Consider the following 55,154-nt stretch of genomic DNA (forward strand, 5'->3'; position numbering starts at 1 on the left):
GGCCACCGCGACCCGGCGGCGCAGGCCGAACGACACTCGACGCGGCGATCGGCGACGGTGACCACGGCATCAACCTGCGCCGCGGCTTCCAGGCGGCGGACGAGATGCTCGACAAGGCCGAGGCCGAGACGCCGGGCGCGGTGCTGCAGACGGTCGGCCGGGCGCTGATCAGCAAGACCGGCGGTGCGTCGGGCCCGCTCTACGGCACGGCGTTCCGCCAGGCCGGCAAGTCGCTGGCCGACGTCACCGAGGCCGACGCGGCCAAGCTGGGCTCCGCGCTGGAGGCCGCCTTCAACGGGATCCAGCAGCTCGGCGCCGCCCACGAGGGCGACAAGACCATGCTGGACGCGCTGGGGCCGGCGGTCACCGCCTACCAGGTCGCCGTCGAGGGTGGTGCCGACATCGCCGGCGCCACCCGGGCCGCGGCGGAGGCGGCCGAGCGCGGGCTGCAGGAGACCGTGCCGATGCTGGCCCGCAAGGGCCGGGCCAGCTACCTCGGCGAGCGGACCATCGGTCACCAGGACCCGGGCGCGGCGTCCACGGTGCTGATCCTGCGGGCGCTGGCCACGGTGGCCGCCGGCGAGGCGACGTGACGTCGGTCGCGCACCGGTGGACCGGTCAGGGGGTCGCGCCGGGCGCTGCCGTCGCCGGTTCGTGGCGCGCGGACCGTCCGGTCCCCGCACGCACCGTCCACATCGGCCCGGCCGAGGTGGAGGCCGCGTTCGCCGCGGTCGCCGCGGACCTCGAGCGGGTCGCGGAACGGGTGCGGGCGCAGGGTCGCACGGCGGCGGCCGACATCGTCGCGGTCGGCGCGTTGATCGCGGCCGACCCGGACCTCGTCGAGTCGGCCAAACAGGCGGCCGGCGCCGAGCAGCCGCTGGTGGCGGTACGCGACGCCGTCGAGGGCTACGCCACCGTGCTCGACTCGCTGGCCGACGAAGCGCTGCGCCAGCGGGCCGCCGACGTGCGCCAGATCGGCCGCCGGGTGGTGGAACGCCTGGCCTACGGCGACAACGGCCGCAACGCACCCACGGACCGCTTCGTCCTGGTCGCCGCCGAGCTCGGCCCGGCCGACCTGATCGAGCACCTCGGCTCGGGCCTGGTCGGCGCGGTCGCGGTGCGCGGCGGTGCCAACTCGCACGCGGCGATCGTCGCCCGCGAGCTGCTGGGTCACTCACACGTGTGACCTGAGCCACGAACCTGACCGCTCGGTCAGAATCTGACCGAGCGGTCAGGAACAATGAATGCGTGGTTCGCATCCGCACGCGTGACGAGATCCTGCGCGTCGCCGCGGAGCTCTTTACCCGCTACGGCTTCAAAGGCACATCGCTGCACGACATCGCCGCCGAGGTGGGTTGCTCCAAGGCGACGCTCCTCTACCACTTCGCACACAAGGACGCGATCCTGCTCGCCCTCGTCGAGCCCGCCCGGCAGTCCCTCATCGACCTCGTCGCCCGGCTCGCCGGCGTCGACGACCGGGGCGTCCGTGAGGCGGCCATCGACGGCTTCATCGACCTCGTGCTGCGTTACCGGTTCGAGGTCGCCCTCATCTACGACGTGACTCCGCAGTTCCTGCAGGAGCCCGCGTTCAACCGCGTCCGCGAGCTGACCGACGCCCTCGTGGCCGGGTTCGCCGGGCGTTCGGCCGACCCCGCCGACCAGACCGCCGCCAAGGTGCTGCTCGCCGGCATCGCCGCCGTGGTCATCGACGACAAGCGCGACGAGGTGGAGCTGCGTCCGGCCCTGGTCGCCGTCGCCCGCCGCGCCCTCCTCCCCGGGAAGGACTGACATGGCTACGCTGCTCTACCGGCTCGGCCGCGCCTCGTTCCGCCGCCGCCGGCTGGTGGTCGTGCTCTGGCTCGTGCTGCTGGCCGGGCTCGGTGGTGCCGCGCTGGCCTTCAAGGGGCCGACGTCGAGCAACTTCACCATGCCGGGCACCGAGTCCCAGCGGGCCATCGACTCGCTCAAGCAGGAGTTCCCGGAGGGCAGCGGCGCCGTCGGGCTGATCGTGGTCGCGGCGCCCGAGGGGAGCACGCTCACCGACCCACCGCTGACCGCCGCGGTCAAGGACCTGGTCGGTGAGGCGGGCCGGCTGCCCGGCGTGGTCGGCGCGGTCGACCCCTTCCAGGCCAAGGCCATTTCCGAGGACACGCGGTACGCGCTGGTCCAGGTGCAGTTCGCCGGCCGCGCCGACGAGCTGACCGAGCAACAGCGCACCGCGTACGAGGAGACCGGCGCCCGTGCCGAGGCTGCCGGGCTGCGGGTCGGGCACGGCGGTGAGGTGATGAACTCGCCGCCAGAGGTCGGCGGCACCGAGGGCATCGGCGTCGTGATCGCGCTGGTCGTGCTGCTCGTGACGTTCGGGTCGCTGGTCGCGGCCGGCATGACCATGCTCAACGCGCTGATCGGCGTGGGCGCCGGCATGGCCGGCCTCTACGCGCTGAGCAGCGTCGTCTCGCTGACCGACGTGACCCCGGTGCTGGCGCTGATGCTCGGCCTCGCGGTCGGCATCGACTACTCGCTGTTCATCACGTCCCGCCACCGCCAGCACCTCGGCGAGGGTCTCGAGCCCGAGGAGGCGGCGGCGCGCGCGGTCGGCACGGCCGGCTCCGCGGTGGTGTTCGCCGGCGTCACGGTGGTCATCGCGCTGGCCGGGCTGGCGGTCGTCGGCATCCCGTTCCTTAGCGCGATGGGCCTGGCCGCCGCCGGCACCGTGGCGGTCGCGGTGCTGGTCGCCATCACGCTGCTGCCGGCGCTGCTCGGGTTCGCCGGGCGCAAGGTGCTGCCCCGCAAGCAGCGTGGCGCCGGCCCGCGGCAGCACCGCGAGGGCTTCGGCTTCCGGTGGGCCCGGCTGATGACCCGCGCCCGCGTCCCCGTGCTCCTGGTCGGGATCGTCGGCCTCGGCGCGTTGGCGCTGCCCGCCGCCGACATGCGGCTCGCGCTTCCGGACGCCGGATCGGGTCCCGAGGGTACGCCCGCCCGGGTGGCCGCCGACCTCGTCGCCGAAGGCTTCGGCCCGGGCTTCAACGGCCGCATCACCTTGGTCGTATCCAGCGACTCGGCCGAGCGGACGGCCGCGGTGGTGCAGCAGGTCGGGCCGGCGCTGGAGGGCACGCCCAACCTGGTCGCCGTCACGCCGCCGACGCTCAGCGGCGACCAGCGCACCGCCCTGCTCGGCATCATCCCGAAGGAGGGCCCGACCGCCGCGAGCACCGAGACGCTGGTGCACGACGTCCGCGCGAAGACGCACGGCCTCGGCGACGTCGCGGTGACCGGGCAGACCGCCGTCGGTGTCGACGTGTCGGAGAAGCTCGCCGACGCACTGCCGATCTATCTGCTGATCGTCGTCGGGCTCTCCGTACTCCTGCTGATGCTGGTCTTCCGCTCCGTCCTCGTGCCGATCAAGGCCGCGCTGGGCTTCCTGCTGACGGTCGGCGCCACGTTCGGCATCACCGTCTGGATCTTCCAGGAGGGCCACCTGGCCGGCCTGCTGGGCATCGGCACGCCCGGCCCGCTGATCAGCTTCCTGCCGATCCTGCTGGTGGGCATCCTGTTCGGGCTCGCCATGGACTACGAGGTGTTCCTGGTGTCCCGCATGCGCGAGGACCACGTGCACGGCGCCGACGCACAGCAGGCGACGATCTCCGGCATGGGCCACGGCGCCCGGGTGGTCACCGCCGCCGCACTGATCATGACGAGCGTGTTCGCCGGCTTCGTGCTGATCGACGACCCGATCATCAAGTCGATCGGTTTCGCCCTGGCGCTGGGCGTCGCGATCGACGCGTTCGTGGTGCGGATGACCATCGTGCCCGCGGTGATGTCGCTGCTCGGCCGGGCGGCCTGGTGGCTGCCGCGCTGGCTGGACCGGGCGTTGCCCAATGTGGACATCGAGGGCGAGCAGCTCCGCGAGAAGCTGGCCGAGCCGGCCGAACGCGTCCCGGTGGGAGCGGGGTTCAGCGGCGGGCGGTGAGCCGGACGGTGACCTGCTCGCCGGCCTCCTTGCCGACGGTCTTCCTGAGGGCGGCCCGCACCGGCAGCCAGTGCGGGCCCTGGCCGGAGGGCATCAGCGTCGCGTCGAACGGGTGGCCGTCGATCGTGCCGCTGACCTTGACCGGCTTGCGGGTGCCAAGCAGCTCGTGTGAGCCCGGCAGCTCGATGTAGGTGGGAAACGCGCCGTCGACGCTGATCGGCGCGGTGAAGGTGGCGTCCAGCATGGTCGGTGCCTCCGGGGTGAGAAGTTCGGTGGGTACGCCCAGGCCGCGGATGACGGTGTCGACCACGCGGGCGGCCTGGGCGTCCACCGCGCGTGGGTCCTGGTGTTGCAGCGGGCCTCGGGTGGCCAGGTCGGCGAAGCCGTGCACGGTCGACCAGCACGGCCACTCGGCGCCCTCGCGTTGCCGCGCGGTCAGCACGCCGGTCGCGACGAGGCCGTCCAGCGCGTCGACCAACAGCTGGTACGGCGGCGGGACCGTGGTCGCCACCGGCCCCGCCTCCTGGGTCAGGAACGCCAGCTCGAACCAGCCGCGTTCCGTGCGGGCGAAGTGGATGTAGCCGAGGCCGACCGCGCGCAGCCGGTCGACGGCGGCCTGTGCGGGGGAGGCGTCCGGGCTGATCGCGGCTATCCGGTCGTGCATGGCGTGCGCCACCAGGTCCTGCGCCTCGACCGCGACCGCCAGCACCAGCGCGTTGCGGTCGGCGAAGTGCCGGTAGGCGGCGTTCGGCGTCACGCCGACCGCCCGGGTCAGCTCCCGCATGCCGAGCGCGGCCGCCCCGCCGGACCGGGCCGCGCGCAGGCCCGCCTCGATCAGCGCCGTCCGCAGGTCGCCGTGGTGGTACGACACCCCTGGAACCCTCCCGAGCACTGGTGTACGGTGTCAACATTGCGGATGTGGACAGCGTACACACCCGAAGCGGCCGGCGCGGTCGTGCGGACCGGGGCGACCGGGGAAACGGCGAGGACGCCGGCGGGAACGTCCACGAGGGGGCGGCCCGCGCGACCGTGCCGCAGCCCGTCAGGCGCCGCGGAAGGTCCGACGGTAGGTGTCCGGCGCCACCCCGAGCGTGCGGTGGAAGTGGCGGCGCAGCGTCGTCGCGGTGCCCATCCCGGCCGCCTCGGCGATCACGTCGACGCTCTGGTCGGTGTTCTCCAGCAGCTCCTGCGCCCGGCGGATCCGTTGCGTCGACAGCCAGTGCAGCGGTGTCGTCCCCGTCGCCGAACGGAACTGGCGCGCGAGATTGCGCGAGCTCATGTTGGCCTGCCGGGCCAGGTCCTCGACCGTCAGCGGCTGGTCGAGCCGGGCCATCGCCCACGGCAGCAGGGCGGCCAGCGGATGGTCGGCGCGGTCCGGCACCGGCGTGCTGACGAACTGGGCCTGGCCGCCGGCGCGGTGGGGCGGCACGACCAGCCGCCGGGCGACGGCGTTGGCGACCGTCGAGCCGTGGTCGCGGCGGATCAGGTGCAGGCACAGGTCGATCGCCGCGGCCTTGCCGGCGGAGGCGAGCACGTTGCCGTTGTCGACGTAGAGCACGTCGGGGTCGACCCGCACGTTCGGGTAACGGGCCGCCAGCACGTCGGTGTGCGCCCAGTGCGTGGTCGCGCTCAGCCCGTCCAGCACGCCGGCGGCGGCCAGGACGAACGCCCCCGTGCAGAGCGAGACCAGCCGGGCGCCGGCCGCGTGGGCCGTCCGGACCGCGTCGAGCAGGGCCGGCGGCACGGGCGCGTCGACGTCCGCGACCGACGGGACGATCACCGTCTCGGCGCGGGCGAGGCGGTCCAGGCCCGCGTCGGGCTCGATCCGGAACCGGCCCGCCCGAACCGGGCCGTCGCCGCAGACCACGAGGTCGTACCACGGGTCGGCCAGGCCCGACGGGTCCGCGGACGAAGATCTCGCAGGCCATCGCGAGCTCGAAGTGCAACATCCCGTCGGTGGCGGCCAGGGCGATCGTGGTCATGTCCGAAACTGTACGGGGGACGGCGTTCCAGCCACTGTCCCGGCCCGCCGGCCGCCGTGAAGATCTCCTCATGACGACAATCGCGGTGTTCGGTGCCTACGGGCACACCGGCCGGTTCGTGCTGGCGGAGCTGAAGGAGCGCGGGCTGGTCCCGCTCGCGCTGGGTCGCGACGAGGAGCGGCTGCGCGGGACCGGAGCCGACCATGTGGTCGCGTCCGTCGACGATCCGATCTCGCTCGACCGGGCGCTGGCCGGTGCGGCCGCGGTCATCAACTGCGCCGGCCCGTTCGCGACGACCGCGGCACCGCTCATCGAGGCCGCGCTGCGCGCCGGCATCCCGTACGTCGACGTCGCCGCCGAGATCGAGGCCAACGCCGACACGTTCCGGCAGTTCGCGGACCGCTCCCGGACCCCGGTCGTCCCGGCGATGGCCTTCTTCGGCGGGCTCGGCGACCTGCTCGTGACCGCCGCGCTGGGCGACTGGCCGACCGCCGACGAGGCACACGTCGCTTACGGCCTGAGCAGCTGGCATCCCACGGCCGGGACCCTCGCCGCCGGCGCTGTCTCCCACGAGCGGCGGGCCGGCAAGCGGGTGCGGTTCACCCACGGACGGCTGGAGTACTACACCCGTACCGACCTGCCGGTGGTGGAATGGGACTTTCCCGAACCGCTCGGCAACCGGACCGTCCTCGGCGACTTCGCGATGGCCGACATCGTCACCGTGCCGAGTCACCTGGCCATCCCCGAGGTCCGCACCTACATGACGACCGAGGCGGCCGAGGACCTAGCCGGTGGGCACGAGGCCGGCCCGGGCCGCCCGGCCGAAACGTTCACGGTGGACGTCCGCGTCCGCCGGGGCGGCGAGGAACGCCGGGTCACCGCACAGGGCCGGGACATCTACGCCGTCAGCGCGCCGCTCGCGGTCGAGGCGGTCCAGCGGCTCCTCGACGGCCGGGCCAGGGCCACCGGCGTCGCCTCCGCCGGCCGGATGTTCGACGCGGGCGACTTCCTCCGCGCGCTGGCCCCGCACATCTCGCATCGATTGACGTCCACCCGTTGACGGGTTCCGTAGCACGTCGGTAACCTGGCGCACAACTTGCCGCAAGATTGCGACAAGCCCCTGAAATTTTCGCGCAGCGCACCCGCTCCACGCCGTTCCACCGGCTCCGTGCCGACTTCCGCCCCTCCTCGGCCGCCGGGCGCCCGGGGAGAAGTCCCCACTGCGAAAAGGACAGCGATGAGACGCACCAGGATCGCGGCCGCCGCCCTCACGGCCGCCCTCGTCACCATGGGTTGGCAGGTGCCGGCGCAGGCCGCCGGCGGGCCCAACCTCGCCCTCGGCAAGACCGCCTCGGCCAGCTCGACCAACGGCGGCTTCGGCGCCGGCAACCTCAACGACGGCAACGCCGGCAGCTACTGGGAGAGCTCCGGCGCCCTGCCGCAGTGGGCGCAGATCGACCTCGGCGCCAGCACGGCCGTCGACCAGGTCGTGCTCAAGCTGCCCGGCGGCTGGGGTGCCCGCAACCAGACGGTCACCCTGCAGGGCAGCACCAACGGCAGCAGCTTCAGCACGCTCGTCGCCGCCACCTCCTACGCGTTCAACCCGGGCAGCGGCAATGCCGTGACGATCACCTTCACCGCGACCAGCATCCGGTACGTGCGGGCCAGCATCTCCGCCAACACCGGCTGGGGCGCGGCGCAGCTCTCCGAACTGGAGATCTACGGTGCCGGCTCGGGCGGCAGCGGCAACCTGGCACAGGGCCGGCCCACCGCGGAGAGCGGCCACGCCGACGTCTACGGCTCCGGCAACGTCGTCGACGGCAACCAGGGCACCTACTGGGAGAGCGCCAACAACGCGTTCCCGCAGTGGGTCCAGGTCGACCTCGGCAGCGCCCAGCCGGTCAACCGGGTCGTGCTCAAGCTGCCCGCCTCGGGCTGGGGCACCCGCACCCAGACGCTGAGCGTCAGCGGCAGCACCAACGGCACGAGCTTCACCACGCTGGCCGGCTCGCAGACCTACACGTTCAACCCCGCGGTGGCCGGCAACTCGGTCACGATCACCTTCACCCAGGCCACCACGCGGTACGTGCGGGTCACCGTCACCGCCAACAGCGGGTGGCCGGCCGGCCAGCTCTCCGAGGTCGAGGTGTACGGGCCGGGGACGCAGCCCGGCGACACGACGCCGCCGAGCGTGCCGGGCACGCTGTCGTACACGGTGAGCGGCACGACGATCACCCTCAACTGGGGCGCCTCGACCGACAACTCCGGCGGCAGCGGCCTGGCGGGCTACAACGTCTACCGCGACGGCAACCTGATCGCCACGGCCGGCACGGGCACGTCCTACCAGGACACCCAGCCCGCCACTGCCACGGTCGGCTACTTCGTGCGGGCCCGGGACAACGCCGGCAACCTGTCGGGCAACAGCAACACGGTCACGCGGACCGGCACCCAGCCCGGCGACACCACGCCGCCGAGCGTGCCCGGCACGCTGTCGTACACGGTCAGCGGCACGACCATCACGCTCAACTGGGGCGCCTCGACGGACAACTCCGGTGGCAGCGGGCTGGCCGGCTACAACGTCTACCGCAACGGCGCACAGATCGCGACTGCGGGCACCGCCACGTCCTACCAGGACAGCCAACCGGCGACGGCCACCGTCTCCTACCACGTCCGCGCCCGCGACAACGCCGGCAACCTGTCCGGCAACAGCAACACCGTCACCCGGACCGGCACCCAGCCACCGGGCTGCACCAACGTGGCGACCGGCAAGACGATGAGCGCGACCGGGTCCACGTTCACCTTCACCCCGGACAAGGCCAACGACGGCCAGCTCGGCACCTACTGGGAGGGCGCGGCCGCCTACCCGCAGGACCTGACCGTCGCGCTCGGCGCCAACCACGTCGTCACCGGCGTCAACGTCAAGCTCAACCCGGACGCGGCCTGGGGTACCCGTACCCAGAACATCCAGGTCCTGGGTCGTGACCAGGCCGGCTCGACGTTCACCAGCCTGGTGCCGGCGGCCAACTACCAGTTCGTCCAGGGCAACAACGTCGTGGCGATCCCGGTCTCGGCGACCGTGGCCGACGTGCGGCTGCGGTTCACCTCCAACACCGGCGCCCCGTCGGGCCAGGTCGCCGAGTTCGAGGTCTGCGGCACCCCGGCGCCGAACCCGGACCTCGTGGTCAGCGGCGTGACCTGGAGCCCGGCGCAGCCCAACGAGAGCAGCGCGATCACGTTCTCGGGCACCGTGGCGAACATCGGCTCGGCGGCCGCCGGCGCGACCACCGTCAACTTCACCGTCGGCGGGCTGGTCGTCGGCAGCGCCGACGTGCCAGGGCTGGCCGCGGGCGCCAACACGACCGTGACGTTCAACGCCGGCACCCGCTCGATGGGCTCTTACACCGTCGGCGCGGTCGTCGACCCGACCAACACGGTCGTCGAGCAGAACAACGCCAACAACACGTTCACGGCCGCGAGCCCACTCGTGGTCGCCCAGGCGCCCGGGCCCGACCTGCAGGTCACCGGCATCACCACGAACCCGTCGAACCCGGCGGTCGGCGCGGCGGTCTCCTTCACCGTGAGCGTGAACAACCGCGGCACGAGCACCGCGGCCGCGTCCGTGACCCGGCTGACCGTGGGCTCGACGACGCTGAACACCAACACGGCGAGCATCGCGGCGGGCGCCACCGCGACGGTGGCGGTCAGCGGCACCTGGACCGCGACCAGCGGCGGCGCGACCATCACGGCGACCGCGGACGCGACCAACGTCGTCGCGGAGACCAACGAAGGCAACAACACCCGGACCCAGTCCATCGTGGTGGGTCGCGGCGCCGCGGTGCCGTTCACGTCGTACGAGGCGGAGAACGGCCAGTACACCGGCACCCTGGTCGAGGCCGACGCGCTGCGCACGTTCGGGCACACCAACTTCGGCACCGAGTCGTCGGGCCGAAAGTCGGTGCGGCTGTCCAGCCAGGGCCAGTACGTGCAGTTCACCTCGACCGTGCCGACCAACTCGATCGTGGTGCGCAACTCGATCCCGGACGCGCCGGGCGGGGGTGGCATCACGGCGACGATCAGCCTCTACGCCAACGACCAGTTCGTGCAGAAGCTGACGCTCTCGTCGCGCAACAGCTGGCTCTACGGGTTGACCGACGACACCGAGGGCCTGTCGAACACGCCGCAGTCCAACGCCCGCCGGCTCTTCGACGAGTCCCAGGCGCTGCTGGCCCAGTCGTACCCGGCCGGCACCCGGTTCAAGCTGCAGCGCGACGCCGGTGACGACGCGTCGTTCTACTACCTCGACCTGATCGACCTGGAGCAGGTCGCGCCGGCGCTGAGCCAGCCGGCCGGCTGCACCTCGATCACGACGTACGGCGCCGTGCCGAACGACAACGTCGACGACTCGGCCGCGATCCAGCGGGCCGTCACCGACGACGAGAACGGCGTCATCTCCTGCGTCTGGATCCCGGCCGGGCAATGGCGGCAGGAGCAGAAGATCCTCTCGCCGGACCCGACCCGGACCGGCTTCAACCAGAAGGGCATCCGCAACGCCGTCATCCGCGGCGCCGGCATGTGGCACACGAAGCTCTACACGAACACCGAGCCGCAGAACGTCCAGGGCAACATCAACCATCCGCACGAGGGCAACGTCGGCTTCGACATCGACGACAACGTCCAGCTCTCCGACCTGGCCATCTTCGGCATGACGACCAACCGCAACACCCGCGGCCACGGCATCAACGGCCGGCTGGGCAAGAACACGAAGGTCAGCAACGTGTGGATCGAGCACGTCAACGTCGGCGCCTGGGTCGGCCGCGACTACTCGGACACGCCGGCGTACTGGAACCCGGGCGACGGGATCGACTTCTCCGGCATGCGGATCCGCGACACGTACGCCGACGGCGTCAACTTCGCCAACAGCACGCGCAACTCGCGGGTGTTCAACTCGTCGTTCCGTACCACCGGCGACGATTCCCTGGCGGTCTGGTCGAGCACCTACGTCAAGGACCAGTCCGTCGACATCGGGCACGACAACCACTTCACGAACAACACGATCGCACTGCCGTGGCGCGCCAACGGCATCGCGATCTACGGCGGCTACGGCAACACCGTCGAGAACAACCTGGTGTACGACACGATGAACTACCCCGGCATCATGCTGGCGACCGACCACTCGCCGGTGCCGTTCAGCGGCACGACGACGATCGCCAACAACGGGCTCTACCGCACCGGCGGGGCGTTCTGGGGTGAGGCGCAGAAGTTCGGGGCGATCACGCTGTTCGCGCCGAGCACCGGGATCCCGGGCGTCGTCATCCGCGACTCGGAGATCGTCGACTCGACCTACGACGGCATCCAGTTCAAGACCGGCGGCGGACGGATCACCGCGACGATCACCAACGTCCGCATCGACAGGTCCAACAACGGCGCCGGGATCCTCGCGATGAGCGGGGCTCAGGGCAGCGCGACGCTGTCGAACGTGACCATCACCAACTCGGCGACCGGGGACATCGTCCGGGAGCCGGGCACGCAGTTCGTCATCAACCAGTAGGGAGAGCGGAAGCTCCCCGGTGGGTCCGCCCGCCGGGGAGCTTCACCGTCGGCGGTCCCGCCGCCGCTGGTGGAACGCGTGGTCCCGGCGGACCAGGTCGGCGACCTCCACGGCGGCCAGCGGTGTCGCGAAGCGGGCCAGCGCGTCGAGCAGGTGGGTCGGGTGCGTGCCGACCAGGCTGACCGTCGGGTCCTGGCAGCGGCCGAGCTGCGCCTGGTCGTGCATCAGCACCACGGCCGTGCGCACCGGGACGTCCTGCCGGTTGCGCCGCAACCAGGCGGCGAGGTCGTCGGCGACGTCGTTGACCTGGCGGGCCCAGCTCCGCCCGCCGCCGTCGACCGCCTGGCCGGTCCCGACGCTGTGGCCGCGGGCGTCGAGCTTCTCCCACCACCACTGGTCGCCGACGGCGTGCAGGCGGATCCGCCGGCGCTTGACCTCGACCACCCAGATGCCGTGCGGCCCGACGAGCACGTGGTCGGTCTCGCCGCACCGGTTGCGGTAGCCCCGCAACATCACCCACTCGTCGGGCAGCACGCCGAGCGCGGCGGTCAGCGCGTCCTCGCCCAGCACGCCGGCGGCCCGCTGGTGCAGCCGGTGGTTGGCCCGCGCCCGGTCCTGCCCGGCGAGCAGCACCTCCTGCCAGCTCGCGCGGGTGCGCGCGGCGGCCGCGCGCTCGCCCGCCGAGGGGACGCCGAACAGGCGGCGCCACAGCGATCTCGCGCGGGTGGCGGCCTGCAGGTGCGCCCAGGCGGCGCGGTAGTCGGACTCGCGGTCGGCGAGGAAGGCGCCGGCGCCGCGCAACCGCGCGCGGGACGCGATCAGCAGCGCCCCCGCGTGGTCGGACAGCACCTCGACCCGCATCGCCGTCCCTCCGCATCGACGAATGTATCTACTCCTATCACCTTGGGTGCCGGAAGGGCTACCCAAAGCGACGAAGTTGATGCGGAGCCGGGACGGGTCAGGCGCGCTTGGCGAGCATGTCGTTCATGCGGCGGACCTCGATGCCCTGGTCGGCGTTGACCTCACGGGCCACCCGGTCCGCGGCCGACTCGACGCCGCCGCCGTCGCGGTAGAGCTGCTGGACCATCGTGATCGCGCCCTCGTGGTGGCGGATCATGAGCTGCAGGAACAGCTTGTCGAACGCCGGGCCGGTGGCCGCCGCGAGCGCGTCGAGGTCCGTGGCGTCGAGCATGCCGGGCATCAGGCCGCCGTGGCCGACGTGGTTCCCGTGCGGCTCGGGCAGGGGCTCGCCCCGCTCGGTCAGCCACCGCTGCAGCTGGGCGATCTCGTCCTTCTGCGACACCTCGATCCGCTTGGCGAGCTGCGGGACGTCCTGGCTCGGGCTGCGGCCGGCGACCAGCGCGGTCAGCTCCAGCGCCTGCTGGTGGTGCGTGATCATCTTGCGCATGAACTCGGCGTCGGCCGCCGAGTGCGGGGGCGCGGAGAGCTTCGCCAGCTCGTCGGGGGAGAGGGTGCGGGAGTCCTGGCCGGGCGCGCCGGGCTGGACCACCCGGCCCGGCGACGGCGCGACGGCGGTGCTGGCCGGCGGGTTGTCGCGCCGGGCGGCGACCGAGATCCCGACAGCGCCCGCGACCAGCGCGACGGCGACCAGCGACACGATCACGACGCGGCGGTTGACCTGCATGAGCCCTCGTCATCTCCCATTTGCTGAACGGCGTTCTGCTCTGCATCCATATACGCACCGGATGAACGCCCGTTCAAGCCGAGGCGGAGCAATCGAGGTGAACAGGGCGCCCGCCCCTGCGGGGGGAGCAGGGACGAGCGCCCTGGTACGGGACGCGCCGGCGGGGACCGCGGTGCGGCCGCGACGGCGCGCCACCGCCTTGGCGCCCGGTCAGCGGGGGGAGCTGAAGCCGGGCGCCTCGTGCGGCGTCAGTCCAGTGCGGCGCACTGGCCGGCGGCCAGTCCGCGCACCTCGTTCGCCGCACCGACGTTGATCGGCGCGGGGTTGTTGCCGGAGCAGGCGAGCACGCCGCTCACCTGGTTGCCGGCGACCACGGACGCGAAGCCCGGCGTAGTCGCACCGCTGAGCGAGACCGCACCCCGGAACGTCGAGTCGACGAGCGCGAGGCTGCCGGTCGTGCCGCTCACCGACATCGCGCCGTTGACGGAGCTGTCGTAGACGTGCACCGCCGCGGCGTTCGCCGCCGACACCCCACCGCTGATCGACGAGTCGATCGCCAGCAGGGTGGCACCCGGCCGCACCGAGATCGCGCCCCGGACGGTGGCACCGTCGAGGCAGGTCACCCCGTCGACCACGAGCGCGCCGTTGCGGGCGCCGGTGATCGTCGTGGTGCAGGTGCGGGCGAGCTGGTCGAACTTGGCCCGGGCGGTGGCCCGGCTCGCCGTCCAGGTGAACTTCTGCTGGTGCTGCGGGTTGGTCTGCGCCACGACGACCTCGCGGGCCGCCTGGATCTCCGCCGCGCTCAGCTCCGCGCTCGGCTTGAGGCCGAAGGTGTCGAAGCCGCGCGCGATCTCACTGCCGTAGATCTGGCCGTTGTGCCAGTAGGCCGACCAGAAACCACCGAGGGAGAGCGCGTTGGGGTTGAGCGGGCCGCGGTCGAAGAAGGCGATCTCCTTCGGGTGGGTCGAGTCGGTGAAGTCCATCAGCGACAGACCGCCCTGGTACCAGGCCTGGACCAGGATGTCGCGACCCGGGACCGGCAGCAGCGAGCCGTTGTGCGCGACGCAGTTCTCCTGCACGGTCTGCGGCACCGGCAGCTTGTAGTAGCTGCGGAACTCCATCTTGCCGTCGACGATGTCGAAGATGGCGTTGGCGCCCCACTCCGGCAGGTCGGTGTCGCGGCACCGGGCACCGGTGCCACCGCCCCACTCGTCCGTGAAGATGACCTTGGTGCCGTCGTTGTTGATCGTCGCCGAGTGCCAGTACGCGAAGTTCGGGTCGGCGACCTCGTCGAGCCGCTTCGGGTTGGCCGGGTCGGAGATGTCGATCAGGATGCCGTTGCCCTCACAGGCGCCGGCGGCCAGCCCGAGCGCCGGGTACGACGTGATGTCGTGGCAGGCGTCGGTGACCGGCGACGGGCTCCAGTTGCTGCCCGACGGGTGCCGCGGGGTCTGCGGCGCGTTCTGCAGGCCGTCGACCGCCCCGGTCTCCGGGTTGGCGAACAGCCGCGGGTTGTTGACGACGGCCGCCTGGGCCGGGTTGGCGACCGGCACCTTGATGACGTCGATCCGCCAGCGCGACGGGTCCACGCCGGACGCCGGGTTGTTGTTGCAGCTCGCCGGCATGTCGTTGCGGACGCCGGCGGTGCCGGACACGTACACGTAGACGTTGTCGTCGTCGCCGGGCTTCGTGACCAGCGAGTGGGTGTGCGAGCCGCGGCACAGCTGCACGGCCGCGACCTGCTGCGGGTTGGTCACGTTGCTGATGTCGAAGACCCGGACACCCTGGAACCGGGTGCCGACCGCGGGGTTGGTGCCGCAGTCGACCCGGCCGCGCGTCTCCTCGACGGACATGAAGAGCAGGTTGCCGTAGACGGAGACGTCACCCTGGCCGCCGGGGCACACCACGGTGGTCAGGATGGACGGTGCGGACGGGTTCGCCACGTCGAAGACGGTGAAGCCGTTGTAGCCGCCCATGAACGCGACGTTGCCCTTGAACGCGAGGTCGGAGGCGACGTAGGAGAAGTTCGACGGGTTGGCCGGGTCGAAGCTGCCGGCCGGCTTGTCGACATGTGCCAGGTGTTCGATGTTGCTGGCGGCCTCTTCGGCATCGAGCCAGCCACCGCCCAGCCCGATCCGGGGATCCGGATCGGCGGCGGCGGCGCCCGGGGTGAACGCCAGCACGAGGAGGGCGGCCGCGGTGGCGACCAAGCCCTTTCTAGCGGTGAGTGCCATGTGGAGCCTCTCGGGGCAGGGGACCCATCGGTGGCGGCCGGGTAACGACCGCGTCACTGCGCACACGTTATATCGAACAGTGGACATCAGATAATGCCTTACGGGCAACTTTCCTGAGCCGGTTGTCGCGATCAGTTGCCAACCCGCCGCCGCTTCCTGAGAAACGCGAGCAGATGGGCCGCATACGTCGGCCTTGCCGGTTATGAGGGCAAGCCCCTTACGGTCAGTTTGGCCGGAACGCCCCCACCGTTATAGTTCCCGCGTGACGGAAGACGCGCCGAAAAAACCCAGCCCGCTGGCGGCGATCGCGGACGTGGTGAGCACACCGGCGACGCCGGCCGCGCTCGACGCGATCGACCTCCGCCTGCTCGAGCTGCTGGTCCAGGATGCCCGCACGAGCCAGCGCGGGCTCGCACGCGAGCTGCAGATGTCGCCGCCCGCGGTCGGCGACCGGATCGCCCGCCTGGAACGGCTGGGCGTCATCCGCGGTTACCGCGCCGACATCGACTGGGCCGCCCTCGGCTTCCCGATGCAGGTCTTCCTCTCCGTCATCGCCGCCACCGACCAGGCCGCGATCATCCGCGCGCTGCACGCGATCCCCGAGGTCGAGGAGGTCAGCGTGGTCACCGGCTCGATCGACCTGCTGGCCCGGCTGCGGGTGCGCGACCAGGCGCACCTGCGGACGATCCTGCTCGAGGGCATCTGGCAGATCCCCGGCGTCTCCCGCACGGAGACGTTGCTCAGCCTCGCCGAGACCCCGCGCAAGGACTTCGTCAACGGCCTGATCGCCGAACTGCGCAACGAGCGCGGCTAGCTGTATTTCCCCATCCCGCCGGCGACGTCGATCGAGGCACCGGTGATGTAGCTGGCCCGGTCGCCGGCGAGGAACGCCACGAGGCCGGACACCTCGTCGACGGTGCCGAACCGGCCCAGTGGGACCTCCTCGGCCGCCAGCCGGGCGAAGAACTCCTCCTCGGTGAGCTCCGGCGCCCGCCGCGCCCGGATGTTGGCCCACTGCGGCGTCACCACGAAGCCGATGTTGACGCTGTTGACGAGGATGCCCTCCGGGCCGTACTGCTGCGCCAGCACCTTGGTCAGGTTGTGGCACGCGGCCCGGTTGACCGAGGTGGCGAAGAACGCCGGGTCGGGATAGCGGGCGTACACCGCGTTGACGTTGACCACCCGCGGTGCCACGCTGCGGCGCAGATGCGGCAACGCGGCCCGGGTGCAACGGATCTGGGAGAACAGCTTGACGTCGAGGTCGCGCTTCCAGATCTCGTCGGTCAGGTCCTCGAAGCCGCCCGGGTGCGCGCCGCCCGCGTTGTTGACCAGGATGTCGAGGCCGCCGTGCTCGGCGGCCACGTCGGACACCAACGCCGCCACCGCGTCCGCGTCGGTCACGTCACAGACGTGCCCGGACACCACGGCGCCGTCCACTTCGGACAGCGACTTGACCGCGGCCGCCACCTCGTCCGGCGTACGCGCGCAGATGGCCACGGACGCACCCTCGGCCAGCAGCTCGGCGGCCACGCCGTAGCCGATGCCCTTGCTGCCGCCCGTGACCAGCGCGCGCCGGCCGCCCAGACCGAGCTTCACGCGTCGCCCTTCTCGACCGCCGCCCGCGCCTGGTCGAGCAGCGTGGCCCGGGGCGGCGTGAAGAAGTCGACCTCGAGGCAGGGTGTGCCGGTCGTCCGCGCGCCGTGCGGCACCCACGGCGGGATCACCGCGACGTCGCCGGGCTTGAGCACGCGCACGTCGCCGTCGACCTCGAACTCGATCTCGCCCTCGAGGACCAGCACGACCTGCTCCTCCTCGTGGGTGTGCCGCGGCGCCTCGGCGTGCGCCTCGAACTGGACGAAGTTGAGCAGGCTCCGCTCGCCCAGCACCGGCTGGAAGTTGAGCCCTGGCAGGATCTCGTGCGGGTCGATCTTCGTGCGGTCGACGAACCGGCCAGGGGTGGTGGGCGTGCCGCCCGTGCTGCCGAAGTGGGACGACGCGTCGGTCATGAGGTTGCTCCTGTCAACAGAAGGCCGAGCCGCCGGGTGCCCTCGGCGATCTCGTCCGGTGTGGTCGCGCTGAACGCCAGCCGCAGCGTGTGGTGCGCGTCGCGGCCGGCGTGGAACGGTGCGCCCGGCACGTACGCGACGCCCAGCTCCTGAGCCTTGGGCAGCAGGGCGGCGGTGTCCAGCCCGCGCGGGCCGGCCACCCACGTGAAGAAGCCGCCGCCGGGCCGGCTCCAGCGGAACCCGCTGCCTAGGTGCTTGGCCAGCCCGTCCGACATGGCCGCCCAGCGCTGCGCGTAGGTCGCGCGGGCCCGGGCCAGCTGCGCATCGATCCGGCCGTCGCGCAGGAACGACTCGGCCAGCCACTGCCCGAGGCCGCCGGCACACTGGTCGGAGTTCTGCTTGGCCCGCACCAGGTGGGGGATCAGCGCCGGCGGACCGGCCGCCCAGCCGAGCCGGACCCCCGGGAACAGGATCTTCGAGAACGTGCCCACCTGGACCACGACGTCGGGCGCGAGGGACCACAGCGACGGCCGCTGCTCGCCGGTGAAGCTCAGCTCCCGGTATGCGACGTCCTCGACCACCAGCAGGCCGTGCCGCCGGGCCAGCGCGACGAGGGCGTGCCGGCGCTCCGTGGACAGCCAGGCGCCGGTCGGGTTCTGGAAGTCGGGGATGACGTAGAGCAGCTTCGGCGTCGGCCCGGACGCGAGCACCGCGGCCAGCGCCTCCGGGTCGAGGCCGTCCCCGTCGGCCAGCACCGACTCGATCCGCGCCTCGAAACCGCTGAACGCGGTCAGCGCGCCGACGTAAGTGGGCGACTCGACCAGCACCCGGTCGCCCGGGTCGAGCAGCGTGCGGCAGATCAGCTGGAGCGCCTCGATGCCGCCGCTGGTCACCATCAGCGCGTCCGGCGCGACGCCCTGGGACGCCTCGATCCAGGTGGCCAGCGCCGCGCGGAACGAGGCGAGCCCCTCGGTCGGCGTGTACTGCAGCGCGACCGGCGCCCCGCCCGCGAGCCGGTCGGTCGCGACGTCGCGGACGAACTCGACCGGGAAGATCTCGTGTGCCGGGAACCCGCCGGAGAAGGTGATCAGGCCGGGCGCGTTGACCAGTGAGAGGATCGCGCTCAGCTCGTCGCCGCTGCCCGCGGCCCGGCGGGCGAGGCGTAGGTCGAGGTCGGTCACGGGTGGCCTCCGCAGTAGCCAAGCGTTCGGTGGGTGACCCTAACATCGGGCCATCCGTTAGAGAAAGAGCCAAATCCGCCTTACAGCCAAGGCGATAAATCGGGCGGTACGCGGGTACGCGTCCAGGTATGACCAGCACCGACCAACCGACCGGCAACCTGGAGCTGGTGGCGACTCTCGATCCGCCGATGCCGACCGGCGTCGCGGTGTCGCACACCGGCCGGATCTTCGTGAACCATCCCAAGTGGGGCGACGACGTCGCCGCCAGCGTGGTCGAGCTGCGCGACGGCCGGCGCGTGCCGTTCCCCAACGAACCGTGGAACCAACCCGACTCCGACGACGACCCGCACGCCTTCGTCTCCGTGCAGTGCGTGGTCGTCGACCCCCTCGACCGGCTGTGGGTGGTCGACACCGGCGCGCCCCTGCTCCAGCAGACCCGGCACGGCGGACCCAAGCTCGTCCGCGTCGACCTGGACCGGGACGCCGCCTGCCAGGTCATCACGTTCCCGGCCGAGGTCGCCCTGCCGTCGAGCTACCTCAACGACGTCCGCTTCGACCTGCGCCGCGGCGACCAGGGCACGGCCTTCGTCACCGACTCCGCGTACCAGGGTCCCAACGGGATCATCGTGGTCGACCTCGCCACCGGGCAGTCCTGGCGCCGGCTGCACGACCACCCGTCCACCAAGGCGCCGTCCGTGCGGGCCACCCGGCCGGTGGTCGAGGGGCGCTACTTCCTCAACCGGCCGGGCGACACGGACCCGTCGCAGCTGACCTTCGGCAGCGACGGGATCGCCATCTCGGCGGACGGCAGCCGGCTGTTCTACTGCCCGCTGATGTCCCGGCGCCTCTACAGCGTCTCGGTCGACGCGCTCTGCGACCGCTCGCTGGACGACGACGCCGTGGCCGCGACCGTGGTCGACGAGGGCGACAAGGGCAGCTGCTCCGACGGGCTCGAGAGCGACGACGCGGGGCGGATCTACCTGACCGCGTACGAGCAGAACGCGGTGTTCCGGCGCGACCCGGACGGCACGTTCGAGACCGTCGTGCACGACCCGCGGCTGCTCTGGCCCGACACGATGTCGGTGGCCACCGACGGCCACCTCTACGTGACCGCCAACCAGCTGCACCGGCAGCCCAGCTACAACGACGGCAAGGACCTGCGGCAGCCGCCGTACGCCGTGTTCCGGGTCGCGATCGACGCCGGACCCGTGCTACTGCGCCCGGAGTAGCTCGTCGAGCCGGGCGGCGAAGGCCGGCACCTGCTGGCCGAAGCCGCCGTGGTCGCCGGGCACCGGCGCGGTCGCCGTGCCGAGCCGCTCGCCGAGGGCGTACGCGGCCCGGTGCGGCGGCTGGCCCACCGACGCCTCGCCGGCCGCCGGCACGATCGGCACAGCGCCGTCGCGCAGGGTCGCGTAGTCCGGGACGTAGCGGGCGAACGGCGGGACCTCGTACCCGACGAAGAACGCGAAGTTCTTCTCCAGCCGGCCGAACATCGCCAGCGTCTCGGGATCCGGCGCCTCGGCCGGGCCGCCACCTGGCGCCCGCTCGTCCTCGTCGGCCGGGCCCATGTCGAGGGCGCGCTGCAGCACCGCGTTGGCCGCGGCGGGTCCCTCCGCGGCGAACGTCCGCTCCACCTCGTCGATCATCGCCAGGTGCGCGGCGTGCTCGGGCAGCAGGTCGAACAGCGGTGGCTCGTGCACGACCAGCTTCCGCACCAGGCCCGGGCGCCGGGCGGCCAGGTCGAGGCCGATGATCCCGCCCGAGCTGTTGCCGAACACGTACGCCGGACCGTCGGCCAGGTGGTCGAGCAGCGCGGCCGCGTCGTCGGCGTGCTCCGGCAGCGACTGCGGCGCGTCCGGCCCGTCGAGCGGGCTGCGTGAGTTGCCCCGCCGGTCGTACGTGATCACCGTGTAGCGGTCGGCCAGCGCCCGGGCCAGCCCCGCGTAGCCGGCCGCGTCGTAGACCCCGCCACAGATCAGCAGCAGCGTCGGGCCGGTGCCGCGCACCTCGTGGTAGAGGCCGGCCCCGGGAACGTCGAACGTCGTCATCTCTCCTCCTGAACGTGTGCTCCGGTGACACGTCGGAGCCGACGACGGGCCTTCGACAGATCAGCCGAGAATTTCCCGCACCTCCATCCCGCCCCAGGCGGCGTCCGGCCAGCGGGCGGCGATGTCGAGCGCGCGCTGCTCGCTGGCGACGTCGACCGCGATGTAGCCGGCGAACTGCTCCTTGGCCTCCACGAACGGGCCGTCGGTGGTGGCCGCGACGCCGCCGCGCAGGCGGACGGTCTTGGCCGCGCCCGCGAGCGCCTCGCCCCGGATCAGCTCGCCCGACGCGGTCAGCTCCGCCATGATCTCGTCGACCTGTGCGAACAGGCCGTTGCGCTCCTGCTCGGACATTCCCTCGACGGTGGCGGGGTTGTTGTAGATCAGCAACATGTACTTCACGGGCGCCTACGATAGCCCTGCTCGGGGGATGATTCCCTAATGCTCGCAGGAATCCACTTCGTGAACTTCACCCTCCCCGGTGGCGCCGACGCCCTTCCCGCGACGCTCGCGGCGACCGCGCGGGTCGCCGACGAGGGCGGCTGCGCGACCTTGACGCTGGTGGACCACCTCCTCCAGATGGAGGGCGAGACGGACCCGCGCGAGCCCATGCTCGAGGGCTACACGGCGCTCGGCTTCCTGGCCGCCCGGACCAGCCGGATCAACCTGGGCCTGATGGTCACCGGCGTGACCTACCGCCACCCGGGCGTCCTCGCCAAGACCGTCACCACGCTCGACGTGCTCTCCGGCGGCCGGGCCACGCTCGGCATCGGCGCCGCCTGGTACGAGCGCGAGCACCACGCGCTGGGCGTGCCGTTCCCGCCGACCGCGGAGCGCTTCGAGCGGCTGGAGGAGGCTCTGCGGATCTGCCTGCGGATGTGGTCGCCGGACGACGGCCCGTTCGAGGGCCGGCACTACCGGCTCGCCGAGACGCTCTGCGAGCCGCGGCCGGTGTCGCACCCCCGCCCGCGGATCCTGGTCGGCGGCATGGGCGAGAAGAAGACGCTGCGGCTGGCGGCACAGTACGCCGACGCCTGCAACCTGTTCGCCCGCGACCACGACCAGGTGGCGCACAAGCTGCGGGTGCTGGAGCGGCACTGCGCCGCGGTCGGGCGCGACCCGGCGACGATCCAGCGCACCGTCATCGGCTCCGGCGACCCCGTCGACGAGCCGGACCGCTTCCTGTCCGACATGGAGGGTTACGCCAAGCTCGGCATCGACCTCGTGGCGATGACCCCGGTCGGCCCGGACCCGGTCGGCTGGACGTCGACCTTCTGCGAGAAGGTCGTGCCCCGGCTGGCGGAGATCGGCTAGCCGGGCTTGCGTGCGCTCTGCTGCTGGTCGCCCGGTTTCCGGGCGATCAAGACGTCCCGGCGGATCGCCTGGTCGACGCGGTGCGCCAGGCGGCGGTGCGCCGGCGTGTCGACCACCTCGAGGCCCGCGCCGGCCAGGATGTCGGCCGCGGCGGCGCGGTCGGCGACCAACGTGTTCCAGGACAGGCCGAGCGCGCCGCCGGGGCGCAGCGCGCCGGCCCACGCGGGCGCCGCGACCCGCAGCAGCTCCAGCGGTCCGCGGTCCAGCCCCTTGGCGGTGCGGCTGCCGTGCTGCACGCCATAGGGCGCGTCGGCCACGACCAGGTCCACCGAGCCGGACTTCCAGAACTCCAGCGTCCGGGTGGTGTCCGCGTTGACCATGTCGATCCGCTGGGTGTCGGCCGCCTTGTAGTCCTCCTTGCTGGCCGCCAGCGTGATCTGCAGCCGCCGGCCGACCACCTGCCGGTTGCGCCGCACCGGACCGTGCTCGGCCTTGTGCTTGATCCGCTTCTCCTTGAGCCAGCGCTGGATGAACGCGCCGTACGCCTCGAAGTCCTTCTGGTCGCGGTCGACACCGTACGCGTCGTAGCCGTACATCATCGCCTGGTTGAGGGTCGTACCCCGGCCGGCGAGCGGATCCAGCACCGTGAACCGGCGCTCCAGCATCCGGTCGGCGAACGCCGAGCCCATCAGGGTGGCGTTGAGCAGCAGCTTGGTGAACTGCTCGTTGGTCTTGCCGGCGTACTTGGGGATCGTGACGAGGTCGTCGTCGAAGCGGTCGAGCCGGTGCAGCGGCACCGGGCGCAGCAGCCCGCCGCCCTCGACGGCGAACAGCGCGTAGATCGACGAGAGGTTGGCCAGGAACCGGGTCGCCCGCTCGTCCAGCGGCGCGGAATCGAACGTCACATAGGAGACACCGGCGATGTCCTCCGCCGCGATGTCGGCGATGCCACCGCCGAGCACCGCACCGGCGAAAATCTCCAGCTCGGCGGCGGTCAGCTCGACGGACGACTCGGCGTAGACCCGGTTGGCCGAGGGCAGGATCAGCATCGCGTAGCGCATAGCCCGCTGATTCTAGGTCGGGTACGGGAGTGCGCTCCGGGCGGTCGGGATGATAGGTACGACGGGTGACAGAAGTGCCAGAGCGGCTACGCCGCGGCGGCTCCCCCGACCGGCTCCGGCTCGGTTACCCCGACCAACTGGTCGACGAGGTGGTCAAGTACGCCCGGCTCGGTGCCGAGCCCGCCCTCGAGGTGGGCGCCGGCACGGGCCGCGCGACCATGAAGTTCGTCGCCAAGGGCATCCGGATCACCGCCGTCGAGCCGAACCCGCGGATGGCCGCGGTGCTCACCCGCCGCACGGCGGGCGCGCCGGTCACGGTGAAGGTCACGACCTTCGAGGACTACGCACCCGAGCGCCGGTTCGGGCTGCTGTTCAGCGCGCAGGCCTGGCACCGGGTGGATCCGGCGGTGCGCTGGCGCAAGGCCGCCGAGGCGGTCCAGCCCGGCGGCGTGATCGCCCTGTTCTGGAACCGCGAGCGGCCTGCCGACGAGGCCGTCAGCGAGGAGCTGCACAAGGCGCACCGGCTGCACGCGCCCCGGGTCCGCTACGAGGAGGGCATGCTGCCCGACCCGCCGCCGTGGCCGGGCATCCACGGCCTGGCCCACCGCGAGTCGCACGTCTACCGCTGGCAGGTCGCGCTGCCGACGGTGGACTTCGTCGCCAACCTGGCCACCCGGTCGAGCTACGCGGCGCTGCCGCCCGAGCACCGGTCGACGCTGTTCGCCGACATCCTCGCCCGTCTCGACACCACGGTCCGGGTCGCCGTCGACACCGAGCTCTATCAGGCACGCACCCGCTAGTTCGCCGTTCGTCCGGCAGAATGGGTCGCGTGACCGCGATCGACAGCTACGTCCGCGAGCTGGACCGGCGGCTGCACGGGCCTCGCCGCCGCAAGGCCGACATGATCGTCGAGGTCCGCGACGGGTTGCGCGACGCCGCCGACGCGGTGCGCGCCGAGTCGCCGGACGTCAGCGCCGCCGAGGCCGAGCGCCAGGCCGTCGAGGAGTTCGGGCCTGTCCCGGCCGTCGCCCCGGAGTTCCAGTCGGAGCTGGCCGTCGCGCAGGCCTGGCGCACCGCCTGGGTGTTCGCGATCGCCCTGCCGCTGGTGATGACCGTGACCACGCTGATGTGGCGGGCCGGCAGCACGGGCGTCTCACCGTCGCCCGCCTACCATGACCTGGCCCACGCCACCGACGTGTTCCTGATCGCGGCCAGCGTCGGCTTCGCGGTGGCGTTGCTGCTGCTGCACGTCGTGGCCCGGCGGGCGGCCTCGCCGGTGCTGCTGGTCCGGATCGTCGGCGTGGCCGCGGTGACCACCGTGCTCGGGATGATGGGCAGCGGCCTGTTCCTCACGATGGGCGCGCCCACCGGCGGCACCTCGCTGTGGGGGGCGCTGGTCGGCGGCCTGCCGACGTTGCCCGGCTATGCGCTGCTGCTCTATCTCGGCGTGCGCTGCCTGCGGCTGACCCGCACGCGCGGGCCTGGGGCCGGACGCCCGTCCCGACGCCCGGCCCCAGTCCCTTCAGCTTAAGGCCAACCGCGCATGTCCAGTGGCCCGCTGTCCGGGCTGAGTGTCGTCGAGCTCGCCGGGATCGGTCCCGCGCCCTACGCCGCGATGCTCCTCGCCGACATGGGTGCCGACGTGGTCCGGGTCGACCGGATCGGTGGCCCGCCCGACGAGTACGCGCTGGTCAACCCCGTCCTGGACCGCGGGCGCCGGTCGATCGGGCTCGACCTGAAGACGCCGGCCGGTGTCGAGTTGCTGCTGCGGCTGGTCGCCCGGTCGGACGTGCTCGTGGAAAGTTTCCGACCCGGGGTCGCCGAACGGCTCGGCATCGGCCCGGTCCCGTGTCTCGCGGTCCGGCCTGGGCTGGTCTACGCCCGGATGAGCGGTTGGGGCCAGTCCGGCCCGCTGGCCGGCGCGGCGGGGCACGACATCAACTACATCAGCCTGACCGGGGCGCTGGCGGCGATCGGCCGCGCCGACGGGCCGCCGCAGCCCCCGATGAACCTGGTCGGGGACTTCGGCGGCGGATCACTCTTCCTGGTGTACGGCATCATGTGCGCCCTGTGGGCCGGCGGCGGCCGGGTAGTGGACGCGAACGTGCACGACGGCACCACCTCGTTGCTGGCGATGGTCCAGGGCCTGCGCGCGGTGGGCCTGTGGTCCGACCGGCGGGGCAGCAACCTGATCGACACGGGCTGCCCGTACTACGACGTCTACGCCTGCGCCGACGGCGGCTACGTGGCGGTGGGGCCGATCGAGCGGCGGTTCTACCTCAACCTGCTGGCCGGGCTGGGCCTGGACGGCGACGCCGACCTGGTGGCCGCGCACCGCGATCCGACGCACTGGCCGGCGCTGCGGGCGGCGCTGACGACGGCGTTCGCCGGCGCGACCCGGGACGAGTGGGCCGACCGGTTCGCGGGCCGCGACGCGTGCGTGACGCCGGTGCTGTCGCTGGCGGAGGCCGCGGCCGCGCCGCACGCGCTGGCCCGCGACCTGTACGCGCCCGTGCCGGGCGGTGGCGCCCAGGTGACGCCGACGCCGCGGTTCACCACCGACCCCGCGGGGGAGCCGGCGGCCCCGCCGCTGCCCGCCCCGGCGCCGCTGCCGGGTGCGCACACCGGTGCGATTCTCGCGGAGCTGGGTGTCACCGAGGCGGAGTGCGCGGACCTGCGCGCCTCCGGCGTTATCGGCTGATCGTCTGGTGCAGCCCGCGCAGGGCCAGCACGTAGCCGTAGACCCCGAAGCCGACCACGACGCCGCGGGCCACCGGCGACACGTACGAGTGTCGGCGGAACTCCTCGCGGGCGTGCACGTTGGAGATGTGCACCTCGACCACCGGCAGGCTGGCGCCCTCGATCGCGTCGTGCAGCGCGATCGAGGTGTGCGTGTAGGCCCCCGGGTTGAACACGGCGCCGAGGCAGTCACCGGTCGCCACCCGGGCGCCGGCCTCCTGCACCCAGTCGACGAGCTGACCCTCGTGGTTGGACTGCAGGAACTCCAGCTCCAGCCCGAGCTTGCCGGCCTCCTGCCGGCACAGGTCCTCGACGTCGGCGAGCGTGGTGCTGCCGTAGACCTCGGGGCGGCGGGTGCCGAGCAGGTTGAGGTTCGGCCCGTTGAGCACGTAGACGGAGGTCATCAGCGCGTGCCGGGGTTGTGCCACGCGCGGCCGTCGCGGGCGAGGAGCTGGTCGGCCTCGTCCGGGCCCCACGAGGACGCCTCGTACAGCGGGATCCGGCCCTTGGTGTCGGCCCAGTGCGCGATGATCGGGTCGACGATCCGCCAGCTCTGCAGCACCTCGTCGGAGCGGATGAACAGCGTCGGGTCGCCGATCAGCGCGTCGAGCAGGAGCCGCTCGTACGCCTCGGGCGACTCCTCGCGGAACGTCGACTCGTAGGAGAACTCCATCGTGGCCGTGCGTACGCGGAAGGAGTGGCCCGGCACCTTGGCGCCAAACCGCAGCGTGATGCCCTCGTCGGGCTGGATGCGCAGGATCAGCGCGTCGGGCTGCAGGCCGGTGACCTGGGCGGCGCTGATCGGCAGGTGCGGGGGCCGGGTGAACTGGAGGACCACCTCGGTGACCCGGCGCGGCAGCCGCTTGCCGGTGCGGACGTAGAACGGGACGCCGGCCCAGCGCCAGTTGTCGACGTCGAGCCGCATGGCCGCGTAGGTCTCGGTGCGGGAGAGCGGGTCGACGCCCTCCTCTTCGCGGTAGCCGGGCATCAGGTCGCCGCTGGTGCCGCCGCGGGTGTACTGGCCGCGGACCGCGATCCGGTCGATGTCGCCGTCGGCCGGGTGCCGGATCGACTGCAGCAGCTTGACCTTCTCGTTGCGCAGCGCCTCCGGGGCGAACGACGCCGGCGGCTCCATCAGCGCGAGCGCGAGCACCTGCAGCACGTGGTTCTGCACGATGTCGCGCATCGCGCCGGCGTGCTCGTAGAAGCCGCCGCGGCTGCCGACGCCCAGCGTCTCCGCGACCGTTATCTGGACCTGGTCGATCCAGGTGCGGTTCCAGATCGGCTGGAAGATCGTGTTGGCGAAGCGCAGCGCCATCACGTTCTGGACGGTGTCCTTGCCGAGGTAGTGGTCGATCCGGAAGACCTGGTCCTCCTCGAACCCGGCGTGGATCCGCTCGTCGAGCCGGCGGGCGCTGGCCTCGTCGTGGCCGTAGGGCTTCTCGATCACCAGGCGGGACGAGCCGGACGGCGAGCCGGGCTGGTTGAGCCCGGCGGCGGCGAGGTTCTCGACGATCGGCACGAACGCCTGCGGCGGGGTGGCGAGGTAGAACAGCCGGTTGCCGGCGGTGCCGGCGTCACGGTCGAAGCTGTCGAGCAGGTCGCGCAGCCGGACGAAGGTGTCCGGGTCGTCGTAGTCGCCGCTCAGGTAGCGCATGTTCTCGACGAGGCCCGGTGCCTCGGCGGCCGGCCCGGCGGGGAAGCGCTGGCGGAACTCGTCGTCCGAGAGGTGGCTGCGGGCGACGCCGACCAGCCGGAACTCGTCGGGCAGGCGCTTGTATTGGGCGAGCCGGGCCAGGGCCGGCATGAGCTTGCGCTCGGTGAGGTCGCCGGAGGCACCGAAGATCACCACGACACCGGGCGGCGCCTTGCGGTCGTCGCCGCCGTCGCCGTTGATCCGGATCTCGTTGCCCGGGCCAAGCTCGCCTGTCATGCGTGCCCCTCGTGGTCGTCGGTGTCGCCGGGCAGAACGCTACCGGCCCGGCAGCCCCCTGCGGAGCGGCGCACGCCGATGTGGGACGGACGCCTCTTCGAACCTATCGCTCGCGCCGGAACTCGCCATTAACGGTGGGTTATGACTCGCTTTGCTCCGGATCCGACACGTCCGCCACCGTGGCCCCGAGCGCGCGCACCGCGGTGTCGGCGTCGACCGCGACCGCGACGCCGTGCTCGCCCGCGCCCAGGGTGATCTCCCGACCGGCCATCCGCTCGTCGGCGACCACGGGCCAGGGGACGAGTGACCCGAATGGGGTGATCGTGCCGCGCTCGTAGCCGGTCGCGTCGAACGCGGTCGCCGCGTCCGGCATGGAGAGCCGGCTCACCCCGAGCAGGGTGCGCAGCTTGGGCCAGGAGATCACCCGGTCGCCGGGCACCAGGACGAACAGGTAGTCGCCCTCGCCGCGGCGCACCACGATCGTCTTCACCACGTCGGGGATCTCGACGCCGCGGGCCGCGGCGGCCTCGGCGAGGCTGCGCACCGGGCCGTGGTTGACGACCCGGTGCGCCACTCCGGCGTTTTCGAGCGCTTCGACCGCGCGACCACTCATGTGGCCAAGGTTATGACCTTGCCACCGCGTTGGCGTGGATCGCCTCGTTGAGGAAACGTGCCATCCCGGGCTTGATCTTCTCGAAGTACGCCGTGAACCGTGGATCGTTCACGTACATGTCGGCCAGCCCGGTGTGGATCTCGTAGGTGCACTCGTAGAACCACCGGCCGATCGACTGCCGGTGCTCCTCGGCCAGTTCCATCGCCTCGTCGCCCTCGGCGGGCCGCCCGCTGTCCATCACCGCGGCGAAGCGGCGGCCCCAGTCCTCGCTCTCGGCCTTGAACCGCAGCCAGTCGGCCTTGCTGTAGCGGCTGGTCCGGCGCTGCGACTCGGCGTACGCGTCGGTGCCGCCCCAGCGCTCCTCGGCCTCGTCGGCGTACCGCTCCGGCTCGAAGTCACCGAAGACCTCGAACCGCTCCTCGGGTGTCAGGTTCACCCCCACTTTCTGCGCCTCCATTGCGAACTCGATGGCGGTCGCCATCTCCTGCAGTTTCTTGATCCGCTCCAGCAGCAGCCGGTGCTGGCGGCGGAAGTGCTCCCGCGGGTCGGCGGTGGCCAGCAGGTCCGCGATCTCGTCGAGACCGAAGCCGAGCTCCCGGTAGTAGCGGATCTGCTGCAACCGCTCGAGGTCGGCGTCGGTGTAGACGCGGTATCCGGCGGCGGTCCGCTCACCGGGCACCAGCAAACCGATCTCGTCGTAGTGGTGCAGCGTCCGCACCGTGACCCCGGCCAGTGCCGCGACCCGGCTCACCGGGTAGCCCATGCCGGTCACCTCCCTTCCGCGCTCCACTGAACACCCTGACGTGACGTGAGGGTCAACCTTTTCGCCCGCGTGACGGCGACGCCGGCCAGGCAGAGCGCGCCGCCGCCGAGCGCCAGCGCCGCCGGCACCTCACCGAGGGCGACCCACGCCATGACCACCACCAGCGGGGGTACGAGATACGTGGTCGCGCCGAGCTTCCCGGCCCCGGTGCGGGCCAGCGCGTACGCCCAGGTGCTGAACGCGAGCGCGGTCGGTCCGACGCCGAGGTAGACCACCCAGCCGGCGGTCGCCGGTGTGCGCACATCGGCGAGCAGCTGCCCGGCGAACGGCAGGCAGGCGACGGCGCCGACCAGCGTGGTGAGGAACGTGACGGCGAGCGGGTCGGCGGCGGACAGCAGCGGTTTCTGCGCCACCACCCCGACCGCGTAGCCGACGGCGGCGACGAGGCACAGGACGACACCCCACGGATCGGCGCGGGTGTCGCCGGCGGCGGCCACACCGATCAGCACGGCCCCGGCGAACGCGGTGGCCATCCCGAGCAGCAGGGTGCGCGGGAAGCCCTCGCCCAGGAGGAGCCCGGCGAGCAGGGCGATCAGCACGGGGCCGAGGTTGATCACCATGGCGGCGGTGCCGGCGTCCACCCGCCGTTCGGCCGCGTTGAGGGCGACGTTGTAGACGCCGAGCCAGGCGACGCCGCAGAGCACGAGCCGGGGCCAGGCGCCGCGGCCCGGCCAGCGCGGTCGGCGGGCCAGGACCAGCACGCCGAGCACGGCGGCGGCGACCAGGAGGCGGCCGAGGGCGAGCGCGCCCGGGCGCACGTCGGCGCCGACGTGGCGGATGGCGACGAACGCCGAGGCCCAGAGGAGGACGGTGGTGGCGATGGCGGCGGCGGTTTTCACGCCGTCACGCTAGGCGCGGGACCCTTCGGCGCCGGTCGAAACGTAGGTTGCCTCCTCGTAGTCGCCGACGACCGTGAAGCCGATCCGGCGGTAGGCGGCGACCGCGGCGGCGTTGTCGGCCTTGACGTTCAGCGCGATGACGTCGGTGCTCGCGCGCAGGCGGTGGCAGAGCGCCGCGGTGACCCGCTGGGCCAGGCCCCGGCCCCGGTGGGCCGGGTGGGTGGTGACGTTGCCGATCGCGCTCACGCGGTAGGTCGGCGACCAGACGTGCACGCCCGCCACGGCAACGAGCCGGCCGCCGCGGCGGATGCCGACGTACTGGCCCGTCTCCAGCATCCGGCGGTCGAACCAGTTGCCCGGGTACGCCTGCGCGTAGAGCGCCTCCAGCTCGACCAGGTCGGCGGGGCCGAGCGGCTCGCCCTCGGCGGGCCCGAGCGGGTCGCCGGCCAGGGACATCTTGTGGTGCGGGCCGCCGTCGTGCGCCCGGGTGTAGGCGGGCGCGAGGGCCGCGCCGGCGCCGGGGGAGAGGTGCGCGTAGAAGGTGCGGGGCAGCAGCGGCACGAGACCCGTGAGCAGGACTCCCGTGTGCGGGCCGAAGGCGAGCAGGGTGGGCATCGGCTGGCCGTGGTAGATCAGGCCCACGGCGTCGCCGGCCGCGTACCAGGTGGTGTAGGGCCAGAAGAAGTCGTCGAGGTCGCCCAGCTCGTACGCGTGCAGAGCGGCGTCCTTGCGGAGCAACGCGGCAAGCTCGGCGCGGTCGTGGACGCTGCGCAACATGGCCGCGATCGTGTCACAAGGCTCGCCCGGCACCGTCCACGGTGCTAACTTGCCGCCCGTGATGTCGGAACCGGCACAGCGGCCCGCGCCGGCCCGTGGCCTGCTCGTCTTCGGCGTGCTGTTCGCCGTGGTCATCGTCGTGGCGGCGGTGGTCGGCGCCGCGGTCGCGCTCGGCAGTGCCGGCGACGCCGCGGACGGCGGTGAGGTCTCCACGGCCAAGCTCGCGGTCGGGCACTGCGTCGACGGGCTGCGGGAGAGCGACGACCTCGGCGGGCTGCCGGTGCGGCCGTGCGAGCAGCCGCACGAGGGCGAGGTGTTCGCGGTCTTCGAGCTGCCGGCCGGGCCGTACCCCGGCGACGAGGCGCTGGGCCGCCAGGCGCAACAGGAGTGCCTGAAGCACTTCGAGACGTACGCGCCGTCCTCCGTCGCCGACGACACGGTCGAGTTGTTCTACCTGCACCCGAGCCAGCTCTCGTGGACCTCCGGCGACCGCGGCGTCACCTGCGTGGCGACGGATCCGACGCGGAAGCGCACCGGCTCCCTCAAGGGCTGACCCGCGGCCCCCAGGCGTGCCGGTCGGTCGCGGCGGCCCGCCGGCCGAGCTTGCCCTCGCGCACGAGCACCGCGAGCGCGTCGAGCACCACCCGGGAGCTCAGCAGGGCGGTCTGCTCGGCCCAGTCGTACGGCGGCGCGCACTCGACCACCTCCAGCCCGGCGAGCCCGGGCGCGGCGACCATGCGGATCAGGTTCAGGGCCTCGCGGGGCAGCAGCCCGCCCGGCTCCGGCCAGCCCGTGCCGGGCACGAACCCGGCGTCGACCACGTCGATGTCGAACGACAGGTAGACCGCCTTGGCGTTGTGCCACGCGGTCTCCAGCGCCACCTCGGCGACCTTCTCGATGCCGACCCGCTCGACGTCGCCGACCGTGATGACCGTCGTGCCCCGTTCACGGCCGACCTTGACCCCCGCCCGGGGCGACTGCCAGCCGCCGATGCCGATCTGCACCAGGTTGGTCGCCGGGGCGTTGCCAATGTTCGTCGCGTGGAACCACGGCGTGGTGTGCATCCGCTCGTCCAGGTCCGTCTCCTGGGTGTCGACGTGCCGGTCGAAGTGGATGATCCCGATGTTGCCGTCGACGTGTGGCGCCATGCCGCGGATGGTCGGATAGCCGATGGAGTGGTCGCCGCCGAGGATCACCGGGAGGACGCCGCGGGCGTACACGTGGGACATGGCCTGGCTGATCTGGTCGAACGACTTCTCCAGGTTGCCGGGGATCGTGAACACGTCGCCGATGTCCACCATGTTGAGCTGCTCGCGCAGGTCGACGCCCAGCTCGTAGCAGTAGGTGCCGAACAGGTTCGTCGACCGGCGGATGCCCTGCGGCCCGAACCGCGCGCCGGGCCGGTACGTCGCGCCCGAGTCGAGCGGCGCGCCGAAGACCGCGACCTCGGCGTCCGCGACGTCGTTGACGTCCTCCAGGTACGGGCAGTTCAGGAACGTGCCGCGCTCGCCGGCGAAGTGCGGCAGCTCGCCGCGCGAGAACGTGGGAATGGTCCGGTCGACCAGCGTCGGCGAGCCGGGCAGCCCGAAGGCCAGCCCGCGCGCGATCTCCTCGTCGTGGCGGAACAGCGACAGTCGCTCCTCGGCCAGCTGTGCCCACTTGCCTTCGCGGCCGGCGAACGCGTCACTGTGCGTGTGGCCCTGCGTCACCGTCAGATCGTAAGCACGACCGCGGCCGCGCCGGAGCCGATCAGCGCGACCGCCCAGACGAGATCGAGGTTGACCCAGGCCCGGCGCAGCACCTCGAGCCCGAGCACCCGGTAGACCAGCAGGCCGATCGTGCCGGCCACGGCGACCATCGCGACCGTGTGGACGGTCGTCGCCGCCAGCCCCTGCCAGAGCAGCGCGTCGGGGTCGGACGGCGCGTGCAGCGCGTGGTCCTGGTGCACGCCCGGCGGCGGGTTGGCGACCAGCACCGGCACGAGCATGAGCCCGGCGCCGTGCACGGACGACATCAGGAACGACCACCCGGTCAGCTGCCACGGAGTCAGGCGCATCCCGGCCCAGGCGAAGTGCCGGCGGGACAGCGCCTTCCACAGTCCGAAGGCGACCATCACCACCCCGCCGGCGATGGCGACCACGCGGGTCGCCAGCACCGAGCGCAGCACCTCGACCAGGCCGGCGACGGCGAAGACCGAGAGCGCGTGGCCGGCCGCGATGGGCAGCAGCGACCGGAGCACCGCCAGGGCCGAGCGTTCCTGGAGGCCGATCGCGACCGCGAACAGCCAACCCATGCCCGGGTTGAGGCCATGGAACGCGCCGAGTCCGGCGAGGGTCGCGACTGCCAGCCAACTCACGGGAAGCAGTATGAGTCCGACGACGCGTCGCCGCCCTGCAGCCTCGTCTGGTGGACCCGCAGACCGCGGAAGTCGTCGCCGTGCGGGAAGAACCGCGGGTCCGGGGTGAGGCCGCCGTTATCGAGGTCGACGTCGAGCCGGGCGGCCCAGGCGCCGACGCCGTCCGGGAAGAACTGGTCGTCCCAGGCGCCGTAGAGCGAGTTGGTGATGTAGACCCGGCGCCCGTCGCGGGACACCTCGACCATCTGCGGGCCGCCGGCGAGCCGTTCGTCGGGTGCGGCCGGGTGCGCGGCCCGGGTGACGATGCCGCCGAGCCGCACCTCGCCGGTCAGCCGCGGCGCGAACGGGTCGGTCACGTCGTACTGCAGCAGCTTCCCGATGCCCCACGCCGAGACGTAGAGGTAGCGGTCGTCGACAGACAGGTCGATGTCGGTGACCAGCGGCGGCACCGCACCGAACGGCTGCAGGATCGGCGGCAGGTCGGCGGCGTCGGCCGGCTCGGCCGGGATCTCGATCACCTTGCGGATCGCGAACGCGCCGCTGTCGTCGCGGTGCCAGAGCCAGACGGAGGCGGAGAGGTCCTCGACGCTGACGACCACGCCGAGGAAGCCGTACTCCTTCGTCGGGTCGTGTGCGGGCCGCAGCTCCAGCGCCATCTGGTGCTGGTCACCGAGGTCGAGGGTCTGCAGGTGGCGGCGCTTGCGCAGGTCCCAGAAGTGGATCGAGTGGCCGTACTTCCGTCCGAGCAGCAGCTCGCCGACCAGCCCGTCCTCGATCATCGACGGGGTGCCCCACTCGCTGGTGACCAGCACGTCGCGGGTGAGGTGCCACCAGAAGTCGTAGCCGAAATACTGTGGTCCGCGGTCGATCTCCCACGCGCCGAGCACGTCGAACGAGTCGTGGTCGAGCAGCGCGATCCCGCCCGGCCCGTCCGCGCCGTCGGCGCCGCCCAGGTTGGACACGTAGATGCCCTCGGGGCCGCAGTGCACCGTGTGCGGCCGCGAGTAGCCGGCCTTGGCCAGCTCGGCGGGCTCGATCGTGCGGGTGACCCGTGGCGCGCGGGGGTCGTCCTTGGTGTCCAGCACGTAGATCCGTGACGACCGCAGGCCCGGCACGATCAGGTAGCGGCGCTCGACGTGCGGGTGCGGTGCCGCCGGGCAGAGCGCGCTGCTGCACGCGTTCCAGCCGAAGTGGTGCAGCTCGTCGCCGCGGTAGGGCAGGTCGGTCCAGCCGACGACACGCCCGTAGCTGGTGGAGGTCTCGTCGACGTCGAGCACGGCGATCGCGTCGGGCTTCTCGGCGGAGCGGTCGAACGCGGCGACGTAGGCCAGCTTCTCGGCGGGCGCGGTCACCGCCTGGCGCGGCGAGGGGTAGAAGGTCGGGTCGGGCTTCCACAACGGCATCGCGGCACTCCTTTGTCGGTCTCCCTCGATAACCTACTATGTCTATAGGATTTGAAGGGCGGCGATCGCGATGGACCCGACCGTGATCATCGGCGGAGGCCCGGCCGGCGCCTTGGCGGCGCTGGCCGTCACCCGGCACGGCGGGCGGGAGGTGCTCGTCGTGGATCCCGCGCCCAGGCTGGGTCCGGGCTCAGCGTATGCCACCGCCGAGCGGGGGCACCTGCTCAACTCACGGGCCGGGACGATGTCCGCGGACCCCGCCGATCCAGGGGACTTCGCCGCCTGGGCCCGATGTCGCCCGGACGCGTTCGTCCCGCGCGGCGTCTTCGGCGCCTACCTCGCGGACCGCCTCGGTCCCGTGCCCCACGTCGCGCGGCATGCGGTCCGGGTGCGGCCCGCGGGTCCCCGCGGCTGGGCCGTCGAGCTGAACGACGGCACCACGCGGCGGGCGTCCGCGGTGGTCCTGGCCGTCGGCCCGCCGCCGCCCGTCTTTCCCTCCGCCGCGTCCGTGGGCGTACGCCGGGCTTCGGGCTACGTGCCGGTGCCCTGGTCGCCGGGCGCGCTCGACCACATCGCCCCACGCGACCGCGTGCTCCTGCTCGGCACCGGGCTCACCGCGGTCGACGCGGTGCTCACGCTGCTGTCGCGGGGCCACACCGGCCGGATCGTCGCGGTCTCCCGGCACGGCCTGCTGCCGCGGGCGCACGCCGACGCACCCGGTCCCGTGCCGGTCGCCACCGATGCCGTTCCGGCCGGCCTGCGCGGGCTGCTGTGCGAACTGCGCGCCAGCGCGGACTGGCGGGCCAGCGTCGACGCCCTGCGGCCGCGGGTCGACCACGTGTGGGCGGGGCTCACGCTCGACGAGCAGCGCAGGTTCCTGCGTCACCTGGCGCGCTACTGGGAGGTGCACCGGCACCGCTGCGCGCCCGGGGTGGCAGCCGCCATCGACCAGGCGCGGGCGGCGGGAGCGCTGGTCGTCGGCGCGACCCGGGTGACGGCGATCCACTCCCGCCCGCGTGGCTTCGAGGTGACCTTCGCCGACTCCGGGCAGCAGAGCTTCGACGCGGTCGTCAACTGCACCGGCCCCGGCCACGCCGCGGGCATCCCGCTGGTCCGCACGCTGGTCGCCGACGGCCTGGCCAAGGCGGACCCGCTCGGGCTCGGCATCGACGTCGACGCCGCGGGCCGCCTCGTCGGTCGGCACGGCCGCCCGACCGAGGGCCTGCACGTGCTGGGCAGCCTGCGCCGCGGCCGCTGGTGGGAGACCACCGCCATCCCGGAGATCCGGTCGCAGGCGCACGCCGTCGCGGTAGGACTGTCCGCCGTGCCCGCCCACCACGCGGCCTGACGGAATCAGCGAGGACTGGGCGGCCACCGTGGTCGGCCTGGTGCTGCTGGTTCTGATCCTCACCGGCGTAATCAGCCAGGCGATCCTGCAATGGGGTGGGTGCCGGCCTGGTGCTGGTGCTCGCCCTTGCCTGGCTGACGAAGTACCTCGACAAGAACGTGCCCGGCTGGCTCGCCGACACGAGCCTCAACCGGGTCGCGAAGTCGGTGGAGTACCCGGTTTACGCGATCGTGATCGGCCTGCTCGGCAACGCCGTGCTGACCGCGACCGGTGTCCGTGACCGGCTCGCGCCCGCGTTCCGCACCGAGTTCTTCATCAAGACCGGCCTGGTCCTGCTCGGCGTCTCCATCAACCTGTCGTTGCTGGCCACCGCGGCCGGCCCGGCGATCGTCCAGGCGCTCCTGCTGATCTCGGGCGTCTTCCTGTTCACCCGGTGGCTCGGCGGCCGGCTCGGCCTCGACGACAAGCTCCGGGCACTGCTCGCCTCGGCGGTCTCGATCTGCGGTGTCAGCGCCGCGATCGCCGCCGGTGATCGGCACGTGGTTCGCCAACTCGGTCAGCGCCGCCGACAACACCGCGGCCCAGGCGGTCGCGACCAACTTCCGCACGTGGTTCCTGATCCTGGCCTTCGTCAGCATCGGCCTCGAGTTCCGGCTGACCGCGCTGCGCGAAGCGGGCTGGCGCCCGATCGCGGTCTTCGCCAGCGCGACCGTCGTCAACATCGGCCTGGCGCTGGCCCTGGCCGCCCTGCTGTTCGCCGACTTCGCCGTCAGCTGATAGCCCGCGACGTCGTAGCCCTAGTGGGCCGTGCCGCTTCCAGGCGCTCAGCTCCAGATGCGGCACGCCCACCAGGCCACGTCGTCGGGGCCTACCCGAGTGCCCCGGCGAGCGCCGTGGCGTGCGTCGCCGCCCACTCGCGTGCCGCCGCGGCGAGCGCGTCGGCGTCGGACTCCAGGACGGCCAGCGGTGGTGCCGGCACGTCGGCGCCGAGCGCGAGCAGCACGTCCCGCAGGGCGGCGGCGACCGCGACCCGGTGGGCCTCCGACGCGGCGATGGCGACCGGCACGGCCACGACGTCGCGCAGCGCCTCGTGCGGCAGCTGGTCCAGGAAGATCTTCAGCAGGCCGGTGTAGCTGCCCTTGTAGGTGGGCGTCGCCACGACCAGCAGGCGGGCGGCCCGCACAGCCGCGAACGCGTCGACGGTGGTGGGCGCGGGGGAGCGCGGTGCCCGTGCGGCACCGAAGGTCACCCCGACCAGCTCACCCAGCTCGAGCACCGTCGGCGCGGCCGCCGCGTGGTCGAGGTGGGCCAGCAGGGCGGCGGTGACCGCGTCGGCGAGCGCCCGGGTGCGCGACCCGGACCGGGGGTTGCCGATCAGCGAGACGACCGGCGTGACGCGGGGTGTGGTGGAGAGCAACGCGGAACCTCCTCGACCATTTTCCTACTTCGCCGATAGGATAGCTTCCATGCGCTTCCATTGGTTTCTCCCCACCACCGGCGACGGCCACCAGGTGCGTCCCGCGACGACCACGACCGGCGCCGATCCGGGGCGCGGGCCGGACCGGCCGGCGACCGTCAGCTACCTGAGCCAGGTCGCCCGGGCGGCCGAGGAGAGCGGGTTCGGCGCGCTGCTGACCCCGGTCGGTGCGGGCTGCCCCGACCCGCTGGTCGTGTGCACCGCCGTCGCGCAGCACACCGCGCGGATCAAGCTGCTCGTCGCCTTCCGGCCCGGTTTCACGCTGCCGACCGTGTTCGCGCAGCAGACGCAGGCGCTGCAGGAGCTGACCGGCGGCCGGCTGCTGCTCAACGCCGTGACCGGCGGCGACCCCGCCGAGCAGCGCGCGTACGGCGACTTCCTCGACCACGACGACCGCTACGCCCGCACCGCCGAGTACCTCCAGGTGCTGCGCCGGTCCTGGGCCGGAGCGCCGTTCGACTTCGTCGGCGACCACTTCCGGGTCGAGGGCGGCGGGCTGCAGCGGCCGCTCGCCGACCAGCCCGAGATCTACTTCGGCGGCGCGTCGCCGGCCGCCGAACGGGTGGCCGCCACGCACGCCGACGTCTACCTCATGTGGGGCGAGCCGCCCGCCGCGATCGCCGACCGCGTCGCCCGGATCCGTGCGGCGGCCGCGGGGGAGGGACGCACCCTCCGGCTGGGCATCCGGCTGCACGTGATCGCCCGGGAGACCGCCGAGGAGGCCTGGGCCGAGGCCGACCGCCTGCTGGCGCGGATGCGTCCGGAGCAGATCGCCGCCGCGCAGGCCCGCTTCGCCCGGATGGACTCAGTCGGCCAGCAGCGGATGGCGGCGCTCCACGACGGACACTCGGCGCAGCTCACGATCGCGCCGAACCTCTGGGCCGGTGTCGGCCTGGTCCGCGAGGGCGCCGGCACCGCGCTGGTGGGCAGCTACGCCGAGGTCGAGGAACGCATCCGGGAGTACGCCGACCTGGGCATCGACGAATTCATCCTGTCGGGCTGGCCGCACCTCGAGGAGGCCTACCGGGTGGGTGAGTACCTGCTGCCCCGGCTGGTCCGCGCGACGGTGGCGGCCTGAGCAGGTCGGCGAGCGAGGTGCGGTCGACGATGTCGGCGATCCGGTCGTGCACGGCGAGCCACACCTCACGCAGCCCGGCCGCGGTCGGCGGGTACGCCGCCGACTGCGTCGGCAACCCGCGCACCGTGGTCAGCGCGCCGTTCACCGCCCGGACCACGTCGCCCACCGTGATGTCGGCGGCCGGGCGGGTCAGCGTGTACCCGCCCTCGCCGCCGCGCTGGCCGTGCAGCAGCCCGGCCCGGCGCAGGTCGACCAGGATGCTCTGGAGGAACGCGGGCGGCATCTGCTGCGCGCGGGCCAGCGCCGCGGCGGTCACCCGACCAGGCGCCTCGGCCACGGCGAGCATGGCGCGCAGCGCGTAGTCGGTGCGGGCGGAGATCTGCATCAGGCGTGGTCCAGCAGACCCCAGCGGCGGCGGATCGCCTGGTCGGCCTTGGTGAACAGCAGGTCGACCAGGAGGCCGAGGACCAGGATCACGATCATCACGCTGATCACCCGCGGCGCGTCGGACAGCTCCCGGGCGTAGGTGAGCTGCACGCCGATCGACGTCGTCTTCGCGATGACGACGAGCAGCTCCCCGGCCATCAGGCTGCGCCACGCGAACGCCCAGCCCTGCTTGAGCCCGGCCACGATCGCCGGCAGCGCCGCGGGTGCGATCACGTAGCGATACAGCTGCAGCCCTTGCGCGCCCACGTTGCGCCCGGCCCGCACCAGCAGGGGCGGCACGTAGTCGACGCCGTGTATGACGCCGTTGGCGATCGACGGCGCGGCGCCGAGCACCACGACGAAGAAGATCGCCTGCTCGCTGAGCTGGAAGAGCAGGATCGCCAGCGGGAACCAGGCGATCGACGGCATGGTCTGCAACGCGGTGATCATCGCGCCGAGCGCGGCCCGGAGCACCCTGACCCGCGCGACCGCGAGGCCGAGCACCAGCCCGACCGCGACCGCCGCGCCGAAGCCGATGGCCGCGCGCCGCCCGGTGATCAGCAGGCCGTCCCAGAGCGCGCCGCTGCTGGCGTAGTTCCACAGGTCCGTCGCGACGGTGTTCGGCGCCGGCAGCGCGTACTCCGGCTTCCAGCCGCTCCAGACCACCACCTGCCACACGGCGAGCGCGAGCCCGAGCGCGGTCAGCTTGGGCCAGGTCGCCGCCCAGATCCGGGCCGCGCGGCCGGGCACCTTCTGCTGGCTGGCGATCTCGAGCGCGTCGAGACCGGAGATCGTGTCAGTGGCCATGGCGGCCCACCTCCGCACGGAGCCGATCGGTGACGTCGGCGGCCACGGCGGCCACCTCGGGGGAGTCGATCCGGCGCGGGCGCGGCACGTCCACCCGGGTCTCGTAGATCACCCGGCCGGGCCGGCTCGACAGCAGCACGATGCGGTCGGCGAGCCGGGCGGCCTCGCGGACGTTGTGGGTCACGAACAGCACCGTCAGCGGCGCCCCGGCGGCGTTGCGGCCGGTCCACAACCGCTCGAGCTCGTCGTGCAGGATGTCGCGGGTCATCGCGTCCAGCGCGCCGAACGGCTCGTCCATCAGGAGCACCGGGGTGTCGAGCGCGAGCGTACGGGCCAGCGCCACGCGCTGCCGCATGCCGCCGGACAGCTCGTGCGGCCGGCGCCGGGCGAACTCGCCCAGGTGCACGGTGTCGAGCAGCTCGGCGACCCGGGCCTTGCGCGCGGCGGACGGCAGCCCGCGCAGCTTGAGCGGCACCTCGACGTTGGCGCCCACGGTCAGCCACGGGAACAGCGCGGGCTCCTGGAACATCAGGCCCGGCCGGGCGTCGCCGGCCACCTGGATACCGCCGCCGCTGACGCTGTCGAGCCCGGCGACCAGGTTGAGCAGTGTGCTCTTGCCGCACCCCGACGCGCCGACGAGGCAGCTGAACTCGCCCGGCGCCACGTCGAGGGAGACCCGGTCGAGCGCCACGACAGCGTCCGCGCCCCGCCCGTACACCTTGGTCACGCCCGAGAGCGCGACCGCGGCGGTCGCGCTCCCGGGGGTCGTCGTCACCGTGGTCACGGCAACGGGACCTCGGCCTGACCGGCCGACTTGAGGGACTTGTTGAGGAAGCTCAGGTCGTAGAGCCCGGCGAGGTCGACCGGCTCGGTGAGGCCCACCGCGACCGCGTGGTCGAGGCCGGTCTTCAGCGAGGACGCGATCGGGTCGTCGAGGAACTGCAGCGTCGGCCAGGCCTGCTTGATCAGCTTGAGGTCGAGTGGCTTGCCGGTGAGCTTCCCGACGTGCTCGGAGATGGCCTGCTGTGCCTCGTCGGGGGACTTGTTGACGAAGTCGTTGGCCGCCACCTGGCCGTCCACCAGCTTCTGCACCACGTCCGGGTGCGCCTTGAGGAACTTCGTGCTGACGATCAAGTTGGTGATCACGAACTTGCCGTCCGGCCACAGGTCGCGCTCGTCGACCAGCACCTTGCCGCCCGCGTTGACGAGCTGGGAGACGAAGGGCTCCGGCACCCAGGCGCCGTCGATCGCGCCGCTGCGGAACGTCTCCAGCGTCTGCGAGTTGGCCTGCGGGACGATCGCGACGTCGCCACCGCCCTCCTTGGTGGTGGTCAGGCCCTTCTCCTTGAGCCAGTAGCGCACCGCCACGTCCTGGGTGTTGCCGAGCTGCGGCGTCGCGATCTTCTTGCCCCGCAGCTGCTCGGCCGAGGTGATCTCGGGCTTGACCACGAGCGCCACGCCGCCGGACGCGGCGCCGGAGACCACCCGGACCGCCTCGCCCTTCGACTTCGAGTGCGCGTTCACGGTCGGGTTCGGGCCGATGTACGTGGCGTCCAGCGCACCGGAGAAGACCGCCTCGATCGCCTCGGGGCCGGCGTTGAAGGTCTTGGTCTCCAGCTTGACGCCCGTGCCGAGCTTGTCGGCGAAGATGCCCTTCTCCACACCGACGATCGCCGGCGCGTGCGTGATGTTCGGGAAGTAGCCGAGGCGCAGCGTGACCGGATCGCTCGCGGTGCCACTGCCGCCGGATGCGTCGTCATCGCCGCACGCGGCGGCGGTCCCGAGCGTCGCGGCAGCCACGATCGCGACGGCGGCCAAGTTGCCGAGCCTGCGCAGGGTGAGACGTCTCATCGCCCGTCCAATCCATTGTTTTCCTACTTGATTGATAGGAAGCGTGGGATACGCCGAGCGCCTGCGTCAAGGTGACGTCCACCATCTGGGAGCGGCAAAGATGCTTGCCGATGAGCATTCGTTGCGCTTAGCCGGCGCTTAAGTTTTCCTGTGCCGGTTGCTTAGGACCGTGGTCACGCCCGGCAGGTGCTGGTCACGGCCGCGAGACATCGACGCAGCGTGCTGCCTTCGCTGTTGCCGCGACCGCGATCGGTGATCGACCCGCCCTGTCTTAAGTGGTGCTCCGCGGCCCGGGAAAACCGCCCTTGAGCAGGGCAGCTGGGTGGCCTTAGCTTCCGTGACGACCCCTCGTCGCGGACGGCCGCGGCGCACTCGCGAGAACCGGGATCCGTACATGGCCAACCGGAACGTGCCGCCACCTCGGCCGGGCGACGACGGCCGCTGGGACAGCCGGCCGCATCCCACCACGGACCGGTACCGCGAGCGGCCCGTGACCTATGTGCAACCCCAAGGGTCCCGTGGCCCGCGCTGGGTGGGTCCCGACGGCGGCATCGGCATGGACTCGGTCGCCGGACTGCCCGAGATCTACGACCAGGACGACGCCGACGAGCCCGGTCCCGACAAGGGCCGGCGGCGGGCCCTGCTGGCGCTCGGCGGCGCGCTCGCGGTGGCCGGCGGCGGTGCCGCGCTCAGCTTCACCGACCGGGGCCGCGACCTGATCGACAGCCTGCTCGGCGGCGGCGACGTGGACGCCACGGCCGAGGAGCTCAACAACGCCATCTCCAACTCGCCGGCACAGCAGCAGCCGAGCACGGTACGCACGTACACCGAGCAGAACGAGTCCTACATGGGCTCCCGGGCCGGCAACGAGCTGCGCCGCAACAACCCCGCGACGGGCCGGGTGTACGGGACGCCGAGCGAGGCCGCGGCCAACACCAAGGTGACCGTCAAGACCGCCCTCGCCAAGGACCCGGTGCTGCACCTGGCCCGGCGCGCCACGTTCGGCCCGACGCCGAAGGTGATCAGCGACATCCGCCGGCTCGGCATCGACCGGTGGATCCAGCTCCAGCTCGACCCGCAGAAGATCGCGCCCACCGCGGGCGAGCTCAAGCTCGCCGAGCTGACCACGCTGTCCATGTCGATCCCCCAGCTGCGCGCCAACCGGGAGACGCTCAACCAGCGCGGCAGCACCAGGTAGCTCACCTGGGCGAGCACGCCGGCGAGCAGCCCGGCGGCGGCCATGCCGAGGTTGAACGACCAGAACTGCAGGTTGAACGCGCGCGAGCGGCGCTCTGCCGGGACCACGTCGACGATGGCCGCGACGAACGCCGGCATCGGCATCGAGTGGACGATGCCGAGCAGCACGGTGAGCACGGCGATCACGCCGAGATCGGTCGCGAAGGCCAGCGCCGCCATCAGCGCGGCCGCCACCGCGTGCGCCCAGAACAGGGTCGTCCGCCGGCCCCAGTGGTCGGCGAGCACGCCGCCGAGCAATGTGCCGGCGACGCCGCCGATCCCGTACCCGCCGACGACCAGGCCCGCGAGGCTCGCCGAGGCGCCACGTTCGTCGGTCAGGTAGACCGACATGATCAGCATGGCGAACGCGCCGACCCGGTTGATCAGCATGCCGGACCAGAGGAACCAGTAGGTCCGGGGCAGGCCGCCCGCGGTGTTCCGCAACCAGGCCCGCACGCGGCCCGCCTCCTTCTGTTAAGAAGCCTTACTGCGGCGACGCTACGAAGCGGACGAGGTCGGCGCCAGCGTGTCGCTGATCACGCCGGGCGGTGCGGGCTCGACCGCGCTGCGCGGCGCCGGCACCCGGGCGGCCGCGAGCGCCGCCGCCCGCCGCTCGCGGGTGGGACCGGCGGCGAGGTTGATCGCGGCGGCCAGGAAACCGATCAAGGCGCAGCCGATCCACAGTGCACTGTTGCCCAGCAGGTCACGTACAAAACCGCCGGCGACGGGGGCGGTGAAGCCCGCGATCGACCAGGAGAGCGCGAAGAAGCCCTGGTAGCGGCCGCGGACCGAGGCCGGCGCCAGGTCGGCGATGGTGGCCGCCGAGGACGGCGAGTAGACCATCTCGCCGAGCGTCCAGACCAGCACGGTCATCGCGTAGAGCCAGGCAGTGCCGGCCACCGCGGTCAGGCCGAAGCCGATGCCCTGCACGATCGTGCCGACCGCCAGCACCCGGGCCCGGCTGTGGCCGGCGATCAGCTTCGGGATGAACAGCTGGCCGAGCACGATCAGCACGCCGTTGAGGGCGATTACCCAGCCGTACGTCGAGGACGACAGGCCGTCGTCGGTCATCGCGATCGGCAGCATCGAGATGTGCTGCAGGAAGACCATCGCGGCGAGCAGGTTGGCGAACGTGAACACCAGGAAGACCCGGTCGCGCAGCACCGCACGCAGGCCGCCGCGGTCGGCGTGGGCGGCGAGGTGGCCGGCGGTCGGCCGGGTCTCTTTGATCTTGATGAAGACGATCGCGGCGGTGATCAGCGTCGCGGCCGCGTCGATCAGGAAGAGCAGCAGGTAGTCGAGGTGGGCGGCGAAGCCACCGAGGATCGCGGCGGACGCGAAGCCCAGGTTGATCGCCCAGTAGTTGAGCGAGAACGCGCGGACCCGGTCGCGGTCCGGCACGACGTCGACCATCATCGCCGCGAACGCCGGCCGGGCGGCCTCGGCGAACATGCCGAGCGTGAACGCGACGACGGCGATCATGACGAACGGGCGGGAGAAGCCGAGCAGCACCATCATCGCCGCGCCGCCGGTGTGTGCGAGCAGCAGCGTCGGGCGCCGGCCCCAGCGGTCGGCCAGGACGCCGCCGACCATCGTGCCGACCCCGCCGCCGGCGCTCCACAGGCCGACCACCAGGCCGGCCTGGACGTCGCTGAACCCGCGTTCCTTGGTCAGGTAGACGGTCAGGAAGATCAGTACGAAGCCGCCGAGCCGGTTGACGAGGGTGCCGCACCAGAGGTACCAGAAGGTCCGAGGTAGCCCACCCGTTGTTTCGCGCAGCCAGCTCCGTACCACTACAAGGCCCCCCTTGGTAATGACCGTCAATCTGCGACGGCCTTACGCAACCTAAATTGCGGGCCCCACTCCAGTCACGCGGATTACTACATGGCGGTCGTCACCCCGGGCGGTTGCGGGCAGCGCAGGATGCTGCGCGAGGATGGCGGCATGACTGTGGGGACGTTGGTGCTGCTCCGGCACGGCGAGAGCGAGTGGAACGCGAAGAACCTGTTCACGGGCTGGGTCGACGTCGACCTGACCGACAAGGGCGAGACCGAGGCCCGGCGCGGCGGCGCGCTGCTGCGCGAGCACGACCTGCTGCCCGACGTGGTGCACACCAGCGTGCTGCGCCGTGCGATCCGCACCAGCGAGCTTTCGCTGGGCGAGGCCGGCCGGTCGTGGATCCCGGTTCGGCGGTCGTGGCGTCTCAACGAGCGCCACTACGGCGCGCTGCAGGGCAAGAACAAGAAGCAGACGCTCGAGGAGTACGGCGAGGAGCAGTTCATGCTCTGGCGCCGGTCCTACGACGTGCCGCCGCCGCCGATCGACCCGGGCGACGAGTGGGCGCAGACCGGTGACCCGCGTTACGCGGCGCTGCCGCCGGAGCTGATGCCGGCCACCGAGTGCCTCAAGGACGTGCTCGAGCGCACGCTGCCGTACTGGTACGACGCGATCGTCCCGGACCTGCTGGCCGGCCGCACGGTCCTGGTCGCCGCGCACGGCAACTCGCTGCGCGCGGTCGTCAAGCACCTCGACGGCATCTCCGACGCGGCGATCGCGAAGCTCAACATCCCGACCGGGATCCCGCTGCGGTACGACCTCGACGCCGACCTGCGCCCGGTCACGGCCGGGGGCGCCTACCTGGACCCGGAGGCGGCAGCCGAAGCCGCCGCCGCCGTGGCCAACCAGGGGCGTTAGTAGCTCTGCGGCTGTTCGCCGGTCACCAGGTAGACGACGTGGTGGCCGGCGTTCACCGCGTGGTCGGCGAACCGCTCGTAGAACCGGCCCAGCAGCGCGCCGTCGATCGCGGTCTCGGCGCCGTACGGCCAGTCGGGGCTGAGCATCACCTTGAACAGGTCGACGTGCAGGTCGTCCATCACGTCGTCGTCGCGCTCCAGCTCCGCGGCGCCGACCGGGTCGAGCTTCGACAGGACCTGAGCGATCTTGGCGGCCATCTTGTCGGCGACCTCGGCCTTGGCCGTGAACACCGACCGCAGCTCGGCGGGGACCGCGGGGGACGGGTGGCGGCGCAGGGCCGTCTTGGCCACGTGGTCGGCCAGGTCGCCCATCCGCTCCAGGTCGGCGGCCACCTGCAGGGCGGTGATCAGGACCCGCAGGTCGCTGGCCACGGGCGCCTGCCGGGCCATCAGGTCCGTGACCCGCTCCTCGACCTGCTGGTAGAGGGAGTCCACCTCGGCGTCGCGGGCGATCACGTCCTCCGCGGCGGCCCGGTCGGCGTGCAGCAGGCCCTTCGTCGCCTCGCCCATCGCGGTGCGGACCGCTTCGGCCATGTCCACCAGCAACTGGCTGACGATCTGTAGGTCGGCGCGGAACTCTTCGCGCAAGGCCATTTCGGTGCTCCTGATGCAACGGTGTGTCGGTGTGGAATTCGTGTGACCGGAGAGTAATATCCGGACACGCTTCGACTTATGTCCGGTTCACCGTAGGTGTACGCGACAGAACGCCAGTGAACAACGCTGAGCCTGCTGGTGAACATTGTGCGATACGCGCCCGGTTTGCCCGGCCCGACCAGCCTGTTCGTTAACAATGACCCTACGATCGCCTCGTGGAATGGGCGATCGTGGCTGGCGTGTGCGTCAGTCTGTTGGCGGGCTTCGCCGCCGGATCGCTGATCCCGCGCTTCAGGCGGCGGGGGTCAGCGCCCGTCGCCGCTACCCGCGCTGCTGGCGAGGGAAGGCAGGCGATGCACGATCCGCAACCGGGACTGGGTCGGAAGAGCCTCGACTCACTCCGGGTCGGCGTCGTGGTGCTCGACGGGGACGACACCGTGGTGCTGGTCAACCCCGCGGCGCGGGCGATGGGCCTGCTCCGGTCGGCCGGCACTCCGGGCAGCATCGCCGCGCACCCGATCATCCGTACCCTGGCCGGCCAGGTCCGTCGCTCCGGTGTCCGCCGGGAGGTCGAGCTCGACCTGCCGCGCGGTGACGGCAGCGCCTCCGACCCCTTGGGCGTCGCCCTGCGGGCGGTCGGCCTCGGCGGCAACTTCGTCGCGGTCGAGGCGGCCGACGTCACCGAGTCGCACCGGGTCAGCCGCGTGCGCCGGGACTTCGTCGCCAACGTCAGCCACGAGCTGAAGACCCCGATCGGCGCGTTGCAGCTGCTCGCCGAGGCGCTGCTCGACGCGACCGACCCGACCAACGTGGGTCCGCAGCCCGGCGCCGGTCCCGAGGAGGACGTGGCCGCCGCCCGCCGGTTCGCCGAGCGCATCCAGCACGAGTCGACCCGGCTCGGCCGGCTGGTCAACGAGCTGCTCGAGCTGACCCGGCTGCAGGGCGCCGACCCGCTGCCCGACCCGGAGCCGGTCTCCCTGGACTGGGTGGTCGCCGAGGTGATCGACCGCACCCGGACGACGGCCGCCGCCCGGGAGATCGAGGTCGAGGTCGAGGGCAAGCGTGGCCTCACCGTCTACGGCAGCGACAGCCAGATGGCCACCGCGCTGGCCAACCTGGTCGAGAACGCGATCGCGTACTCGAAGGAACAGACCCGGATCACGATCACGACCGCGCTCGACGACGACACAGTCCTGCTCTCGGTCGCCGACCAGGGCATCGGGATCGCGCCCGACGAGGTCGACCGGATCTTCGAGCGGTTCTACCGCGCAGATCGCGCGCGCTCCCGGGCCACCGGCGGCACCGGGCTGGGCCTCGCGATCGTGAAACACATCGCCACCAACCATGGTGGCCGCATAGACGTTGTCAGCACACTGGGGGAGGGTTCGACGTTCACCCTCCGGCTTCCGGCGAGCCCGCCGGACGCCGCCCTCCCGCTACCCCCCTCTATTGAGATCGTGTCCGGATCGCCTCAGTCGAGCTGATCCGAGCGGTAAGGAAGGAAAGTCCGTGGCCCGCGTGCTCGTGGTCGAGGACGAAGAGTCGTTCTCCGATGCCCTCTCGTACATGCTGCGCAAGGAGGGTTTCGAAGTCTCGGTCGCACCGACCGGCACCTCGGCGTTGACCGAGTTCGACCGGACCGGCGCCGACATCGTGCTGCTGGACCTGATGCTGCCGGAGATGTCCGGCACGGAGGTCTGCCGCCAGCTCCGCCAGCGTTCGCGCGTCCCGATCATCATGGTCACCGCCCGCGACAGCGAGATCGACAAGGTGGTCGGCCTGGAGATCGGCGCGGACGACTACGTGACCAAGCCCTACTCGCCGCGCGAGCTGGTCGCCCGGATCCGGGCGGTGCTGCGCCGCCAGGGCACGGAGACCACGGAGCCAGACGTCCCGACGCTGTCGGCGGGCCCGGTCCGGATGGACGTCGAGCGCCACGTGGTGACGGTCGACGGCTCGGCGGTCCAGCTGCCGCTCAAGGAGTTCGAGCTGCTGGAACTGCTGCTCCGCAACGCGGGCCGGGTGCTGACCCGGGGCCAGCTCATCGACCGCGTCTGGGGCGCCGACTACGTGGGCGACACGAAGACCCTCGACGTCCACGTCAAGCGGCTGCGCTCGAAGGTGGAGCCGGAGCCCTCGACGCCCCGCTTCATCGTCACGGTCCGCGGCTTGGGCTACAAGTTCGAGCCGTAGACCACATCACATTCGACGAGCACCCGGCTCGGGCCCGTGGTTGGCGCTGCCGTCGCTCCCGCCAGACACCGCTTCGCTGCCGTGTCCGCGATGGGTCGCGGACACCACCGAACCCGAAGCGCGACCGGTAGCTTGCGACCGCGATCTGCGGGTCTTACCGCTTCTTGGGTGTGTTCGGTGGGGCGGCGGGCTCGCGGCCGCCCGAGAGGTTGCCCGCCCGGGCGATCGGGAGGCGGCGCTTCGGGTCCGCCGGGTGTGGGGCGACCATGCCGCGGCGGGCGCGGGCCGCGCACAGCTCAGCCAGCTTCGCGTAGGCCGCCTTGCCCACCAGGGCCGTCAGCTCCGGCTCGTAGGACTGCCACATCGGCTCGCGGCCGACGTGGGCCTCCGGCGACGACGTGCACCACCAGTGCAGGTCGTGGCCGCCCGAGCCCCAGCCGCGGCGGTCGAACTCCGTCAGCGTCGTGATCAGGATCTTGGTGCCGTCGGGGCGCTTGTGCCAGTCCTGGTCGCGGCGCACCGGCAGCTGCCAGCACACGTCCGGCTTGTATTCCAGCGGGTGCACCCCGTCGCGCAGGGCCTGGGCGTGCAGCGCGCAGCCGCCGCCCGCCGGGAAGTCAGCGTCGTTGAGGAACACGCACGGGCCGTCGGCGCCCTGCGTGGCGGTGCGCCGCGCCGGGGTCTTGCCGTCGACCGTGTCCATCGCCGTGTAGTTCTTGAACCCGCGCACGTGGTGCTGCCAGGTCTCCGGCGTCAGCTTCTTGGCCGCCGCCCGGACCCGGGCCTCGTCGTCGGAGTCGGTGAAGAACGCGCCGTGCGAGCAGCAGCCGTCCTGCGACCCGCCCTCGATGATGCCGTGGCAGCCCTTGCCGAAGATGCACGTCCAGCGGGAGAGCAACCAGGTCAGATCGGCACGGATGAGGTGCTTGGGATCTTCGGGGTCGAAGAACTCCACCCACTCCCGCGGGAAGTCGAGGTCGACCTCGCGGCTGCGGGGATCGTCGGCGGTGTCGACGAGAACGCGTAGTTGGTTGCGTGCTGGCACCGAACAAGCCTACGCCTGCATCACCTTCGAACCGGCGTGCCGCACGGTATCCGCAGCGCCGTCATAGGGTGCGGTCATGAGGCTGGGCGTGCTCGACGTCGGTTCCAACACCGTGCACCTGTTGCTGGTGGACGCGCACCACGGCGCGCACCCGTGGCCGGCGCACTCGGAGAAGGCGGTCCTGCGGCTGGCCGAGCAGATCGGCCCCGACGGCGCCCTCACCAAGCAGGGCGCGGACGCGCTGGTCAAGGCCGTGCACGACGCCCAGGCCAGCGCCCGCCGGCTGCGGGCCGACGACCTCCTGGCGTTCGCGACCTCCGCGGTCCGGGACGCGACGAACTCCCAGGACGTGCTCCAGCGGGTGCGCAAGGAGACCGGCGTGCGTCTCCAGGTGCTCTCCGGCGCCGACGAGGCCCGGGCGACCTTCCTCGCCGTGCGCCGCTGGTTCGGCTGGTCCGCCGGGCGGCTGCTGGTGCTCGACATCGGCGGCGGCTCGCTGGAGATCGCCGCCGGCATAGACGAGACGCCGGACCTCGCGATGTCGCTGCCGCTGGGCGCGGGCCGGCTCAGCCGCGAGCGGCTCGGCGTCGACCACGACACCTCGAGCCCGCCGGCGCCCAAGACCGTCGACGACCTCCAGGCGTACGTGGAGAAGCAGCTCGCCAACGCCGGCGCGAAGCTGGCCGACGTCAAGTGGGACCGGGCGGTCGCCACGTCGAAGACCTTCCGCACCCTGGCCCGGCTCGCCGGCGCGGCGCCGTCCCGGCAGGGGCTCTGGGAGCCGCGCGCCCTGCACGCGCACGGGCTGCGGCAGGTGCTCGGCTTCATCCGGCTGATCCCCCCGCGCCAGGTGTACGAGCTGGAGGGTGTCAGCGCCAGCCGGTCACACCAGCTGCTGGCCGGGGCGGTCGTGGCGGAGGCGGTGCTGCGCCGCATGCACATCGACGCCGTCGACATCTGCCCCTGGGCACTGCGCGAAGGCGTGATCCTCCGGCGCCTCGATCAGCTCGAATCGGCCTAAACGATCGATTTTGGGGTGGCTCGTCCGGGTAGTCCATGCCACCTAGGGCTACCCTGACAGTCGTGACCTCGCGCACCCCCGTACTCCTGTCAAGCTCATCGGTCTTTCCTGAGCCGACCGCCGCGGCCTTCGAGATGGCCGCCGCTCTGGGCTACGACGGCGTCGAAGTCATGGTCTGGACCGACGCGGTGAGCCAGGATGCCGGGGCCCTGCGCGGGCTGGCCGCACACTACGGCGTCCCGGTGCTCTCCGTGCACGCGCCGTGCCTGTTGGTCACCCAGCGGGTGTGGAGCTCCGATCCGTGGGAGCGGCTGCGCCGCGCGGCCGAACTGGCCGAGGCGGTGGAGGCGCCGACCGTCGTCGTGCACCCGCCGTTCACCTGGCAGCGCGACTACGCCCGTTCGTTCCAGCCGGGGCTCGACCGGATCGCGCACAAGCACAGCGACCTGACCTTCGCGATCGAGAACATGTTCCCGGTACGCATGGCGGGCCGCGAGTTCGTGCCGTACCAGCCGGGCTGGAACCCGACCGACACGGGCTTCGACGCGTACACCCTGGACCTGTCGCACTGCGCGGCGTCGCGGGTGGACGCGCTGGCGATGGCCGACGCGATGGCCGACGGTCTCAAGCACGTGCACCTCGGCGACGGCAGCGGCGAAGGGCGCGACGAGCACCTCGTGCCCGGCCGCGGCAACCAGCCGTGCGGCGAGCTGCTCGAGTCACTGGCCGGGCGCGGCTTCCGCGGCTCGATCGCCGTGGAGGTCAACACCCGGGGTGCCAAGAGCCGCGCGATCCGCGAGGCCGACCTGAAGGCGGCGCTGGACTACGCGCGCGCCCACCTGCCGGCCCCGGCGAAGGTGTAGGGGCCCGGTTCTAGACGCCGGCGAGCGTTGCCCGCTTGCGGGCCCGGTGGGCCGCGACGTGCGAGCGGGTGGCGCAGCGTTCCGAGCAGAACCGCCGGCAGTTGTTGGACGACGTGTCGAGGTAGACGTTGCCGCACCGGTCGTCGGCGCAGACGCCGAACCGGGCGCTGCCATGGGTGCACAGCCACACCGCCAGGCCCCAGACCGCCGCGGCCAGGAACTCGGCGCTGGCCGTCGCGCCTCGGCTGGTCACGTGCATGTGCCAGTCGCTGGCGTCGTGGCCCGAGATCCGCGGCTGGACCGGATGGTCCTTGAGCAGTGAGTTGATTTCGTTGACCGCCTCGGAGTCGCGGCCGGCGCTGCCGAGCTGGAAGACCTCGCGCAGCCGCTTCTGGGCGCGGCGGAAGGTCGTGACATCACGCTCGGTGACGGCGTCGCACATCCAGGCGTTGTCGCCGCTGAAAACGGCCCGCAGGTCGTCTAGGCCCTCCATCGGGGCGTTGACCAGGTCAACGGCGGTGCGCGCGTACGCATCGAAGTTCACCCGACAACCGTAGACGACGCGGCAGTCCGGTGCCTCGTCCGTCGGGTCACTCCGCGACCGTGCCCCTCCGCTAAGTGATCATGAGCGGCTGCCAAGCTCGCCGAGAGAGTCGCACGGACGGGCGTTACGCTGCGGGCATGCTCCGTTCGGTCATCCTCGCCGCCTCCCGGTCATCCCGGGTCGAGCGGCTCGTCGAGACGGCCCCGTTGACCCGGGACGTCGTACACCGGTTCATTGCCGGAACCACCGCCGATGACGCGCTGCACACGACCCGGGACCTGGTCGGCAGCGGCCTCGCGGTGACCCTCGACCACCTCGGCGAGGACACCGTCACCCCCGATCAGGCGACGGCCATCAAGGACGAGTACCTAGCGGTCCTCTCCGCCCTGGCCGGCGCCCGCCTCACCCCCGCCGCCGAGGTCAGCGTCAAGCTCTCCGCGCTCGGCCAGAAGTTCGACGAGCAGCTCGCGTACGACCTGGCGCGGCAGATCTGCGTCGCCGCGTCGAACGCCGGCACCACGGTGACCCTCGACATGGAGGACCACGCCACCACGGACTCCACGTTGGAGATCCTCGCCAAGCTCCGGCTCGACCACCCGACCACGGGCGCCGTGCTGCAGGCCTACCTGCGCCGCACCGAGGCCGACTGCCGCGAGCTGGCCACGCAGGGCTCCCGGGTGCGGCTGTGCAAGGGCGCCTACAAGGAGCCCGAGTCGGTGGCGTTCCAGTCCGCGACCGACGTCGACAAGTCGTACGTGCGGTGCATGAACATCCTGATGTCCGGCGAGGGCTACCCGATGCTGGCCACCCACGACCCGCGCCTGATCGCGATAGGCGAGGACCGGGCCCGGTGGTTCGACCGCTCGCCCGACGCGTTCGAGTTCCAGCTCCTGCACGGCGTGCGCCCCGACGAGCAGTTGCGGCTGGCCGGCGAGGGCTACACGGTGCGGGTCTACGTGCCGTACGGCAACGACTGGTACGGCTACATGATGCGCCGCCTGGCCGAGCGCCCGGCCAACCTGCTGTTCTTCGCGCGCGCCGTCAAATCGCGCAAGTAACTCGCCCGTACGGCTGATCCCCCGATCGGGTGGTTGGCCTTAATCTCGCCCGGATGGCTGAGGAGACAGGTGCGCCGGCACCACGCCGGCGGAAGTCACTGTGGCTTCCCCTCGGTCTGGTGGCCGCGCTCGTGCTGTGCGCCGCTCCGGTCGGGGTGGGTGTCGTGGTGTTCCGCGGGCTCGACTCGCCCGCCTGGCCGGCGAGCCCGGCCGCGAAGGCCGAGCCGGCCCGCAGCCCCGTCGCGGGCGACGCGGAGCGGGTCACCGCGACCTACCTGCGCGACCGGATCGGCGCGGCGCTGACCACGCAGGGCCGCGCGCTGCTCAGCGGCGACCAGGGCGGCTTCCTCGGGGTGGCCGACCCCGCGAGCCCGGCGCTGGCCACGTTGCGGGCCCAGTTCACCTCGCTGCGTGCCATGAAGGTCACCAAGTGGGCGCCCTCGGCCGACTCGCTGCCGTCGTCGGTCGGCACGCAGAAGTGGCGCACGCTGGTCGAGGTGCAGCATTGCTTCGTCGAGCCCGACTGCAAGCCGATGACCATCACGTACGGCACGGTCTGGACCGACACCGTGGCCGGGCTCAAGCTGGTCGGCGTCGAGCCGTCCATGTCCACGTACGACGGCCCGCGCCCGTGGGAGGTCTCCCCGCTCGTGGTGGCGACCGGCAAGCGGGTCGTCGTGGCCACGACGCCGGCGCTGCGCGGGCAGTTGCGGACCGTGCTGACCGAGGCGGAGCGGGCCGCGGCGGTGGCCGACCGGTACGCGGTGGGCGGGCCGCCCCCGGCGCACTACGAGGTCTTCTACGCGGGCACCGCGGAGTGGAAGCGGTGGTTCGGCGGCAGCCGCCCGTCGTGGACCGCCGGCTACGCGCTCCCCGTCGGCGGCCGGCAGGTCGACGTGGTGATAAACGCGGCCGCGCCGCAGCGCAACAACCTCGACGACCTGCTCCGGCACGAGATGACGCACGCCTCGACGATGCCGTCCGACGGCTTCCCGACGTCGGCCTGGTGGCTGGTCGAGGGGATCGCCGAACTGGCGGCCTCGGGCGGCGCGGCGCCGGCGACCTACGAGGGCATCCAGGAAGTGCGCAAGGTCGTCAAGGAGCGCGGCTGGTCGGGTCCGTTGGAGGACCTGAAGATCGCGGACGGGGCGGCCGACTGGGAGGTCGCCGGGGCGTACGGCATCGGTTATCTGGCCGTGCGGCAACTCGCGGAACGCTTCGGTGAGCCGGACGTGCTGGCGTTCATGAAGGCGCTGACCCACGAGCGGATGCCGATCGACGAAGCGAGCCGCGAGGTGTTCGGCGAGCCGTGGTCGGTCCTCAACGCCCAATGCGTGGCCGCGGTACGCGCGGCCGCGGGCTGACGGCGCACCGCGCTTCCGGCGATCGGAGTGATCGACTCCGGGACCGGCCGGTCTCCCGGTGGTTCCTGCAGGCCCGTTGGACTGCCCGCGTCCCGCCTGCCCGCCCCGCTGCGCAAGGTGTCGGCCACCCCGGCTTCACCTCGTGTCCCCGCCGTCCCTCCGGTTCAGGCCGTGAAATGTCCCCTTTAGGGGTAAATCTCGGGAAAACTCGGTGAGTTGGCTTGACGGATCATGATCAAACCGGCGAAGGCATCGCGCCGGTAACAGCGGCACCGCTACCGTACTAGTTACACGCGCGACTGACGGCGCGCGCCGGGGATGGATTGGTTGGTGAGCCATGGCAGGATCACCACAAGCCGACAGGCTGTCGGAGGTCAAGTTCCTCACGGTCGCCGAAGTGGCGACATTGATGCGGGTGTCGAAGATGACGGTCTACCGCTTGGTGCATTCGGGTGATCTCACCGCGGTGCGCGTCGGTCGATCGTTCCGGGTTCCGGAGCACGCTGTGAACGAATACCTACGCGGCGCGTTCCAAGAATCCGCATAAGAGCGGCCAGGGAGCCGGCCGCGGGGTTGTTTCGGCCCCGCGGCCGGGGTCGCTTTGGTCGCCGTGACGGTCGACGCGTACCCTGGATCGCGATTCTGACCCCGCTGTGGTGCAATGCGCCCGCAGGCCGGGTCGGGTCCGATGTCAGATCGCTGTCGGCCTTCACTTCCCCGTGTCGTCCGACGCATGTCGCACGTTCACTGGGAGAGGGCTGTCGTATGGGCTCGGTGGTCAAGAAGCGCCGCAAGCGTATGGCCAAGAAGAAGCACCGCAAGCTGCTGCGCAAGACCCGCGTCCAGCGCCGTCGTCTCGGCAAGTGACGCCGGCCCGGGCCTGAGGCTCAGCCGACCCGGGCCCATCGGCCCGGGTCTGACCTCGCCAGCGGCCCGGTGCGTCCGCGCGGCACCCTCCTGAGCATTGACCGGAGGCCAACGTGAGGTCGCGACCAACAGGCTCGGTTGTCGTCACCGGCGTCAGCCG

At 72.2% G+C, this 55,154-nt stretch carries 55 protein-coding genes and 3 pseudogenes (1 of these 58 running past the window's edge); 28 read left to right on the forward strand and 30 right to left on the reverse strand.

The genetic code is table 11. The annotated features are described in order from the left end of the window. From dhaL to AB0H87_RS03310, 4 genes are all read left to right on the forward strand, one after another. Nucleotides 1–593: dihydroxyacetone kinase subunit DhaL (gene dhaL, locus AB0H87_RS03295; RefSeq protein WP_360138789.1), on the forward strand; the 593-nt coding region annotated here is incomplete at its 5' end. Then, nucleotides 590–1,186, forward strand: a complete 597-nt coding sequence (locus AB0H87_RS03300) for a phosphoenolpyruvate-utilizing N-terminal domain-containing protein (protein ID WP_360138792.1) — start codon at nucleotides 590–592, stop codon at nucleotides 1,184–1,186. The genes dhaL and AB0H87_RS03300, both read left to right, overlap by 4 nt. Before the next feature lie 62 nt (nucleotides 1,187–1,248). After that, a complete protein-coding gene (locus tag AB0H87_RS03305; protein ID WP_360138795.1) occupies nucleotides 1,249–1,788 on the forward strand; it encodes a TetR/AcrR family transcriptional regulator in 540 nt (179 codons plus the stop codon). A 1-nt stretch (nucleotide 1,789) separates the two neighbouring features. Beyond that, entirely contained in the window at nucleotides 1,790–3,970 is a 2,181-nt protein-coding gene (locus AB0H87_RS03310; protein WP_360138798.1) for an MMPL family transporter, read from the forward strand. Here the strand turns inward: AB0H87_RS03310 and AB0H87_RS03315 are convergent. Both AB0H87_RS03315 and AB0H87_RS03320 read right to left on the reverse strand, forming a co-directional pair. Beyond that, nucleotides 3,954–4,841, reverse strand: coding sequence for a DUF1905 domain-containing protein (locus tag AB0H87_RS03315; RefSeq protein ID WP_360138801.1), 888 nt, complete (start codon nucleotides 4,839–4,841; stop codon nucleotides 3,954–3,956). The genes AB0H87_RS03310 and AB0H87_RS03315 overlap by 17 nt on opposite strands. Before the next feature lie 171 nt (nucleotides 4,842–5,012). Continuing rightward, a pseudogene (locus tag AB0H87_RS03320) lies at nucleotides 5,013–5,952 on the reverse strand (helix-turn-helix domain-containing protein). 70 nt (nucleotides 5,953–6,022) lie between these two features. Here AB0H87_RS03320 and AB0H87_RS03325 point away from each other — a divergent pair. Continuing rightward, complete coding sequence (locus AB0H87_RS03325; protein ID WP_360138804.1) at nucleotides 6,023–7,012, forward strand: NAD(P)H-binding protein; 990 nt, start codon at nucleotides 6,023–6,025, stop codon at nucleotides 7,010–7,012. Nucleotides 7,013–7,189: 177 nt separating this feature from the next. Next, nucleotides 7,190–11,500 (forward strand): discoidin domain-containing protein, encoded by a 4,311-nt coding sequence (locus tag AB0H87_RS03330; RefSeq protein WP_360138807.1) that lies wholly within the window; start codon nucleotides 7,190–7,192, stop codon nucleotides 11,498–11,500. A gap of 42 nt (nucleotides 11,501–11,542) precedes the next feature. Here AB0H87_RS03330 and AB0H87_RS03335 read toward each other — a convergent pair whose 3' ends face one another. The 3 genes from AB0H87_RS03335 to AB0H87_RS03345 form a co-directional block, all read right to left on the reverse strand. Further along, on the reverse strand, nucleotides 11,543–12,361 hold the full coding sequence (locus tag AB0H87_RS03335; RefSeq protein WP_360138810.1) for a nuclease-related domain-containing protein: 819 nt from the start codon (nucleotides 12,359–12,361) through the stop codon (nucleotides 11,543–11,545). Nucleotides 12,362–12,458: 97 nt separating this feature from the next. Beyond that, a complete protein-coding gene (locus tag AB0H87_RS03340; protein ID WP_360138813.1) occupies nucleotides 12,459–13,145 on the reverse strand; it encodes a DUF305 domain-containing protein in 687 nt (228 codons plus the stop codon). Nucleotides 13,146–13,393: 248 nt separating this feature from the next. Then, a complete protein-coding gene (locus AB0H87_RS03345; RefSeq protein ID WP_360138816.1) occupies nucleotides 13,394–15,379 on the reverse strand; it encodes a hypothetical protein in 1,986 nt (661 codons plus the stop codon). A gap of 262 nt (nucleotides 15,380–15,641) precedes the next feature. Between AB0H87_RS03345 and AB0H87_RS03350 the strand changes: the two genes are divergently transcribed. Further along, complete coding sequence (locus AB0H87_RS03350) at nucleotides 15,642–16,193, forward strand: Lrp/AsnC family transcriptional regulator (protein ID WP_360138819.1); 552 nt, start codon at nucleotides 15,642–15,644, stop codon at nucleotides 16,191–16,193. Here AB0H87_RS03350 and AB0H87_RS03355 read toward each other — a convergent pair. From AB0H87_RS03355 to AB0H87_RS03365, 3 genes are read right to left on the reverse strand one after another with little or no spacing between them, the layout of a single operon-like run. After that, nucleotides 16,190–16,975 (reverse strand): SDR family oxidoreductase, encoded by a 786-nt coding sequence (locus AB0H87_RS03355; RefSeq protein ID WP_360138822.1) that lies wholly within the window; start codon nucleotides 16,973–16,975, stop codon nucleotides 16,190–16,192. The genes AB0H87_RS03350 and AB0H87_RS03355 overlap by 4 nt on opposite strands. After that, complete coding sequence (locus AB0H87_RS03360; RefSeq protein WP_360138825.1) at nucleotides 16,972–17,385, reverse strand: cupin domain-containing protein; 414 nt, start codon at nucleotides 17,383–17,385, stop codon at nucleotides 16,972–16,974. Before AB0H87_RS03360 ends, AB0H87_RS03355 begins: the two co-directional genes overlap by 4 nt. Then, entirely contained in the window at nucleotides 17,382–18,566 is a 1,185-nt protein-coding gene (locus AB0H87_RS03365) for a PLP-dependent aminotransferase family protein (RefSeq protein WP_360138828.1), read from the reverse strand. The genes AB0H87_RS03360 and AB0H87_RS03365 overlap by 4 nt, the downstream gene beginning before the upstream one ends. Nucleotides 18,567–18,694: 128 nt before the next feature. Here AB0H87_RS03365 and AB0H87_RS03370 point away from each other — a divergent pair, with 128 nt between their 5' ends. Beyond that, nucleotides 18,695–19,795: an L-dopachrome tautomerase-related protein gene (locus AB0H87_RS03370; RefSeq protein WP_360138831.1), complete on the forward strand. Its 1,101-nt coding sequence runs from the start codon at nucleotides 18,695–18,697 to the stop codon at nucleotides 19,793–19,795. Here AB0H87_RS03370 and AB0H87_RS03375 read toward each other — a convergent pair. After that, a complete protein-coding gene (locus tag AB0H87_RS03375) occupies nucleotides 19,778–20,614 on the reverse strand; it encodes an alpha/beta hydrolase (RefSeq protein ID WP_360138834.1) in 837 nt (278 codons plus the stop codon). The genes AB0H87_RS03370 and AB0H87_RS03375 overlap by 18 nt on opposite strands. Nucleotides 20,615–20,674: 60 nt before the next feature. Further along, nucleotides 20,675–21,004 carry a YciI family protein gene (locus AB0H87_RS03380; RefSeq protein WP_360138943.1) on the reverse strand — a complete coding sequence of 110 codons (330 nt, stop codon included), beginning with the start codon at nucleotides 21,002–21,004 and terminating at the stop codon, nucleotides 20,675–20,677. A 48-nt stretch (nucleotides 21,005–21,052) separates the two neighbouring features. Between AB0H87_RS03380 and AB0H87_RS03385 the strand changes: the two genes are divergently transcribed. Then, complete coding sequence (locus AB0H87_RS03385; protein ID WP_360138837.1) at nucleotides 21,053–21,925, forward strand: LLM class F420-dependent oxidoreductase; 873 nt, start codon at nucleotides 21,053–21,055, stop codon at nucleotides 21,923–21,925. Here AB0H87_RS03385 and AB0H87_RS03390 read toward each other — a convergent pair. After that, complete coding sequence (locus AB0H87_RS03390; RefSeq protein ID WP_360138839.1) at nucleotides 21,922–22,986, reverse strand: SAM-dependent methyltransferase; 1,065 nt, start codon at nucleotides 22,984–22,986, stop codon at nucleotides 21,922–21,924. The two genes, AB0H87_RS03385 and AB0H87_RS03390, sit on opposite strands and share 4 nt — an antisense overlap. 65 nt (nucleotides 22,987–23,051) lie before the next feature. Here AB0H87_RS03390 and AB0H87_RS03395 point away from each other — a divergent pair, with 65 nt between their 5' ends. Genes AB0H87_RS03395 through AB0H87_RS03405 form a run of 3 tightly spaced genes read left to right on the forward strand, consistent with a single transcriptional unit; the run spans nucleotide 23,052 to nucleotide 25,687 of the window. After that, a complete protein-coding gene (locus tag AB0H87_RS03395; RefSeq protein WP_360138842.1) occupies nucleotides 23,052–23,786 on the forward strand; it encodes a methyltransferase domain-containing protein in 735 nt (244 codons plus the stop codon). A 29-nt stretch (nucleotides 23,787–23,815) separates the two neighbouring features. Beyond that, complete coding sequence (locus AB0H87_RS03400) at nucleotides 23,816–24,517, forward strand: permease prefix domain 1-containing protein (RefSeq protein WP_360138845.1); 702 nt, start codon at nucleotides 23,816–23,818, stop codon at nucleotides 24,515–24,517. A gap of 12 nt (nucleotides 24,518–24,529) precedes the next feature. Further along, the gene (locus tag AB0H87_RS03405; protein WP_360138848.1) at nucleotides 24,530–25,687 is read left to right on the forward strand and encodes a CaiB/BaiF CoA-transferase family protein; all 1,158 of its coding nucleotides are present in this window, start codon (nucleotides 24,530–24,532) and stop codon (nucleotides 25,685–25,687) included. Here AB0H87_RS03405 and aroQ read toward each other — a convergent pair. The 6 genes from aroQ to AB0H87_RS03435 all read right to left on the reverse strand — a co-directional run bounded on the left by aroQ (nucleotide 25,677) and on the right by AB0H87_RS03435 (nucleotide 30,710). Beyond that, nucleotides 25,677–26,129 (reverse strand): type II 3-dehydroquinate dehydratase, encoded by a 453-nt coding sequence (aroQ, locus tag AB0H87_RS03410; protein ID WP_360138851.1) that lies wholly within the window; start codon nucleotides 26,127–26,129, stop codon nucleotides 25,677–25,679. The two genes, AB0H87_RS03405 and aroQ, sit on opposite strands and share 11 nt — an antisense overlap. Further along, the gene (gene zwf, locus AB0H87_RS03415) at nucleotides 26,129–27,658 is read right to left on the reverse strand and encodes a glucose-6-phosphate dehydrogenase (RefSeq protein ID WP_360138854.1); all 1,530 of its coding nucleotides are present in this window, start codon (nucleotides 27,656–27,658) and stop codon (nucleotides 26,129–26,131) included. The genes aroQ and zwf overlap by 1 nt, the downstream gene beginning before the upstream one ends. A gap of 139 nt (nucleotides 27,659–27,797) precedes the next feature. Beyond that, on the reverse strand, nucleotides 27,798–28,271 hold the full coding sequence (locus AB0H87_RS03420) for a YbaK/EbsC family protein (protein ID WP_360138857.1): 474 nt from the start codon (nucleotides 28,269–28,271) through the stop codon (nucleotides 27,798–27,800). A 10-nt stretch (nucleotides 28,272–28,281) separates the two neighbouring features. Beyond that, nucleotides 28,282–29,034, reverse strand: a complete 753-nt coding sequence (locus AB0H87_RS03425) for a MerR family transcriptional regulator (RefSeq protein WP_360138860.1) — start codon at nucleotides 29,032–29,034, stop codon at nucleotides 28,282–28,284. Between the two features lie 5 nt (nucleotides 29,035–29,039). Continuing rightward, nucleotides 29,040–29,933 (reverse strand): DMT family transporter, encoded by an 894-nt coding sequence (locus tag AB0H87_RS03430; protein WP_360138863.1) that lies wholly within the window; start codon nucleotides 29,931–29,933, stop codon nucleotides 29,040–29,042. A 9-nt stretch (nucleotides 29,934–29,942) separates the two neighbouring features. Further along, nucleotides 29,943–30,710 (reverse strand): GNAT family N-acetyltransferase, encoded by a 768-nt coding sequence (locus AB0H87_RS03435; protein WP_360138866.1) that lies wholly within the window; start codon nucleotides 30,708–30,710, stop codon nucleotides 29,943–29,945. Nucleotides 30,711–30,771: 61 nt separating this feature from the next. Between AB0H87_RS03435 and AB0H87_RS03440 the strand changes: the two genes are divergently transcribed. Continuing rightward, on the forward strand, nucleotides 30,772–31,263 hold the full coding sequence (locus AB0H87_RS03440; RefSeq protein WP_360138946.1) for a septum formation family protein: 492 nt from the start codon (nucleotides 30,772–30,774) through the stop codon (nucleotides 31,261–31,263). Here the strand turns inward: AB0H87_RS03440 and AB0H87_RS03445 are convergent. Genes AB0H87_RS03445 through AB0H87_RS03455 form a run of 3 tightly spaced genes read right to left on the reverse strand, consistent with a single transcriptional unit; the run spans nucleotide 31,253 to nucleotide 34,469 of the window. Beyond that, entirely contained in the window at nucleotides 31,253–32,419 is a 1,167-nt protein-coding gene (locus AB0H87_RS03445) for an agmatinase family protein (protein WP_360138870.1), read from the reverse strand. The genes AB0H87_RS03440 and AB0H87_RS03445 overlap by 11 nt on opposite strands. Before the next feature lie 2 nt (nucleotides 32,420–32,421). Further along, the gene (locus AB0H87_RS03450) at nucleotides 32,422–33,066 is read right to left on the reverse strand and encodes a hypothetical protein (protein WP_360138873.1); all 645 of its coding nucleotides are present in this window, start codon (nucleotides 33,064–33,066) and stop codon (nucleotides 32,422–32,424) included. After that, on the reverse strand, nucleotides 33,063–34,469 hold the full coding sequence (locus AB0H87_RS03455; protein ID WP_360138876.1) for a selenium-binding protein SBP56-related protein: 1,407 nt from the start codon (nucleotides 34,467–34,469) through the stop codon (nucleotides 33,063–33,065). The genes AB0H87_RS03450 and AB0H87_RS03455 overlap by 4 nt, the downstream gene beginning before the upstream one ends. Before the next feature lie 82 nt (nucleotides 34,470–34,551). On the opposite strand from AB0H87_RS03455, the gene AB0H87_RS03460 reads away from it, so the two are divergent. The 3 genes and pseudogenes from AB0H87_RS03460 to AB0H87_RS03470 all read left to right on the forward strand — a co-directional run bounded on the left by AB0H87_RS03460 (nucleotide 34,552) and on the right by AB0H87_RS03470 (nucleotide 36,594). Next, nucleotides 34,552–35,817 (forward strand): FAD/NAD(P)-binding protein, encoded by a 1,266-nt coding sequence (locus AB0H87_RS03460; RefSeq protein WP_360138879.1) that lies wholly within the window; start codon nucleotides 34,552–34,554, stop codon nucleotides 35,815–35,817. 158 nt (nucleotides 35,818–35,975) lie between these two features. Further along, nucleotides 35,976–36,284: pseudogene (locus tag AB0H87_RS03465) on the forward strand (putative sulfate exporter family transporter); the annotation flags it as partial. Between the two features lie 61 nt (nucleotides 36,285–36,345). Next, nucleotides 36,346–36,594 (forward strand): hypothetical protein, encoded by a 249-nt coding sequence (locus AB0H87_RS03470; protein ID WP_360138882.1) that lies wholly within the window; start codon nucleotides 36,346–36,348, stop codon nucleotides 36,592–36,594. 91 nt (nucleotides 36,595–36,685) lie between these two features. Here the strand turns inward: AB0H87_RS03470 and AB0H87_RS03475 are convergent, their stop codons facing one another. Then, nucleotides 36,686–37,234 carry an NAD(P)H-dependent oxidoreductase gene (locus AB0H87_RS03475; RefSeq protein WP_360138885.1) on the reverse strand — a complete coding sequence of 183 codons (549 nt, stop codon included), beginning with the start codon at nucleotides 37,232–37,234 and terminating at the stop codon, nucleotides 36,686–36,688. Nucleotides 37,235–37,283: 49 nt separating this feature from the next. On the opposite strand from AB0H87_RS03475, the gene AB0H87_RS03480 reads away from it, so the two are divergent. After that, nucleotides 37,284–38,372, forward strand: coding sequence for an LLM class flavin-dependent oxidoreductase (locus tag AB0H87_RS03480; RefSeq protein WP_360138888.1), 1,089 nt, complete (start codon nucleotides 37,284–37,286; stop codon nucleotides 38,370–38,372). On the opposite strand, the gene AB0H87_RS03485 is transcribed toward AB0H87_RS03480, so the two are convergent. Genes AB0H87_RS03485 through AB0H87_RS03500 form a run of 4 tightly spaced genes read right to left on the reverse strand, consistent with a single transcriptional unit; the run spans nucleotide 38,281 to nucleotide 41,456 of the window. After that, on the reverse strand, nucleotides 38,281–38,757 hold the full coding sequence (locus tag AB0H87_RS03485) for an Rrf2 family transcriptional regulator (RefSeq protein ID WP_360138892.1): 477 nt from the start codon (nucleotides 38,755–38,757) through the stop codon (nucleotides 38,281–38,283). The two genes, AB0H87_RS03480 and AB0H87_RS03485, sit on opposite strands and share 92 nt — an antisense overlap. After that, nucleotides 38,757–39,605, reverse strand: a complete 849-nt coding sequence (locus AB0H87_RS03490) for an ABC transporter permease (protein ID WP_360138895.1) — start codon at nucleotides 39,603–39,605, stop codon at nucleotides 38,757–38,759. The genes AB0H87_RS03485 and AB0H87_RS03490 overlap by 1 nt, the downstream gene beginning before the upstream one ends. Beyond that, a complete protein-coding gene (locus AB0H87_RS03495; RefSeq protein ID WP_360138898.1) occupies nucleotides 39,595–40,389 on the reverse strand; it encodes an ABC transporter ATP-binding protein in 795 nt (264 codons plus the stop codon). The genes AB0H87_RS03490 and AB0H87_RS03495 overlap by 11 nt, the downstream gene beginning before the upstream one ends. Beyond that, nucleotides 40,386–41,456, reverse strand: a complete 1,071-nt coding sequence (locus AB0H87_RS03500) for an ABC transporter substrate-binding protein (RefSeq protein ID WP_360138901.1) — start codon at nucleotides 41,454–41,456, stop codon at nucleotides 40,386–40,388. The genes AB0H87_RS03495 and AB0H87_RS03500 overlap by 4 nt, the downstream gene beginning before the upstream one ends. Before the next feature lie 394 nt (nucleotides 41,457–41,850). Between AB0H87_RS03500 and AB0H87_RS03505 the strand changes: the two genes are divergently transcribed. Next, on the forward strand, nucleotides 41,851–42,654 hold the full coding sequence (locus tag AB0H87_RS03505; protein ID WP_360138904.1) for a DUF1800 family protein: 804 nt from the start codon (nucleotides 41,851–41,853) through the stop codon (nucleotides 42,652–42,654). Between the two features lie 62 nt (nucleotides 42,655–42,716). Here the strand turns inward: AB0H87_RS03505 and AB0H87_RS03510 are convergent. Together AB0H87_RS03510 and AB0H87_RS03515 are read right to left on the reverse strand one after the other, a co-directional pair. Beyond that, nucleotides 42,717–43,082 (reverse strand): annotated as a pseudogene (locus AB0H87_RS03510) (MFS transporter); the annotation flags it as partial. Nucleotides 43,083–43,190: 108 nt separating this feature from the next. Then, complete coding sequence (locus AB0H87_RS03515) at nucleotides 43,191–44,486, reverse strand: MFS transporter (protein WP_360138907.1); 1,296 nt, start codon at nucleotides 44,484–44,486, stop codon at nucleotides 43,191–43,193. A gap of 150 nt (nucleotides 44,487–44,636) precedes the next feature. Between AB0H87_RS03515 and AB0H87_RS03520 the strand changes: the two genes are divergently transcribed. Beyond that, nucleotides 44,637–45,386 carry a phosphoglyceromutase gene (locus AB0H87_RS03520; RefSeq protein WP_360138910.1) on the forward strand — a complete coding sequence of 250 codons (750 nt, stop codon included), beginning with the start codon at nucleotides 44,637–44,639 and terminating at the stop codon, nucleotides 45,384–45,386. Here AB0H87_RS03520 and phoU read toward each other — a convergent pair. Then, nucleotides 45,383–46,033 (reverse strand): phosphate signaling complex protein PhoU, encoded by a 651-nt coding sequence (gene phoU, locus AB0H87_RS03525; RefSeq protein WP_360138949.1) that lies wholly within the window; start codon nucleotides 46,031–46,033, stop codon nucleotides 45,383–45,385. The genes AB0H87_RS03520 and phoU overlap by 4 nt on opposite strands. Before the next feature lie 221 nt (nucleotides 46,034–46,254). On the opposite strand from phoU, the gene AB0H87_RS03530 reads away from it, so the two are divergent. Both AB0H87_RS03530 and AB0H87_RS03535 read left to right on the forward strand, forming a co-directional pair. Next, on the forward strand, nucleotides 46,255–47,523 hold the full coding sequence (locus AB0H87_RS03530; RefSeq protein ID WP_360138913.1) for an ATP-binding protein: 1,269 nt from the start codon (nucleotides 46,255–46,257) through the stop codon (nucleotides 47,521–47,523). 25 nt (nucleotides 47,524–47,548) lie between these two features. Then, nucleotides 47,549–48,232: a response regulator transcription factor gene (locus AB0H87_RS03535; RefSeq protein ID WP_203703372.1), complete on the forward strand. Its 684-nt coding sequence runs from the start codon at nucleotides 47,549–47,551 to the stop codon at nucleotides 48,230–48,232. Nucleotides 48,233–48,386: 154 nt separating this feature from the next. Here AB0H87_RS03535 and AB0H87_RS03540 read toward each other — a convergent pair whose 3' ends face one another. Then, nucleotides 48,387–49,277, reverse strand: coding sequence for a hypothetical protein (locus AB0H87_RS03540; protein WP_360138917.1), 891 nt, complete (start codon nucleotides 49,275–49,277; stop codon nucleotides 48,387–48,389). A 76-nt stretch (nucleotides 49,278–49,353) separates the two neighbouring features. Between AB0H87_RS03540 and AB0H87_RS03545 the strand changes: the two genes are divergently transcribed. After that, nucleotides 49,354–50,298: a Ppx/GppA phosphatase family protein gene (locus tag AB0H87_RS03545; protein WP_360138920.1), complete on the forward strand. Its 945-nt coding sequence runs from the start codon at nucleotides 49,354–49,356 to the stop codon at nucleotides 50,296–50,298. A 62-nt stretch (nucleotides 50,299–50,360) separates the two neighbouring features. Beyond that, nucleotides 50,361–51,161, forward strand: coding sequence for a sugar phosphate isomerase/epimerase (locus AB0H87_RS03550; RefSeq protein ID WP_360138923.1), 801 nt, complete (start codon nucleotides 50,361–50,363; stop codon nucleotides 51,159–51,161). A 10-nt stretch (nucleotides 51,162–51,171) separates the two neighbouring features. Here AB0H87_RS03550 and AB0H87_RS03555 read toward each other — a convergent pair whose 3' ends face one another. Next, nucleotides 51,172–51,705 (reverse strand): CGNR zinc finger domain-containing protein, encoded by a 534-nt coding sequence (locus tag AB0H87_RS03555; RefSeq protein ID WP_360138926.1) that lies wholly within the window; start codon nucleotides 51,703–51,705, stop codon nucleotides 51,172–51,174. 137 nt (nucleotides 51,706–51,842) lie between these two features. On the opposite strand from AB0H87_RS03555, the gene AB0H87_RS03560 reads away from it, so the two are divergent. From AB0H87_RS03560 to AB0H87_RS03580, 5 genes are all read left to right on the forward strand, one after another. Beyond that, nucleotides 51,843–52,763: a proline dehydrogenase family protein gene (locus tag AB0H87_RS03560; RefSeq protein WP_360138929.1), complete on the forward strand. Its 921-nt coding sequence runs from the start codon at nucleotides 51,843–51,845 to the stop codon at nucleotides 52,761–52,763. Between the two features lie 53 nt (nucleotides 52,764–52,816). Further along, nucleotides 52,817–54,127 carry a hypothetical protein gene (locus AB0H87_RS03565; protein WP_360138932.1) on the forward strand — a complete coding sequence of 437 codons (1,311 nt, stop codon included), beginning with the start codon at nucleotides 52,817–52,819 and terminating at the stop codon, nucleotides 54,125–54,127. 337 nt (nucleotides 54,128–54,464) lie between these two features. Then, complete coding sequence (locus tag AB0H87_RS03570; RefSeq protein ID WP_089253551.1) at nucleotides 54,465–54,674, forward strand: helix-turn-helix domain-containing protein; 210 nt, start codon at nucleotides 54,465–54,467, stop codon at nucleotides 54,672–54,674. A gap of 218 nt (nucleotides 54,675–54,892) precedes the next feature. Continuing rightward, the gene (locus AB0H87_RS03575) at nucleotides 54,893–54,994 is read left to right on the forward strand and encodes an AURKAIP1/COX24 domain-containing protein (RefSeq protein ID WP_007465623.1); all 102 of its coding nucleotides are present in this window, start codon (nucleotides 54,893–54,895) and stop codon (nucleotides 54,992–54,994) included. Nucleotides 54,995–55,107: 113 nt separating this feature from the next. Next, nucleotides 55,108–55,154, forward strand: partial view of an NAD-dependent epimerase/dehydratase family protein gene (locus AB0H87_RS03580; RefSeq protein ID WP_360138937.1) — the 5' end (the start) only. 1,015 nt of this gene lie beyond the right edge of the window; the window shows 47 of its 1,062 coding nt (coding positions 1–47); the start codon lies at nucleotides 55,108–55,110; its stop codon lies off the right edge, out of view.

The sequence above is a fragment of the Asanoa sp. NPDC050611 genome, from assembly GCF_040654855.1.
Classification (GTDB): Bacteria; Actinomycetota; Actinomycetes; order Mycobacteriales; family Micromonosporaceae; genus Asanoa.

Excerpts from the sequence above, each read along its gene's own strand:
- AB0H87_RS03340 (WP_360138813.1), bottom strand. The coding sequence starts at position 13,145 with ATGCAGGTCAACCGCCGCGTCGTGATCGTGTCGCTGGTCGCCGTCGCG.
- AB0H87_RS03370 (WP_360138831.1), top strand. The coding sequence starts at position 18,695 with ATGACCAGCACCGACCAACCGACCGGCAACCTGGAGCTGGTGGCGACT.
- AB0H87_RS03425 (WP_360138860.1), bottom strand. The coding sequence starts at position 29,034 with ATGGGCTACCCGGTGAGCCGGGTCGCGGCACTGGCCGGGGTCACGGTG.
- AB0H87_RS03345 (WP_360138816.1), bottom strand. The coding sequence starts at position 15,379 with ATGGCACTCACCGCTAGAAAGGGCTTGGTCGCCACCGCGGCCGCCCTC.
- AB0H87_RS03500 (WP_360138901.1), bottom strand. The coding sequence starts at position 41,456 with ATGAGACGTCTCACCCTGCGCAGGCTCGGCAACTTGGCCGCCGTCGCG.
- AB0H87_RS03570 (WP_089253551.1), top strand. The coding sequence starts at position 54,465 with ATGGCAGGATCACCACAAGCCGACAGGCTGTCGGAGGTCAAGTTCCTC.
- aroQ (WP_360138851.1), bottom strand. The coding sequence starts at position 26,129 with ATGACCTCCGTCTACGTGCTCAACGGGCCGAACCTCAACCTGCTCGGC.
- AB0H87_RS03440 (WP_360138946.1), top strand. The coding sequence starts at position 30,772 with ATGTCGGAACCGGCACAGCGGCCCGCGCCGGCCCGTGGCCTGCTCGTC.
- AB0H87_RS03485 (WP_360138892.1), bottom strand. The coding sequence starts at position 38,757 with ATGCAGATCTCCGCCCGCACCGACTACGCGCTGCGCGCCATGCTCGCC.
- AB0H87_RS03380 (WP_360138943.1), bottom strand. The coding sequence starts at position 21,004 with ATGTTGCTGATCTACAACAACCCCGCCACCGTCGAGGGAATGTCCGAG.
- AB0H87_RS03330 (WP_360138807.1), top strand. The coding sequence starts at position 7,190 with ATGAGACGCACCAGGATCGCGGCCGCCGCCCTCACGGCCGCCCTCGTC.
- AB0H87_RS03375 (WP_360138834.1), bottom strand. The coding sequence starts at position 20,614 with ATGACGACGTTCGACGTTCCCGGGGCCGGCCTCTACCACGAGGTGCGC.
- AB0H87_RS03420 (WP_360138857.1), bottom strand. The coding sequence starts at position 28,271 with ATGAGTGGTCGCGCGGTCGAAGCGCTCGAAAACGCCGGAGTGGCGCAC.
- AB0H87_RS03405 (WP_360138848.1), top strand. The coding sequence starts at position 24,530 with ATGTCCAGTGGCCCGCTGTCCGGGCTGAGTGTCGTCGAGCTCGCCGGG.
- AB0H87_RS03565 (WP_360138932.1), top strand. The coding sequence starts at position 52,817 with ATGGCTGAGGAGACAGGTGCGCCGGCACCACGCCGGCGGAAGTCACTG.
- AB0H87_RS03505 (WP_360138904.1), top strand. The coding sequence starts at position 41,851 with ATGGCCAACCGGAACGTGCCGCCACCTCGGCCGGGCGACGACGGCCGC.
- AB0H87_RS03560 (WP_360138929.1), top strand. The coding sequence starts at position 51,843 with ATGCTCCGTTCGGTCATCCTCGCCGCCTCCCGGTCATCCCGGGTCGAG.
- AB0H87_RS03435 (WP_360138866.1), bottom strand. The coding sequence starts at position 30,710 with ATGTTGCGCAGCGTCCACGACCGCGCCGAGCTTGCCGCGTTGCTCCGC.
- AB0H87_RS03575 (WP_007465623.1), top strand. The coding sequence starts at position 54,893 with ATGGGCTCGGTGGTCAAGAAGCGCCGCAAGCGTATGGCCAAGAAGAAG.
- AB0H87_RS03325 (WP_360138804.1), top strand. The coding sequence starts at position 6,023 with ATGACGACAATCGCGGTGTTCGGTGCCTACGGGCACACCGGCCGGTTC.
- AB0H87_RS03310 (WP_360138798.1), top strand. The coding sequence starts at position 1,790 with ATGGCTACGCTGCTCTACCGGCTCGGCCGCGCCTCGTTCCGCCGCCGC.
- zwf (WP_360138854.1), bottom strand. The coding sequence starts at position 27,658 with ATGACAGGCGAGCTTGGCCCGGGCAACGAGATCCGGATCAACGGCGAC.
- AB0H87_RS03385 (WP_360138837.1), top strand. The coding sequence starts at position 21,053 with ATGCTCGCAGGAATCCACTTCGTGAACTTCACCCTCCCCGGTGGCGCC.
- AB0H87_RS03455 (WP_360138876.1), bottom strand. The coding sequence starts at position 34,469 with ATGCCGTTGTGGAAGCCCGACCCGACCTTCTACCCCTCGCCGCGCCAG.
- AB0H87_RS03335 (WP_360138810.1), bottom strand. The coding sequence starts at position 12,361 with ATGCGGGTCGAGGTGCTGTCCGACCACGCGGGGGCGCTGCTGATCGCG.
- AB0H87_RS03545 (WP_360138920.1), top strand. The coding sequence starts at position 49,354 with ATGAGGCTGGGCGTGCTCGACGTCGGTTCCAACACCGTGCACCTGTTG.
- AB0H87_RS03360 (WP_360138825.1), bottom strand. The coding sequence starts at position 17,385 with ATGACCGACGCGTCGTCCCACTTCGGCAGCACGGGCGGCACGCCCACC.
- AB0H87_RS03390 (WP_360138839.1), bottom strand. The coding sequence starts at position 22,986 with ATGCGCTACGCGATGCTGATCCTGCCCTCGGCCAACCGGGTCTACGCC.
- AB0H87_RS03480 (WP_360138888.1), top strand. The coding sequence starts at position 37,284 with ATGCGCTTCCATTGGTTTCTCCCCACCACCGGCGACGGCCACCAGGTG.
- AB0H87_RS03490 (WP_360138895.1), bottom strand. The coding sequence starts at position 39,605 with ATGGCCACTGACACGATCTCCGGTCTCGACGCGCTCGAGATCGCCAGC.
- AB0H87_RS03520 (WP_360138910.1), top strand. The coding sequence starts at position 44,637 with ATGACTGTGGGGACGTTGGTGCTGCTCCGGCACGGCGAGAGCGAGTGG.